This window comes from Pseudooceanicola sediminis, from assembly GCF_003575965.1.
Lineage (GTDB): Bacteria > Pseudomonadota > Alphaproteobacteria > Rhodobacterales > Rhodobacteraceae > Pseudooceanicola > Pseudooceanicola sediminis.
This window is the reverse complement of the sequence record NZ_QWJJ01000013.1, coordinates 1-57,671: the sequence shown is the minus strand read 5'-3', so window position 1 is coordinate 57,671 and position 57,671 is coordinate 1. Positions and strand designations below refer to the sequence as shown.

Sequence of the window (57,671 nt, the reverse complement as noted above, 5' to 3'; positions counted from 1 at the left end):
CAGGACGGGATAATGGGAAAACGCCATCAGCGATTTTCCGGCTGCCCTTGCGCGGCCGACGACATCACCGATCCAGTCGATCAGAAAGGGTTTCACCCGCAACAGCGCGTTCCAACCCGCCGTACCGGGGTCGGCAAACGCCTTTTTGCGGGTCGGGTCGTGCCGGTTGTTGCGCGGTTCGAACACATTGGCGTCGATCATCAGCAGCCACAATCCGGGCGCCGGTTCGACCAGATAGGAGGCATCCATCAGGCGGTGGCTGATCTGCCCATCGGGGGACCGTGCCGTGTACTGGCGCGCGGCGGGGCTGTCATCGAGGCCGAAGGGGGTTTCCCAATGCAGGTAGCGCGGGTTTCGAAACAGCCCGAATTCGGCCATCGGTGTCAAGCCCGCAGGCTGGCCGGCGCAGAACATGCCGGGGCTGAGGCAAGCGGTATCGGGTTCGGTTGCGGCCAGGTCGGGATCGCTGGTTACCAGCCGGGTGCGGCCTGGCGCGGTGACAAAGCGGGTCGCGTTATGCTTGCCATGCGGGCCAAACACATCGTGGTTGCCGGGCAGGGCGTAGAAGTTCAGCCCCGCCCGGTCGCGCCATGTGCGCAGGCGTGCGGCAAGGCGGCGGGTGGCCAGGATCTGGCCGTCGTCGGTGTAATCGCCCAGCAGGACGACATGACGAATGCCGCGGGCGCTGATTTCGGTCAGGGCGGCGTTCAGGGCGGCAACGCTTTCGTTGAAGGCCCGCGCGCCGGTGCGGGTATCGGCCCAGCTGCGCAGGGTCAGCGGGGCACCGTCCATCAGGAAGGGCGGCCCACCGTAATCGCCGTGGATGTCGTGGAGATGGGCATCGGCAATGACCGCGACGGCGGCTGCTCCGGTCAGCGGGGGCGTGCCACGGGTCATCACGCCTTGACGATGTGGTCGCCGCTGATCCCGAGGCGGGCAAAGACGTTGCGGGTGTCGATGACCAGAGGGGCCCAATCTGCCAGCGCGGCATAGTCCAGGCCATCGTGATCGGTGGCGATCAGCACCGCGTCGTAGCCCGATATCGCGTCCTTGTCCCAGGGTTGCGACCTGCGCCCCTTGAGCGCGCCATAGGCACGGGTCTGGGGGATCTCGCTGACGTAGGGGTCGTGATAGCTGGCCGTGCCGCCGCGTTCCTCGATCAGCTCGATCAGCTTGAGGGAGGGGCTTTCGCGGATGTCGGGGACGTTCTTCTTGTAGGCCAGACCAATCACCAGGATCCGCGACCGGCTGAGCGCGCGACCGCGTTTCTGGTCGAGGGCCAGCGCCAGCCGTTCGACGACATGGCGCGGCATGGCGGAATTGATCTCGCCCGCGAGTTCGATGAAACGGGTGGTCAGGTCGTATTCGCGGGATTTCCAGGTCAGATAGAACGGGTCGATCGGGATGCAGTGACCGCCAAGGCCGGGGCCAGGATAAAAGGGCATGTAGCCGAATGGTTTGGTGCTGGCGGCCTGAATCACCTCCCACACGTCGACGCCCATGGCTTCGTAGATGACCTTGAGTTCGTTCACCAAGGCGATGTTGACGGCGCGAAAGACGTTTTCGGTCAGCTTGACCGCCTCGGCCGTCGCGGTGGAGGAAACGGGCACGACCGTCTTGACCACCGCGCCGTAAAAGGCCTGCATCAGGGCGCCGGCGGCATCGCCATCACCGGCCACGACCTTGGGGATGGTCGAGGTGTCGAAGGCACGATTGCCTGGGTCTTCGCGTTCGGGGGAAAAGCCGAGGAAAAAATCCTCGGCCGAGCGCAGGCCGGTTTCTTCGAGGATGGTCTTGACCGGGCCGTCGGTGGTGCCGGGATAGGTGGTGGATTCCAGTACGATCAGTTGCCCCGGCCGCAGGGTGGCGGCGATATGGGCACAGGTGCGCGACACGAAGGACAGGTCGGGTTCGCGATGCCGCGTCAGGGGGGTCGGCACGCAGATGACGATGACATCGCAGCGCCCGAGGCCGGAAAAGTCGCAACCCGCGCTGAAGCGCCCGGCGTTCGCCTCGGTCGCCAGCTCTTCGTCCGAGACGGCCTCGATATAGCTTTGGCGGGCGTCGATCGCGACGATCTTGCCCGGATCGGTGTCAAAGCCCGCAACGGTAAAACCGGCACGCGCGATGGTCATCGCCAGCGGCAGGCCGACATAGCCGAGGCCGATCACCCCCACCCGGGCGCTGCGAGACCGGATCAGTTCGAGAAGGCCGTCGGCGGCGGGATTGGTGATGCTCGGTTGCATTTATGCTCCGCGGTCAGGGCTGGTAGCCTGGTCCAGATGCGTGGATTCAGGGGGTGTGTCAAGGCCGGGACCCCGCCAGCGTTGCCGCCGTGCTGGTGGTGCGTGGCACGTCGACATGCCGGTCGCCATCCCCCGCACATTTCGGCAGGCGCAGCGGGGCGCGCGCCGTTTTCATTTCTGCGGTCTTTCCGTCGCGCCGGGGAATGGCGGTGCTTTTGCCCGCGCGGGCGGGATGCTATGCACGGCGCGAGCGGGCAGTGGGTGGCCTTTTCGGCCCCGATAGCAGGTGCCGCCGACGTGGCCCGGCAGATCACCCCGCGATGAGACGGACGGGATGGGAATTGGACAGGACGGGATGCCAGGCAGGCGCGGATCTATGAGGCCGAGAGGCGCCGTTGGCAGGCCCTTGGCCGCCCAGCAGGACGTGCGACAATGAGGATCGCGTTCTACGCCCCGTTGAAATCGCCGGACCACCCGGTGCCCTCGGGGGATCGGCTTATGGCGAGGCTGCTCATGGCGGCGTTGCGCCAGGGCGAGGATAGGGTCGAACTGGCGTCACAGCTGCGCAGTTATCTTGGAGATGCGCAGGATTGGCAGGGGCTGGCCAAGTTGCAGGCTGCGGCAGACGTCGAACGTGACCGCCTGCGCGCGCTGTGGCAGCGGGACGGGCCCCCGGACCTTTGGCTGTGTTATCACCCCTACTACAAGGCGCCCGATCTGATCGGGCCGGCGCTGTGCAAGGAATTTTCGCGGCCCTATGTGACGGTCGAGGCATCGTATTCGGCGCGGCGCAATCATGGGATCTGGGCGGGGATGCAGGCACAGGTTCACGCGGCTGTCAGTGCGGCGTCGGTGAACATCTGCCTGACGGCGCGCGATCATGACGGGTTGAAAGAGGGCGTGCCGCGGGCGCGGCTTGCCCGGTTGGCGCCCTTTATCGACGCGACGGCGCTTTTAAAGCGCGCCCCTGAGCCGCAGCCGACGCGCCTGATCTGCGTGGCGATGATGCGGGCGGGGGACAAGGCCGACAGCTATGCGCATCTGGCCGCCGCACTGGACCGGTTGCAGGACCTGCCGTGGCATCTGACCATCGTGGGCGACGGCCCGGCCAGGGCACAGATCGAGGCACGCTTTGCGGCGTTCGCACCGGAGCGCCTGAGCTGGGTGGGCCAGCAGGACGAAGCGACGATTGCCGGGTTGCTGGCGCAGTCCGCGATCTATGTCTGGCCCGGGTGTGGCGAAGCCTTTGGCCTGGCCTACCTCGAGGCGCAGGCTGCGGGGGTGCCGGTGCTGGCCTGGCGGACGGCTGGTGTGCCGGAGGTAGTCGCGGACGGGGTCAGCGGTGTGCTGACACCCGAAGGCGACGACGGTGCCTATGCCGATGCGCTGGCGTCACTGTTGCAGGATGCACCGCGCCGCGCGGCACTGGCGCAAGGCGCGCGGGCCAGGGTTGCGCAGCACCATACATTGCAGGTTGCCGCGGCTGCGCTAAAGCAGACCCTGGGCGATATCACGGGGGGCAGGACATGAACGATCCGGTATTTCAGGAACTGACCCGCGCGCTGAACATGCGTCCGGCAGGCGCGCCGCCGGTGCGGTTCTGGTTGCGCGATGACGATGCGGTGACGCCGACTGCCGCACTTGAGCATCTGCTGGCGCTGACCGAAGCGCATGACGTTCCGCTGACGCTTGCCGTCATTCCGGCCTTCAGCGATGCCGCATTGGCGGCGCGTTTGCGCCGTTGTGCGGGGGTCTGCGTTGCCGTGCATGGATGGTCGCACCAAAACCACGCCCCCATGGAAGAGAAAAAGCAGGAGTTGGGCGCGCATCGCCCCGTGGCGATCGTTCTGGAAGAACTGGCCCGGGGGCGCGCCGAGTTGCTGTCGCGCCATGGCGACCAACTGCTGCCGGTGCTTGTGCCGCCCTGGAACCGGATTGCCCCGGAGGTGCTGGAGGGGCTTGCTCCGCTTGGGTATCTGGGGGTTTCGGTTTTCGGGGCGGAACGCGACGATTGCCCCGTGCGCATGGTGAACACGCATATCGACGTTATCGACTGGCGTGGCACACGCGGGGGGCGATCCGAAGCGGACCTGCTGGCAGAGATCGTACCAAGGATCGTGCGTGGGCAGGATATCGGAGTGCTGACGCATCACCTGGTGCATGACGCGGCGGTCTGGCAATTTCTTGAGCGGCTGTTCGCGACCACGGCGGGGCATCCGGCCTGTCGCTGGGTCGGCTTGGCCGAGTTGCTGAACGGGGCGTCCTAGGTTACCAGGATTTCCACGCGATCAGCAGGGCATCCTCGGGTGCGGCGGCGCGCAGGGCCTCGACATCACCGAACGGGGCGCCGCGCGGAAGGGTGCCAGCCACCAGGCCGTTGCCGGCCAGCGCGACAGCGCCCGCGCGCGCGACCATTGTAAAGATCAGCGGTCCGGTCGACCACCAGGCCGGGGCGCCGGGGATCGCGGCGACGACATCGTCCAGCACGCTGTTGAGGCGATGCAGAACCGGGTGATCCGGCGGCGTGGCGATCATGGAATTTGCCAGCAGCAGCCCGCCCATGCCCGTGTTGCGCGGGATATCTTCGGCCAATGCCGTCAGGCCGGTCAGGGGAAGCAGGTCATGAAAGCCGATGTCCCTGCGTGCCGGGTACCAGTCGCAGTCAAGGTAGATACCGCCATCACGTGCCAGGATGGCATAGCGCGCGATATCTACCGCGCCGGGATAATCGCCACGTGCCAGCATCGCCGCGAAGACCGGAGTGTCGTTCACGCCCAGCTGTTCCAGATCCGCTGCGCGCCAGAGGCGATAGTCGTAGCCCCGCGCGCGGGCGTAATCGGCCCAGGCGGCGCAGGCGGGGGGCACGGGCTGATCCCCGATCCAGATCTGGTGCAGGACATGGGGAACCGGCTGGCGGTTGGCGTGATTGATGTCGCGGCGCTCCTGCGGGGTAAAGCGCGCAAAAGGCGCGAGCTGGGCCGGGGGCGGGACAAGGTGGAATTGATAGCCGATGCGCCGCAGCGCGTCGCCCTCGGCCTTGGCCAGCCGGAGATGCGCCGCCTGCAGGCGCCGGGGCATACCCAGCGAGGTCACGGGCCCGAGCGCGCCGACACCGGGATCCTGTGCGACCTCGGCCAGAATCTCGGCGGCGCGCGGGTAATCGCCCGCAAGACGGAGCGTCGCTGCGTCCGCGAGGCGGCGGTTCAGGCGCTGTTTGTCGGACATGGCTTTCCATTCGCGCGTCAGTGAGTGCTGGCAACCTGCTGCAAAGGCTGAAAAAGCGCAAGGTGAGGTCGGTATGCAGGACCGGACGCAATTTCAACGGTTCAGGATGGACAGCGTTTTTTCGCTGCTCTAGCGTTATCGCATCTGCTACCCCGAGCCCGAATGCCGTCGCAGGGTCCGCATCTGTAGAAAGGGGCGTGACGCCATGACCATCGGGCCGGAGTTACTGCGCATCAACGATCTGAGCATCGCCTTTCCGCTGATGCAGGGCAGGTTGCAGGCCGTGAAAAGCGCAAGCCTGCGGGTGCTGCCAGGCAAGGTAACGGCACTTGTCGGTGAATCCGGGTCGGGCAAATCGGTGATCAGCCAGGCCATCATGGGGTTGCAACCAGCGTTTGCAGATGTGCGCGGGCAGGTGCTTTTTGCCGATCCGGGGGCAAGCAAGGCCTCTGCCGCGCCGGTTGACCTGCTGAAACTGCCCAGGGACGGTCGCCAATTGCGGGCCATTCGTGGCAGCCGCATCGGGATGATCTTTCAAGAGCCGATGACGTCATTTTCGCTGCTGCATACGGTTGGCAACCAGATCAGCGAGGCATTGCGGGTGCATACAACGCTGAGCCCGGCCGCCCGGCGCGAGGAATGCGAGGAGATGCTGGGCCTTGTGGGGTTCAGCGATCCACGGCGCGTGTTCGACATGTATCCGTTCGAACTGTCCGGGGGGATGCGTCAGAGGGCAATGATCGCGATGGCACTGATCTGTCGGCCCGCGCTGCTGATCGCGGACGAGCCGACAACGGCGCTGGATGTGACAATCCAGGCGCAGATCCTGAAGTTGCTGCGCGACCTGCAGGAAAAGATGGATATGGCCATCCTGCTGATCACCCATGATCTGGGCGTCGTGGCCAATATCGCGGACGAAGTCGTGGTGATCTATCAGGGCGAGATCATGGAGTCCGGCCCTGTCGGCCCGATCTTCCGCGCGCCGAAACACCCCTATCTGAAAGGGTTGATGGCGGCGGTGCCGCATTTCGACATGCCGAAGGGAGAGCGGCTGAAGCCACTGCGCGAGATCGTGGTCGATCACCAGACTTTGCTGGGCGGGCTGACGGCGCCCGTGGCGGAAACAGCCGTCGCGGCCGAGCCTGTCGCTGCCTCGGCGCAGGCGGCGGCGGTGCGGCCCGCCGACGTGACCGCACCGAGGGAGAAGGCGGGCGGGTTTCCCGAGGTGCTGTTGTCGGTGCGCAACCTCCGCAAGACCTTTCAGACCCGCAAGCAGGACTGGAAGGTCGGGCGCGCCGCCCCACAGAGGCCCGCCGTGGATAACGTGAGCTTTGACATCCGCCGAGGGGAATGCCTGGGGTTGGTGGGGGAAAGCGGCTGTGGCAAGACCACCGTCAGCAAGATCCTGATGCGCGCTGTGACACCCGACAGCGGGTCGGTCGTCTTCGATGACGGGGCAGGTCCGATCGACGTGCTGGCAGCACGGGGTGACGATTTGCAGGCGCTGCGCACCCGCGTGCAGATGGTGTTTCAGGACCCCGTGTCGTCGCTGTCGCCGCGCATGTCCGTCGGCAGCATCCTGAGCGAACCCTTCGACATTCACAAACGGGGTACCCGCGCCGCGCGCAAGGACGCGGTCTCGGCGCTGCTGAAGGTCATTGGCCTGGACCCGTCGGCGGCACGACGGTATCCGCACAGTTTTTCCGGCGGCCAGCGCCAGCGGATCGGGATTGCACGGGCGCTGGCGCTGGCCCCCAGCCTGATTGTCTGTGACGAGCCTGTCTCGGCGCTGGATGTTTCGGTGCAGGCGCAGATCCTGAACCTGCTCAAGGATCTGCAAAAGGATCTGGGGCTGACGTACCTGTTCATCTCGCACAACCTGGCGGTGGTGGATTACATGGCCGACCGCGTGGCGGTGATGTGGGCGGGAAAGATCGTGGAAATCGCGCCGCGCGAGGTGATCATGCGGTCGCCGGCGCATCCCTATACCCGGTCGCTGCTGGAGGCGGTGCCCTATCCCGATCTGGACCGACCGCTGAATTTCGCCCGTGCCGGGGAAAGCAGCACTGCGTCCAGCGCCGGCTGGGCACCGGCGTTCCGCGACGACGGTGGTGGGCGCGACCTGGCGCCGCTGGACCTTGGGGGCGGGCATTTCGTGCTGGCGCGCAAGAGCGCGGATCTGAGCGAGGTCCAGCCGTGATCGGTCGGCGCCGCCTGTTGTCCTGTCTGGCCGGTGTCGGCGCCCTGTGCGGGCTGCCAGCGCGGCCCTGGGCAAGCGAGATCAGGGCCACCGATCCGGCGGAACTGGAATATCAGCGGCTGTCGGCGGCGGACCGGTTGCCGCGAAACCCCAGGGTGATCGACCTTGCGGCGATGGGGCGGCAACCCGGCATCCGGGGCGGGACGCTGCGGACGCTGATCGGCGGGCAGCGGGACGTGCGCCTGATGCCGATCAACAGCTATTCCCGGTTGGTGGGCTATGACGCGTCCCTGACGCTGCAACCCGATATCCTGGCGGAGTACACGGTCGAGGACGACCGGATCTATACCTTTCACCTGCGCGACGGGCACCGCTGGTCGGATGGCAGTCCGTTCACCTCAGAAGATTTCCGCTATTGCTGGGAAGATGTGATCGAAAACCGTGATCTGCTGCGTGGCGGCCCGCCCGCAGATCTGAAGGTCGATGGCGAGGTGGCGCGTTTCGAAGTGCTGGGGCCGCTCAGCGTTCGGTATTCCTGGAGCCGTCCGGCGCCGGCGTTCCTGACCCGGCTGGCGGCGCCCGTGCCGCTGGTTCTGGCGTTGCCGTCGGCCTATCTGCGCGACTTTCATGCGCGTTACCAGACACCCGAGAAATTGGGGGATCTGATCGTGCGCTACCGGGTGGACGACTGGCCGTCGCTGCATACGAAGGTTTCGCGGCAGAACCGACCAGAAAACCCTGATCTGCCGACGCTGGAAGCCTGGAGGCCGCGGACCGCCCCGCCCGCCGAACAATTCGTGTTCGAACGCAATCCGTATTTCCACCGGGTCGATGCGGACGGGGTGCAATTGCCCTATATCGACCGTTGGCTGTTCAATGTCTCGTCTTCGGAAATCATCACGGCAAAGACGGCCACGGGGGAAAGCGATCTGCAATTGGGTGGCATCAGCTTTCCCGATTACACGTTGCTGAAACACGCCCAGCACAGCTATCCGCAGAAGGTATCGCTCTGGACCCGGACCCAGGGGTCGAGCGTGGCGCTGATGCCCAACCTCAACTGCGGCGACCCGGTCTGGCGCGGCTTGTTCCGGGATGTGCGGATGCGCCGGGCGATGTCGCTGGCGATCGACCGCGCCGAGATCAACAAGGTGCTGTACTATGGGCTGGCCCGCGAGAGCGCGAACACCATCCTGCCCGAAAGCCCCCTGTTCAAGCCGGGCTATGCGACGGCCTGGGCGCAGCATGATCCCGACATGGCAAACGCACTGCTGGACGAGGTCGGGCTGGCGCGCCGCGATCGGTCGGGCACGCGTCTGCTGCCCGATGGTCGCAAGGCGGGGATCATGGTGGAGAGCGCGGGCGAAAGCACCCTAGAGACAGATGTGCTGGAGCTGATCACCGACCATTTCCGCGAGGTCGGGCTGCCGCTGTATATCCGCACGTCGCAGCGCGACATCTTTCGCAGCCGGGCCCTGGGAGGCGCGGTGATGATGTCGGTCTGGCAGGGGTTGGACAACGGCGTTCCGACCTCGGAAATGTCCCCGAACGAGCTGGCGCCGACGTCGGACGATCAGATGCAATGGCCGCTGTGGGGGTTGCACTACATGTCCGCCGAAACCTCGGGTGAGGGGCCGGACCTGCCTGCTGCGCGTCAGCTGGTTGCGCTGTTGCGTCAATGGCGCCAGACCACCACCAGCGCGCAGCGCGTGGACATCTGGACGAAGATGCTGGAGATCCATGCCGATCAGGTCTTTACCATCGGCACGGTCAACGGCGCCCTGCAACCGGTCGTCAAGTCGAGCCGCCTGCGCAATGTTCCCGAAGAGGCGCTGTTCGGGTTCGAACCGACCAGCTATCTGGGCGCCTACATGCCGGATACCTTCTGGTACCAGGGGGCGGACTGAGCATGGTGCGGTATATCCTGTGGCGGATCGCGGCGATGGTTCCCACCCTTTTCCTGATTTCGGCGCTGGTCTTTACCATCATCGAACTGCCGCCTGGCGACTATTTCGAAAGCTACGTGTCCGAGTTGCGGGCGATGGGCGAAGAGGCGGACTTGGCCGAAATCGAATTGCTCAAGGCGCGGTACGGTTTCGATCAGCCGATGGTCGTGCGGTATTTCCACTGGGTCGGCGGTTTTTTTGTCGGGGACTTCGGTTATTCGTTTGAATACCGGCTGCCGGTTAGCGAGGTGGTGGGGGATCGGCTGTGGCTGACGATCCTGCTGTCGACGGTCACCATTATCTTTACCTGGCTGCTGGCCTTTCCCATCGGCATCTACTCGGCGACGCACCAATACAGCTGGGGTGACTACGGTCTGACCTTTGTCGGGCTGATCGGTATCGCGGTGCCGAATTTCATGCTGGCGCTGGTGATGATGTATTTCGCCAACATCTGGTTCGGCACGTCGATCGGTGGGCTGATGGCGCGCGAATACCTTGACCAGCCGGTGAGCTGGGACAAGCTGATGTCGATTGCCGAACACATGTGGATACCGGTGCTGATCATCGGCACGGCGGGGACGGCAGGCATGGTGCGGCGGCTGCGCGCCAACCTGCTGGATGAATTGCAAAAGCAGTATGTCGTCACCGCCCGCGCCAAGGGGCTGCACCCGCTGCGCATCCTGCTGAAATATCCGTTGCGCATGGCGCTGAACTTTTTCATCTCGGATATCGGGTCCATCCTGCCCGCGATCATCTCGGGGGCCGAGGTGACGGCCATCGTGCTGTCGCTGGAAACCACCGGTCCGATGCTGATCAAGGCGTTGCAGAGCCAGGACATGTATCTGGCGGGGTCGTTCCTGATGTTTCTGGCCTTCCTGACGGTTCTGGGGGTGCTCGTCTCGGATATCGCGCTGGCCTTGCTGGACCCGCGGATTCGACTGGGCGGGGGCAGCAGCAAATGACGACGCCAAGAGAGCCCGCGACGCAGGACCACCCGCCGCTCGAGCACAGCGCCTCGACAGCGCCGTTCGATCCCTATGCGGCGGATCGGCTGGCGACGGATCAGGGCACGGCGCAGGCGACACCTGGGCAGATCATGTGGTGGCGGTTCCGGCGGCACCGGCTGGCCTTTGCCTCGGGCATTTTCCTCTGCGCGATCTATGCCTCGATCCTGATCTGCGAAGTTCTGGCACCCTACAGCCTGAACCGGCGCAACACGGATTACATCTATGCGCCGCCACAGGCGGTTCACGTGATCCGAGACGGACAGCTGGTCTGGCCATACACCTATGGGCGCGAGATGACGCTGGACATGGAAAACCTGCGCCGGATCTACCGGGACGATACCGACGACGTGCAGCCGCTGCGGTTCTTTTGCCGGGGCGACCCGTATGAGTTCTGGAACCTGATCCCCGCCGATCTGCACCTGATCTGTCCGGCGAAAGGAGGAGAGCTGTTCCTGTTGGGGACCGATCGGCTGGGACGGGATGTCCTTTCGCGCATGATTTACGGCGCGCGAATATCCCTGACCATCGGCATCCTTGGAGTCAGCATGAGCTTTGCACTTGGGATCATCATCGGTGGCTTGGCGGGATATCATGGTGGAACCTTCGATCTGCTGGTCCAGAGGGTGATCGAGGTTCTGCAATCTATCCCGAGCATCCCGTTGTGGATGGCCCTGGCGGCGATCATTCCCGTTACCTGGAGTCCGATCCTGGTGTTTATCGGGATCACCGTGATCCTGGGGATGCTGGACTGGACGGGGTTGGCGCGGGCCGTGCGTTCAAAACTGCTGGCCCTGCGAGAAGAGGATTATGTGCTGGCGGCCAAACTGATGGGCGCTGGCAGCGGCCGGATCATCCGGCGGCATCTGATCCCCGGTTTCATGTCGCACCTGATCGCCAGTGCCACCCTGACCATTCCGGGGATGATCCTGGGGGAAACCGCATTGAGCTTTCTGGGGATCGGATTGCGACCGCCGATCACAAGTTGGGGAATTTTGCTGACCGAGGCGCGCAGCGTCAACATTATCGCGCTATACCCATGGCTCATGGCGCCGGTCATCCCGGTGATACTGGTCATTTTAGCTTTTAATTTCCTTGGCGACGGTCTACGCGATGCCGCCGATCCTTACAAATGAACCGGAGGGACCACTTTGAGACACCCCCTTCGAGACGCCTGCGGTCGATCAGGCCGAGTGAAAGACATCGAATGACGACACGGTTCGACGGCAAACGCATTCTGATGTATAGCCATGACACCTTTGGCCTGGGGCATTTGCGGCGCTGCCGTACCATCGCCCACGCCCTGGTCGAAACCTACAGCGGGCTGAGCGTGCTGATCATCTCTGGGGCCCAGATCGCCGGTGCCTTCGACTATCGTGCGCGGGTCGATTTCGTGAAGATTCCCAGCGTGATCAAGCTGCGCAATGGTGAATACAGTTCGCTTGCACAGCACATCGACCTGAGTGACACGATCGAGATGCGCAAGTCGATCATCCGCCACACGGCAGAGACGTTCCAGCCGGACATCTTTATCGTCGACAAGGAGCCGATGGGTCTGCGCGGCGAGATAGAGGAGACGTTGCGCTATCTCAAGGGCCAGGGCACCCGGCTGGTCCTGGGGCTGCGCGAGGTGATGGATGCGCCGCACCTGTTGGAGGCGGAATGGCAGCACAACGACGTCATGGCCAAGATCGAAAAGACCTACGACGATATCTGGGTGTACGGGCCGCCCGATTTCTATGACCCGCTGACCGGAATGACGGTGCCGGACACTGTTCGCGCACGCATGCATTTCATGGGCTTCCTGAAACGGCGCGCCTTGCACGAGGCGCTGTCGACACATCGTCCCAGCGGCGATTACATCCTGGTCACGACGGGGGGCGGCGGCGACGGGGCAGACCTGGTCGATGACGTGATGAATGCGTACCTGGCCGATCCCGACCTTTCGCACAAGGCGCTGATCGTGCTCGGCCCTTACATGCCGGGCGAACAGCGCGCCGAACTCCTGCGCAAGGGGCAGAAGATTCCCGCCATCGAGGTGATCGAGTTCGACACCCGCATGGAGGAGCTGATTGCCAGCTCCAGGGCGGTGGTTGCCATGGGCGGGTACAACACATACTGCGAAATCCTGTCGTTCGACAAACCGGCCTTGATCATCCCGCGCACGACACCCCGCGAGGAACAGTTGCTGCGGGCCCGCCGGGCGGCCGAACTGGGGATGGTCGACATGTTGATGCCGGAACAATCGCGTGACCCGATGCAATTGGGGAAGGCGCTGAAGGCCCTGCCGATGCGCGATGTCCCCTCGCAGGCGGCCCCGGGCCTGACGCTGGACGGACTGACCAATATCGCCGAAGTTGTCGGCACTACCCTGCGGCAGGCCCCCGCATGAGCGCGCCTGTGCGGCGCAAGGTGGTGATCGTGGTCAAGGGCTATCCGCGGTTGTCAGAGACCTTTATCGCGCAGGAAATCCGAGGGCTGGAACTGGCGGGGCTGGAGCTGGTCATCGTGGCGCTGCGGCATCCGACCGATCGCAAGCGTCACGCGGTTCATGGCGAAATCACCGCGCCCGTGCATTACCTGCCGGAATACCTGCATCGTGAACCGATCCGCGTGATGCGCGCGGTCTGGTCGGGTTTGCGGCGGCCGGGAATGCGGGGCCTCTGGTCGGATTTCCTGGCCGATTTGCGCCGCGATCCCAGCCGCAACAGGGTGCGGCGTCTGGGGCAGGCGCTGGTGCTGGCGGCGGAATGGCCCGAGGGGGCGGGCTGGTTGCACGCGCATTTCATTCACACGCCGGCCTCTGTCGCGGAATATGCCGCGCGTATCGTGGGGCTACCGTGGACTGTTTCGGCCCACGCCAAGGATATCTGGACATCGCCCGACTGGGATCTGCAACGCAAACTTCGCGCGGCGCGCTGGACCGTGACCTGCACCGCCAGCGGGCACCGGCATTTGCAGCAGCTTGCCGGACCAGCGTCGGCGCGGGTAAATCTGAGCTATCACGGCCTGAACCTGGAGCGGTTTCCGCCGCATGTCGATGATCGCCCTGCCCGTGACGGGCAGCAGGCAGACGATCCCGTGCGGTTGATAAGCGTGGGGCGGCTGGTGCCGAAAAAGGGCTATGACTTTCTTTTGGAGGCGCTGGCACTGTTGCCTGCGGATCTGAGCTGGCGCTTTGTCCATGCCGGGGGCGGCGATGTCACCGCGTTGCGCGCGCAGGCCGCGCGCCTGGGTCTGAGCGCACATATCGATTGGCGGGGTGCGCTGGACCAGGCCGAGGTCTTGGCGCTGTATCGTCGTTCCGATATCTTTGCGCTGGCCTGTCGGGTAACCTCAGATGGCGATCGCGACGGTTTGCCAAACGTGCTGGTCGAGGCGGCCAGCCAGGGTCTGACGTGCGTTTCCACGTCGATTTCCGGAATTCCAGAACTGTTCAGCGATGGAGAAAATGGTCTGCTGGTGCCTGCGGAAGATCCAACCGCCTTGGCGCAGGCCCTGGAAAAGGCCATTCGCCATCCTGAAATGCGCAGGGTATTGGGCGCTGCTGCACAGCAAAAGGTGCGCAAAACGCTTGATTATCATGTCAGTGTGGCGCAACTCGTCGACTTGTTCGAGAAAGAGTGGACCCAGACCGCATGACTGCCCCGACATCGCCTCGCGTCTTTTTCTACGTGCAGCATCTGCTGGGTATCGGCCACTTGGCCCGCGCCAGCCGGATCGCAAATGCGCTGGTGAACGACGGGTTCCATGTGACTCTGGTGACCGGGGGCCTGCCGGTGGCCGGGTTTCCGTGCCCGGGCATCGACCATGTTGCCTTGCCTGCCATGGCTGTCAGTGACGGCGACTTTTCAGCGCTGGTCGACGCGGCCGGCCGCCCGGTTGATGATGCATTTCGGGCCCGCCGTCAGGCTGATCTGCTGGCTGCGTTCCGTGACGCGACCCCCGACGTGGTCCTGATCGAAGCCTACCCCTTTGGTCGCCGTCAGGTTCGGTTCGAACTGCGCGCCCTGATTGATGCGATCGAGGGCACTACGCCGCGCCCGCTGTTGATGACGTCGCTGCGCGATATCCTGCAACGGCGCAGTAAACCGGCACGCGACGAAGAGACCGTGGCGGTGATACGTCGGCATTTCGACGGTGTTCTTGTGCACGGTGACCAAGACTTTGCGCGGCTGGACGACACGTTCCCGCTGGCGTCGGACATTGCCGATCGCATTCACTATACCGGACTGGTCTGCGGTCCTGCCCCTGTTCCCGCCCCGGACCGGTACGAGATTGTCGTATCCGCAGGCGGCGGTGCAGTCGGGGCAGGGGTGGTCGCTGCGGCGCTGGATGCCGCGCGCCTGCTGCCGGAAATTGCCAGTTGGTGCGTGATCGCGGGGCCGAACATGCCGCAGGGCGATTTCGATCGGTTTCGTGCAAGCGCGCCAGAGCAGGTCAGCTTGGTGCGGTTCAGAACCGATTTTCCCGGCCTGCTGGTCAATGCCAAAGTGTCGGTGTCCCAAGCCGGGTACAACACCGTGGGCGATATCCTTCAGGCAGGGTGCCGCGCATTGCTGATCCCCTATTGTGCAGGTGGCGAGACCGAGCAATCGGACCGCGCAGCGCGGTTGCAGCAAATCGGGCGGGCCACCGTTCTGGCCGAAGCTGACCTGACTGGCGACGGGTTGGCCCAGGCAATCCAACGTAGCCTGGCCCAGGCGCCGGTGCGCGACGCGCCATCCTTGGCCACGCAAGGTGCCGCACGGACGGCGGGGATTCTGCGAACCTTGCTCGCGGCTTCGCCGACAAGATCATCGGCCCGCTGAGGCCGGACCCGCAGCAGAACGTCAGAGTCGCCCGGTTGGGAAAGCAGAGTGCCATGGAACCCAATTTTTCGCGCTATATCTGGACTCACACGCGCCGGCAGCAGGTCTGGATCGTCTGCGTCGTCGTCTTGTCGATGTTGCCCTATTACCTGGCGCTGGATCTGCCGAAGAATATCGTCAACGGCCCCATTCAAGGCGTTGGTTTCGAAACCCCCGGTGCGACCCAGCCATTTCTGCCCGCCAGTTTCAGTTTGCCGTTTATCGGCCAGATCGACCTGGTCGGGGGAATGGAATTGGACCGGATTTCGACCCTGATCGGGTTGAGCCTGACCTTTCTGTGCCTGGTGGTCATCAATGGCCTGTTCAAGTTTTATATCAATACCTACAAGGGTTTGCTGGGCGAACGCCTGTTGCGCCGCATCCGGTATGAGCTGGTCGACAGGATCCTGCGGTTCCAGCCACAGCATTTCAAGCACATCAAGGCCGGCGAAATATCGAGCATGGTCAAGGACGAGGTCGAACCGCTTGGCGGATTCACCGGCGACGCCTTCGTGCAACCGGCGATGCTGGGGGGGCAGGCGCTGACCGCGATGATCTTCATCTTCGTGCAGCATTTCTGGCTGGGCGTGATTGCCCTGTTCATGGCGGCGATCCAGCTGGCGATCATCCCGAGGCTTCGGCGTCAGCTGATCGTGCTGGGCCGAGAGCGGCAGCTGACGGCGCGCGAATTGTCGGGGCGGGTGGCCGAAATCGCGGATGGGATCAGCACCATCCACACCAACGATACGTCGAACTTCGAACGCGCAGATATCTCGAACCGGTTGGGGACGATCTTCTCGATCCGCTACAGGATCTATCAGCGCAAGTTTATCGTCAAGTTTCTGAACAACTTTCTGGCTCAGTTGACGCCGTTTCTATTCTACATGATCGGGGGCTATCTGACGATCGTGGGGCGGCTTGACGTGGGGCAGCTGATCGCGGTGATCAACGCCTACAAGGAACTGCCCGGTCCGTTGAAGGAGTTGATCGACTGGGATCTGAGCCGCCAGGACGTGCAGGTGAAATACGAGCAGGTGGTCGATCAGTTCGACAAGGGCGACCTGATGGACCCGCAACTTCAGTATTCGGATGTGTCGGGCATTGATCGCATCAACCAGCCGCTGAAGATCCAGAACCTGGTTGTGGAGGATGATGCCGGTGGCAAGGCGTTGGACCATGTATCCCTGCGCTTCGTGCCTGGCGAAACCGTGGCGATCATCGGTAACGCAACCAGCGGCGCGGAAAGCGTGGCCGAAGTGCTGGGTGGTATCGTGCGTCCGGTCAGTGGCAAGGTCACGGTCGGAGACCATGATTTTCTGGCCCTGCCGGAATCGGTCACCGGGCGTCGCATTTCCTATGCTGCGGCCGACACCTTCTTCTTTTTCGGCAGCCTGCGGGAAAACCTGCTGTATGGACTGAAGCATCGCCCGATCGACGGCGCAGACGGCGGGGGAGAGCTGACAAACAGCCAGAACCGCTGGCTGGCAGAAGCAGAAAAGTCCGGTAACAGCGCCCTGAACGTCCACGATAACTGGATCGACCTTTCGCTGACGAACGGTGCGACAGCCGAAGGGGGGCTGCAGGGCGCGATGATGAAGGTGCTGGATGTCGTTCGCCTGTCTGATCAGGTGTTCGAATTCGCCCTGAATTCGACCTTCGACGTTGCGGCAGAGCCTGATCTGGCGGATCAGCTGATGTCGCTGCGCGGCGCCCTGGGAAGCGAGCTGGAGCAGCGCGGTCTGAGCCATCTGATCATGCCATTCGAAGCGGGAAGCTATAACCTCGAAGCGAGTGTGGTCGACAACCTTCTTTTCGGGGTTCTGCTGGAAGTGAAAGACCAGGCGAAGGCGGAAGAGGGCCGGGCCTATCTTTACAACACGATCCGCGAAACCGGTCTGGGCAGACAGCTTTTCGACATGGGCTTTCAGATTGCCGAGACGACGCTGGACCTGTTCGAGGATCTGCCGCCGGATCACCCGTTCTTCGAACGCCTTAGCTTTATGGATGCAAGCGAGATCCCCAAGTTCAAGACGCTCGTGTCGCGCTTGCGGGGGCAGGCGTATGAAAGCGTGGCCATTGCGGACCGTATCGCGATCATCCGGCTGAGCTTTCTCTACGTTGAGCCGCACCACCGTTTCGGCGTATTGCAGGAGCCCCTGATGCGCCGCATCATCGAGGTGCGGGAGCTGTTCCAGAAGGGTATCCCGCGGCGCCTGCGGCCTTACTTTGAACGGTATGATCAGGACAGCTACCTGGTCTCCGGCAACATGATCGACAATATTGTGCTGGGCAAGATCAACAGCCGGGTCAATGACGCGGAGCGCCAGGTCCGAGAAGTCATCAAGGAAATGATGCTGGAACAGCCGGATCTGTACAATCGGGTGTTCAGTGTCGGGCTGGATTACAACCTGGGCGCGGCGGGGCGTCGGCTGTCGGTGGTTCAGCGGCAGAAGCTGAACTTTGCCCGGGCCTTGATCCGGCAGTCCGATTATTATGTCTTCAACCGGCCCCTGTCGGCGCTGGATGCCCAGCAACAACACCAGATCGTCAGCGACTCACTGGCCTTTCTTCAGGAGCATGGCGAGGATCGCAGTGTCATCTGGGTGCTTATCTCGCAGGCATTTACCAAGTATTTTCAGCGCACAATCGTGTTTGAGGAGCGGGCAATTGTCTCGGACGAAAATAACGTGACTTGATCAGGGTATATTGTTAGCGTTTCTTCACAATTGGCGCGTACGACGTGCCAGTCGAAGATGAAGTTTCGTAGGAGCGACAGTCTGCAATGCTCTTGACTGACGAAGTGAATCTACTGAGCCGCGTGCAACTTTTTTCTGGCATCAAAGGCTCCAAGTTGAAACTCTTGGCTTTCGCGTCGGACCGCGTCAGCTTTGCGCCCGGACAGTTCATGTACCGTCAGGGCGATACGTCAGATTGCGCCTATGTCATCTTGTCGGGCGTTGCCGAAATGATGGCAGATACCGAAGACGGCCCGAAAACTTTCGAAGAAAAAAGCACGCAGGATGTGGTGGGCGAAGGAGCGATCCTGTCCGAACGTCCGCGGCAATATTCCGTCCGCGCGAAAACACCGCTCGAGACGCTGCGCATCCAACGCTCATTTTTTCAACAACTTCTGGCTTGCTGCCCGCATACCATGGCGCAGATCGTGCGCGCGCTGAGCGACCGTGACGTCAAGATGGCCGATCTGGTTCACGTCTCTCACTGACGCTGGCACGCACGCTGGCACGCACAGGCGCGTCGCTTTCCGTTACGTCTGTGTGCCGACATGTTTGTAACCCGCCGACATATATGAAATTCCTGTTTCATCGCAAAGCGGTGCCGGAATGCGTGCGCAAGAGATGCTCACGCACTTCGGTGGCTGTGTCTGCGGTCTTGTCCGCGTGCGGTACATTCCTGCATTTCTGCGCTGCCGCAGACGTGTGCCTGGGCTGAACGGCGTCCGGATTTGACACCGTAATGGCGTGAAATAGCGACGGGGGAATGGCCGTTGGGCTGTGCATTCGAGCGGTCTGGACATATCGTGCAATATTGTTCAGCATATTTGTTAATGGACTTAAGGCATGTGAGCGCCGTATATATTGCCTTGTCTGTATAGTGATCTTCGGTGACAAACTCAAAATTCAGAAGGCTGCCATGAAGTTACTCCCGTCCCTCGCGGCCTTGCTTACAGGCCTGATGTTTGCAAACATGAGCCTGGCCGAGCCGCTCGCCAAACCCGTTGGCGACGTGGTCCTGACCGTTTCAGGCAACATTTCCAACACGAATGACGGAGAGGCGGCGAAGTTTGATCGCGCCATGCTCGAAGAGATCGGCATGGTCGACATCTCGACGAATTCGCCCTGGTACGACGAGGTAAAGACCTTTTCGGGCGTGCCAATGAAGGATCTGATGGAGTTGGTCGGGGCAAAAGGCACGACGATCAATGCCGTCGCCCTGAACGACTATGAAACCGAAGTTCCGATGTCGGATGCACAGGAAACCGGCATGATACTTGCCATGAAGCTGGACGGTCAGGATATGGAGGTTCGCGACAAGGGACCCATCTTTCTGATCTATCCATATGACAGTAATCCCACCTTTCAAAATCAGGCCTACTACGCGCGCTCGGCCTGGCAGGTGACGCGACTGATCGTCAGATAGGTGTCCCGGTGACCCGTCTTCTGGGTATTCTGATCTGCATGTTCATCGGGGCAACGGTGTACATGTCCAGTACGGTTGCGCAGAGGCAGTCGGTGCTGCGCGAGGTCGCGCATCACAATGACACATGGGCAATCAGCCAGACCGTTTCGGAATTCATGCGCCTGGAGGCGCAACTGGCGTTCTATTCTCTGTCGCTGGAAGAAACCTCGATCGACGATGTGCGGCTGCGACTGGACATCATCATCAGCCGCACGATTTCGTTCAAGGAAGGCACGCTGAAGGATTTCCTGGAATCCAAACCGTTTCGCAAGGACACGATCACCGAGCTTGTCAGCCTGATTGACGAGCTCGACAAGAATCTGGACACGATGGACGTCGCTCAGATCGAGGATATCCTCGTCAGGATGAGCGCCCTGAATGGCCCGCTGACGCATTTGTCCGCGCAAAGCGTGCAGAAAAGCTGGGAGGATATCGAGGGCAACCTGGAAGCGCTCGAGAACCTGCACCTGATTTACAGCCTGGTGGTGGCGTTCCTGATCCTGTGCTGGGGTGTGCTGGTCATTTTGGTGTTCCGCCACAACCGTCTGCTGAAACAGGCCCAGAAAGAAGCCGAAGGCCTCAACAACAGTCTGAGTGCGGCGGGCCAGGAGTTGCGGGAAAAGAACCGTCGTCTCGAATATCTGGCCCATTACGATTCACTGACCAAGCTGCCCAATCGCGTCTTGTTCTGGGAAGAGTTGGAAAAGGCACTGAAGGCGTCGGAGCCAGGTGCGTCCAGTGTTACCCTGCTGCTGCTCGATCTCGATGATTTCAAGAGCATCAATGACACCATGGGGCATGACCTGGGGGACATGCTGCTGGATCAGGTCAGCGCGCGCATGCTGAAGTTCGGGACCGATGCGCAGATGTTCTGTCGTCTCGGCGGCGATGAATTCGCCTGCCTGCTGGTGGGCAAGACGCTGGACGAGAGCCTGGCGTTTGCGCGTGGCCTGGCAGGGTGGATCGCGCTGCCTTACAAGATATTCAATCGCGAGATCCGTATCGGGTGTTCCGTCGGCCTGGCCAACGCAGATCAGCCGCGATGCGACGACGCCCAGATGCTGTTCAAACGCGCCGATATCGGCCTGTACCGCGCGAAGGCGTCGATGCAGGAACGTATCTGCCTGTTCGAGGACTACATGCAGGCGGAGTTCGATGACCGGCAAGAGCTGGAGCATGACCTGCGGCTGGCCGTTGAGCGCGATGAATTCGAACTGGTCTATCAGAAGCAGGTCGAGGTGATGTCGCTGAACGTGCATGGTGTGGAAGCGCTGGTGCGCTGGAACCATCCGACGCGTGGCCAGATTTCACCGGCGGCCTTCATCCCGATTGCCGAGGAACTGGGGATCATCGTCGAGCTGGGCGAGGTGATCTTGCGCCGGGCGTGTATCGAGGCGACGAAATGGACAAAGCCGATCAAGATTGCGGTCAACCTGTCCCCTATCCAGTTGCAGGCCCCCGGTATCGTTGGCACCGTCTTGGAAATCCTGAACGAAACCGGGCTGGACCCGGCGCGCCTTGAACTTGAGATCACCGAGACGGTTGTGCTGAATGATCGCAACGGCGTTGTCGATATCCTGAACGATCTGCGCGCGCTTGGTGTGACCATCGCGATCGACGATTTCGGAACCGGGTATTCTTCCTTGGCCGTGTTGCGCGACATTCCGTTCGATACCATCAAGCTCGACAAGGCATTCGTACGCGATATCGCCGTCAGCCCGGAAGCCGAGGCGCTGGTCAAGTTGGTGATAGACGTGGGCAATCACCTTGGCCGCACCGTGATCATCGAAGGTATCGAGACGGAAGCACAACATCAGTGCATCCGGCGCATGGGGTGCCAGGTCAGCCAGGGGTTTTATTTCGCGCGTCCTGTCAAGGCGTCCATGCTCGACTTTCTGCATGTGGCATGAGGGGCAGCATCCGCGCTTTCCAACGGCCGATTGCGCCCGTGAAACCGCAGACAGGGCGACACCGTGACAAGTGGGGGCTAGTGGGTTGACCCGCTTGCGCCGGCTCAATAACCATTGGCGCGGCTGCGTCGCCCGTCGCTAATGCCCTTACTGCTCAAGACATTTTGCCTGTTGGGGCAGTTATATTCTCACCTGATTTGAGGTCTTCATGAACACCGCAACAGACATTGGCATGATCATCCATGGCATTCGCCTTCCTATTACCTCGGAGGATGTGTCACCGATCATCTGGCAAGCTCTGGAGAGCGGAAAGTACGAGGCGAAAGAGGCCCGGCAGGTGCGCAAGCTGTTGCATACCGGTGATCGCGTGCTGGAACTTGGGGCCGGTATCGGTGTGATCACCGCTGTCATGGCCCAGACGCCGGGTGTCACGATCTGGTCTTTCGATGCCAATCCGCACACCATCGAGCTGGCAGAGCGTGTCGCGGCGGCGAACGAGATCGACAACGTTACCTTTCGCCAAGGGCTGCTGATGTCCGGCGCGCCGGAAACGCATTCGTTCTATGTGCGCCGGGATTTCTGGATGTCGTCGATGATCGAAAGTCAGGGCCCCTACGAGGACGTGATCGATATCGGGTCACAGAACCTGGAGGCCTTCATTGCCGAGCATGAGGTGAATGTTCTGGTGATGGATATCGAGGGGGCCGAACGGGATCTGCTTGCGGCGGCTGATCTGGATGGCATCGACCGGGTGTTCATGGAACTGCATGATCACCTGTATGGCCTGGCGGGGGTGCGGGATATCTTTGCGTCGATGAACGGGCACGGATTTTCCTATGATCCCCGCAACTCGTCCGGGCCCTGCGTGATGTTCACGCGCGACGACGGTACGCCGCGGACCTATTGCGAAGAGTAAGGCCAAGGTTTGGCAAGGCGTGCAGGGGGCTGCCGCCGCACCGCGTTTTGCCTAGCGGCGCCAGCCGCGCGGTTTCTGAACCTTGTTGCCCCGTGGACCGGTCTGTACAGGCGTATTGGCGCGGTTTTCGTCCTGAAGCTTGCGCCAGCGTTCCAGCCGGGCGGCATCCAGCGTGCCGGCTGATATCGCGGCCTGAACCGCGCATCCGGGTTCATGCGCGTGGGTGCAATCGCGGAACCGACAGTCGGGGGCCAGCGCGACGATTTCGGCAAACAACATGTCGAGACCGGCAGAGACGTCACTGACGTGCAGGGTGCGCATTCCCGGTGTGTCGATCACCCAGCCTCCGCCAGCGATGGCGTGAAGCGACCTGGACGTGGTGGTGTGGCGACCCTTGGCATCGCCTTCGCGGATGCTGCCTGTCGCCTGTGCATCTTCGTCGGTTTTGCCTGACAGGGTATTCAGCAACGTCGACTTGCCAACCCCCGATGATCCGACCAGCGCAACGGTCTGTCCCGGCCCGCACCAGGGGGCAAGGGTGTCGATCGCGTCGGCCGCTTTGGCGTTCAACGTCACGACAGTCAGACCCGATTGCAGGGCGGCTGCCTGTTCGACATAGCCCGAGGTATCGGTGATCTTGTCTGCCTTGGTCAGAACGATCACGGGGTTCGTGCCTGCCTCGTTGGCGAGGGCCAGGTAGCGTTCCAGGCGGGCTGGATTGAAATCTTCGTTGCACGAGGTGACGATGAACAAAGTATCTATGTTCGCGGCGATCAGCTGGGGTGATCTGCCGCCTTCGGTATGGCGCTGCAACAGCGCCAGCCGTTCGAGGCGGCGGTGCAGCAGATGCGTTTCGGGCTCGACCAGAACCCAGTCACCGACGGCAAAATCGGTGGTGTTGATGTTGGGCGCCAGCGTCAGGCGCTGAGGCCCGTCAATCGACTCCGCCGTCAATCGGCTGCGATGCACCGTGGCAATGCGCATGGCGACCAGCCCGGCCTCTTGCGGGGCGAGCTGTGCGTCGAAAAACGCCGACCAGCCGAGTGTGGCCAACGACATGGGTGCCTGATCTGATGACTTTTTCACGACGACCTGAATGGCGCTGCTGAGGAAGGCTTGCAAGTGTTTACTTGCTCTGACGTGACTTGCGCACGAGCCGGATGTGGGCGCAAGGGGCGCCATGGCCGGCGTCTGGGCCGGCGTCAGGGGCGCGTGGCCGTTGCGGCGCGTGCCCCTGCGGTGACGGCCTCGTAAACCGCGCGCCCGATTGCCTCTCCGGTCGCGGTGTGCAGACCGGCGTAGTGGGTATATCCCTCGGGGCTGGCGACGGCGATGCAATCCGTGCCGGTACCGGTGGATTGCCCGGTTGCAAGGATCGGGCCTGTGTCGATCACCGCTGCCGTGCGGGCCTGTGCGGCAATCGTCATCGCCTCGATCAGCGCAGGCCGGGTCAGTCCGGGCAAGACCCGCACGGCAATATTGATGGTGCCCCAGGTCTGCCCGGTGCGGTCAACCCGGGCGCCGATCCTCTCGGCATTGCTCAACCCGACGGTTGCCACGACCTCGACCTGCACATCTTCGACCGTGGCGCATCTGTGCACGAACGGCCCCAGGTCGCGTGAGGTCAGAAAGCACACCGCATCCGTCGCCTGACGCTCTCGCAGCATGGCGGCCAGCCAGGCAGTCGCGTCAAGATCGGGTGGCAGATCGGCATTGCGCACCTCGCGCCAGAGGATGCGGCTGGCGGTGACAAACCCGGGCCTGTGCGGGGCCCAGGGCAAAACGGTCATCTCTTCGCCCAGGTCAAAATCCAGCCAGGGACGCGACAGGTGAACCGTCATGTCACGCGGCGCAGGGGCTGAAAAACCGGGCCATCCGGGCTGTCGGCGTGAAAGGCGCTGATACCGAATGCCTGCGCAAGATTGGCGGGGGTCAGTACCTCGCCGGGGGGGCCATCTGCCAATACCCCGCCATCGGACAGGATCACCAGGCGCGTGCAGTGGCGCGCTGCAAGGCCAATGTCGTGCAGCGTCAGCATCACGCCCCGGCCCGCTGCGGCAATACCGGCAAAAACTTCCATCGTGGCGATCTGGTGCGCCGGGTCCAACCCGGAGATCGGTTCGTCCGCCATCAACAGCGGCGTTTCCTGCGCCAGCGCGCGGGCAATCAGGGCACGGGCCTGTTCGCCGCCGGACAGGTTCGTGGCACGGCGATTGCGCAAGGGGCCTAGGGCCATGTGGGCCAGAGCCGCTTCCACCGGCGCCTGGGCATTGTCGTCGTGCGGCAGGCGCCCAAGGGCCACGAGGTCCGCGACGGACACGGGCCAGGCGATTTCACGGGTTTGCGGCATCCATGCGGCGGCCCTTGCGCGCGCGTTGGCAGACATATCTGCCAGCGAGCTGTGCCCTGACGCCGGGATCAGGCCAAGGGCTGCGCGCATCAGGGTCGTCTTGCCCACGCCATTGCGGCCGATCAGGCCAACGACCTCGCCGGCGCTGACAGTCAGATTGACATCGGTCAACACGGACCGGCCGCGCAGGTTGACGGACATCTGTGTCAGGGTGAGCAGGGTCATGCCCGTTGCCTCCGGCTGCGCCAGACGAGGTGCAGGAAGAACGGCGCGCCGACCAGCGCCGTCAGGACGCCAAGTTTCAGATCTCGGTCCGGGGCGATCAGCCGCACGGCTATATCGGCGCCGAGCAGCATGGCGGCCCCGCCCAGGGCCGACACCCACAAAAGCGGGCCGGGACGTCCGCCGACGGTTCCCCGCAGCAGGTGCGGCACCACCAGCCCGACAAAGCCTATGGACCCTGCGACGGCGGTTCCTGCCCCTACGACGCAGGCCGTGCCAAGCACGATACGCAGCCGCAGCATTCCCAGGTCGAACCCCATGGCGGCGGCGGCATCCTCGCCAAGTGTCAATGCATCCAGCCCGCGCCCCACACCTGCCAGCAGCGCCAGTCCGACGATCATGAACGGCAGGGCAAGCCAGACGTGCAACATCGAACGATCCGCCAGTGATCCCATCATCCAGAAAATGATCTCGTTCGCGGCGAACGGATTGGGCGACAGGTTCAGAACCAGAGAGGTCAGCGCGCCGGCGATGGCAGAAATGGCAATTCCCCCCAAAATCAGGGTCAGCGTTTCGCCCCTTGGTCCGGTCAGCACGACCAGGATCACGACGGCAAGGACCGCCCCGGCGAGGGCGCTCAGCGGCAGCGCCAGCGCAAAGGCAGCCGACATTCCGGTTTGAATTGCCAGAACGGCACCAAGCGCGGCGCACCCCGAAACGCCCAACAGGCCCGGTTCGGCCAGCGGGTTGCGCAGGTATCCCTGCATCGCGGCCCCAGCCAGGCCCAGGGTGCCGCCGATCATCACCGCCAGTACCATTCTGGGCAGCCGGATTTCCCGCATTACCAGCACCAGCGGGCCATCGCCGCCCGCGACAAGGGCCCGCAGGCCATCGGCAAAGGGCAGATTGGCGGGCCCGATCGAAAGGGATCCGATGGCCAGCAGCGCGACCAGCATCAGGAGGAGGAAAATGGGACGAGTCATTCGATTTCCTGACGCAAGGCGGAAAGGTCGCTGATCGCGCGCAATACATAGGGCGTTCCGCAGAGCCAATCGCTGTCGGTGACTGATCGCGACGCCCGCGCGGCCCGGATCCGGCGCACCACCGGGTGATCCAGGATCTCTTCGGATCGGGACGCGCCCGGATAGGGCTGTCCCGTGATCAGCGCTTCGGGGCTGGCCATCGCCAGAGCCTCTAGCGACATGCGACCACCGCCGCCGTCACCTGCGATATTGGCAAACCCGGCTGTCAGCAGGATTTCCCCCGCCAGTGTCTGATTGCCAGTGGTATAGCCATTCGCATAATACAGTGCCGCCGAGGGGCGACGTCCCGTCCTGGCGCGCAGCGCAGCAAGCCGCGTTTTAAAGTCCGTGATCACTGCATCCGTGGTGTCGCGCTGCCCGATAGCATCCCCAACCAGGCGCAGACGCTCCGCGATATCGGCCAGCCCGTATGCCGGAGGCACGGTGAGCACGGGCACGCCAAGCCGTTTGAGCATCTCGACAGAGGCGCGGGCGGTAAAGGTTCCGGCAATCACCAGGTCGGGCTTGAGCAGCCAGATTTCTTCCGCCAGCCCGTGATTGACAGGATAGCGCATGGCCTCGTCTGCCATGGCCGAGCTTTGTCTGTCACGCGCCAGCGACGACACCGATATCAACTGTCCCGGTGCGGCCAGCAACATGGCCATCTGATCGGTGCACAAGTTCATCGAGACGACGCGCGCAGGTGCCTGCTGGGCCGCAGCCGGAGCCGCGAACGCCAACAGGAGGCACAGCGCGCGCCGCAGCATCAGAAACTGCTCCGCAGTCCGAAATACACCGCTCGGTCCGACGTGCCATATCCGCGCGCCGTCTGGTATTGTTCATCAAGCAGGTTTTCGATCCTGAGGTAGACGTCGCTCTCATCCGATATGGCGTAGCGCACCGAGACATCCGCCGTGGTGTAATCTGGCAGGGATCCCGTGCTGTCGTTCAGCCCCGCAACGTGGCGCACCGACAGCGCGCCGCTGATCTCGGGCGTCAGGTCCGCATTCAGGCGGAGCGCGATGTCGTGCAGGGGAACCCGCGCCAGCCGATCACCCGTCTTGGCATCGCGGCTGTCCGTCCAGGTATAGGCCGCCGAAACCGCGATGCGATCGCTCAGCTGCGACTTGGCCGACAGTTCCAGTCCCTGCATCCAGCTGGTTCCTTCGGTTTGGGTATAGGCATATGTGGCGCGATCATAGCCGATCAGGTCCGTGATCTCGGTACGGAACAGGGTGGCATTGAAACTGCCCGCGCCCAAGCGTTTCTCGATCCCCAGTTCGTAACTGGTCGACGTTTCAGGTTGCAGGTCGGGATTGCCATAGTAGCTGGCGTAGAGTTCGTATGGCGAGGGGGCGCGAAAGCCGGTGCCGACGGCGGCCCGCAGGGTCAGATCCGGGTCCGGCAGCCAGGCCAGCGAAACCCGCCCCGTCGTCGTACCGCCGAACGTGGAATGGTCGTCGTGGCGCAGGACCGTCACCAGCTCCCATTCGTCGGCCAGATGCCAGTCTGCCTGCGCCCAGAGGCCCAGCATGTCATTGGCCCCGGAATCGCCGTCGTTCTTGTAGGATTCGCGGGTGGCGTCCGCGCCGAAGGTCAGGGTCGCGACCGACAGCTCGGTCTGGCCGTGATAGCCAAGGCTCCAGCGTTGCCCGAAATAGGGATATGCAAAGGCACCATAGCTGTTGGTGCCCGAGGAAAGCCGGTCATTCTGATAATATTGCGCCGAAAATTCGTGCTGCACCGCGCCAGCATCGACCCGGGCAAAGGCGCGCAGGCCCAGCTGATCCTTTTCCGACGTTTCGTCGTGTGTCAGGCCATCGACGGGCCCTCCGGAATATTCGTCATACTCTGACTCCGACGTTGCCCAGAAGGCGGCGCCCCCGACTGTCACGGTGTCGGTCAGCTGGTAGTCGCCGGAAAAGCTCAGCCGGGTCGCTTCGTGCCCATCCGCTTCGGTGTTGCCATCGTTCTCGTCGGCGGTCGAGAAGCCGTCGGTGCGGATATGCGACAGCGTCGTCGCGAAACTGCCGCGCGCACCCAGATAGCTGAGGTTATAGGCCAGCTTGGTGGTGTTGTAGCTGCCGTATTCCGTTGCGATGCTTTGGCTCAGGCCGGGTTCTGTCGCCTGGTTGGTGGTGATGTTGATCACGCCGGCAATCGCTTCGGACCCGTAGAGAGCAGACTGCGCGCCTTTCAGGATCTCGATGCGGCTGATCCCTTGGGTGGTGAGCGAGCCAAAGTCGAACGAGACCTGCGTCGAGGCCGGGTCATTCACGTCGATGCCGTCAATATAAACGCCAATGTACCGCCCGTCGGCGCCCCTGATCCGCAGGTTGGTCGACGCGCCGATGCCGCCGTTCCCGCTGAGGCTGATACCGGGAAGGCTGATCAGATAGTCGGCCAGGCGTGTCGTCCCGCTCGATTTCAGGTCTTCTTCGGTTACCACGTCGACGGACGACCCCGTGCGGCTGCGTTCGGTCGTTTCGCCCCTGTTGGCGGTGACGGTGATCGCGTCCAGATCGATTGCATCCTGTGCAATGGCGGTCTGTGACACGGCACCCGTCAGGGCAAGTGTCGTCATGGCTGTGGCGGCGCGCAGTACCGCAAGGCGGGGGGTATTCATGACCCGTCTCCTATGTCTGCCGGTTGTCCGGCATGTTCGATCTGGTCGTTGGAGGGGGTATCCCTGCCTCAGACGGTTGCAAATGCCACCTCTGCGGACAGTCCGCCGTCGCGCGCGCGCCCCGCACGGCAACTGGGTGATCGGCTTCGGCAGGTCTCCTGACTTGCGGGTCGATGCTGGGCCGGGTCTTCCCATCGCGAAACGCGACAGTGACATGTTCCGGCTTCGCTCACCGCTTACAGTTGCGGGGGCAGTCATGGAATTGGGCCGAAACCCGCACCACGTTCCCTATTATCCGGACAGATTTCCGCCGGACCGAAGCGTCCCCGTCTTAGGGGCGTCACCGGCCTCGGGCAAGGGGCAAAATCGTGCCGACCCTAGGGGCCGGGTGCCGTTGACGCAGCGGATTGTGCAGCAGGGGGGGCGCATCGCCCACCAAATCGGTTTCAGGCTGGGTTGGCGTTGCGTGCCGCGAGGCGTCTGGCAAACCAGCGAGAGACGATAGGCCCCGAGATCAGCACCAGGATGAACCGCAAGGTCTGCATCGACATCACGAATGCCATGTCGACATTGCTGGAGGCAGCGATGACCGCGACGGAATCCGCGCCGCCGGGACTGGTCGCCAGATAGGCCGTCAGCGGGTCGATGCCCAGCCACCACGACAAGAGGGCGGCCAGCGCCCCGCAAAGCGTCATCAGCACGATGATCGACATGACCAGCCTGGGCAGCGCTTTCCATGCGTGCACGAGGATTTCGCGGGTAAACCGCAGGCCGATCATCCAGCCGCAAAGGGCAAAGGCGATCACCAGCAGCCAAGGGGGCACGGCAGGATGAACCAGGCCCAGCCCCTGTGCCGCGGCGCCGACCAGCAGCGGCACCAGGAATTCCCCCGCCGGAATGCGCAGGACGCGGGTCACGCCGACCCCCAGAAGCATGAGGCCCATGGTATGCAGAACGCCGGTTTCGAGCGGCGGAAACCAGACGATCGCCGCCGGGGCGACCTCTGGCGCGCCAACCCAGAAACGGGCGACAAGTGACGCACCTGCGGCGACCAGGCCAACCCGAAGATACTGCATGACGGCGACAAGCCGCATATCGGATCCATGCGCCTCGGCCAGAAAGACCATCGCCTGGGCCGCGCCGGGGGTCGATCCCCAGATCGCCGTGGCCCCCGGCAGCACCTGGCGTATCGCCAGCAGGTATCCCAGCGTTGTCGAGACGATGATGACCGAGACGACACCGAACAGGAACACCTGCCAGTTCTGCTGGATATCGCGCAGGGTCTCGGGCGGGATCGTGGTGGCGATCATGACGCCGATGGCGGACTGGGCAATGCCGAACAGGGGGCGCGGGATGGCCATGACGTGAAACGGCCCCGAGCCGCCGGTCGCACCGGTGGCGGCCATCACGATGGCGGCGATCATCGGCCCCAGCAACAAGGCCGCCGGCAGGTGAACAAGTTCCAGCGCCCAGGCCAGCGCCGCAGACAACACCGCAAGCGCCAACCAGACCGAGATCCGCCGTGCCGTGGCGCGGCGGAAACCGGGGTCGCGGAAGGTGTTCGACGTCATATCTGTTTGAATAGTCACGGAAACTCGCGTCAAGGTCAGGTCAGTCGGCAGGCACTGTGCCGCCGTGTCAGGGCATGTAGGCGCCGCCGTTCACCCACAGTACCTGACCTGTCATGAAGCTGGAATCCGGTCCCAGCAAAAAGCGGATCGGGCCAGCGACATCTTCGGGCTGCGCGACGCGCTCCAGTGGCGTCATCGCCTTGTGACGTTCGATATCCAACACGTTTTCGCTGCTTTCGTCCGAACGCCCCGTTCCGCCGCGCAGAAAGGCGGTGTCGACGACGGCAGGGCCGACGGCATTGACCCGCAGACGTGGCGCAAGTTCGAGGGCGAAGGTCTTGGTCAGCGCGATGACCCCGGCCTTGGAGGCCGCGTAGGGCCCGAACCCGGGCCGAATGAAGCTGCCAAGCCCCGAAGAACACAGCACAATCGCGCCGCCGTCACGCAGCAGGGGTGCCACGGCCTTGGTTGCGAGGAAGGTGGAGCGCAGGTTGCCCTGCACGACATCGTCGAAATAGGACGCCGGGGTCTCGCTCAGCGGCTGGATGACCGAGTTCCAGCCCGCAAGATTCACGAAGCCATCAAGGCCGTCTGCATGGCGCACGGAGAGGTCGTCCATCGCCCGGGCGACGCCTGCTTCATCCGCGGCGTCGATCTCTATCCCGTTGATTTTATGCGCTTTCAGAGAGGTCGGAAGGTCCAGGACAGTGACCGTGTGGCCAAGGTTCTGAAGGCTGGCGACCAGGGTGCGGCCGATGCCACCGGCACCGCCGAGGACGGCGATGGTTTTTGGCGCGTGCAGCGCGCCGTTTTCTTGCAGTGCCATGTCCTGGCCTTTCCTTGGGGTCAATTGCCGCCGGAGCGGAGCGAGGCGATATGGGCGAGGATGGTTTCCTCGGAGACCACATCGGCATATTTTGCGTTCATATCGAACAGGTTAGCATCGTGTGGGCCAGGGTGACGGTCGCCGCAGGCATCTGAAACCACCGTTGTGATGAACCCATGGCTCATCGCGTCGACGCAGCTGGCGCGGATGCAACCCGAGGTGGTCAGACCCGCCAGGATCACGTTGTCGATACCCATGGCGGTCAGCATCGGGGCAAGGGACGTGCCGAAAAAGGCCGACGGATAATGCTTGGTCACGATGACTTCGTTGTCTTGGGGCACCAGCCCGTCGGCAAAGGCGGCGGTGCTGCGGCCCTTGATAAAGGCCGATAAAGGCTTGGCTTTTTGCCAGAAACGCCCGCCTGTCAGACCCGTGTCGTCGGGATAGCTGACCTCGGTCAGGATCACCGGAAGGCGCGCGGCGTGGGCGGCGGCGCGGATGCGCAGCGCGGAGGCGAGGGCGGTGCGGCACCCCTCGCCCCCATAGAGCGGGCAGTCGGGGTCGAAGTAGCCCTGGGCGAAGTCGACCAGCACCAGCGCGGGGCGCGCGCCGAAGCCTGCGGAGCCGCCATAGGCCCGGGCGTAGTTGTCTGTCAGGTCGTCGGTCATAACGTCGGTATCCTGTCGGTATCGAAGCGGTGTCGGAGCGGTGTCTGGTCAGTCGATTTCGGGAAAACGGCGTTCGAAGGCCCAGACGTCCTCGAACCCGACAAGGGTGTTGAAATCGGAAAAGGAATGCATCGGGATCGCCTCGGTGGTTTCGCCATGGGCCAGCAGGTCGGCGTAGGCCGCCGTCAGCGCCGCACCGACAGCGAGGAAGCCGGTGGCAGGGTGAATGGCGAGGGCATAGCCCAGATCGGCCAGCGCCTCGGCGGTCAGGATCGGGGTGCGGCCGCCTTCGACCATGTTGGCCATCAGGGGGCGGTCGATCTCGTCGGCAATGCGGCGCATCTCTTCGGGGGATTCCGGGCTTTCGACAAAGACGATGTCGGCCCCGGCGGCGGCATAGGCCTTGCCCCGGCGGATCGCCTCGTCAAGGCCGAGGGTGGTGCGGGCATCGGTGCGGGCGATGATCAGGAAATCATCCGAGCGGCGACTGTCGACCGCGACCTCGACCTTGCGCACCATATCCTGCATCGCGACGACACGGCGGCCGGGGGTATGGCCGCATTTCTTGGGAAACTCCTGATCCTCGATCTGAATGGCGGTGACGCCCGCGTCCTCATACCCCTGCACGGTGTGGCGCACGTTCAGCAGGCCGCCATAGCCGGTGTCGGCATCGGCGATGATCGGGGTGTCAGCCCGTTTCACCATCTGGGAAATGCGGCCCAGCATTTCGGTATAGGTGGCAAGGCCCGCGTCCGGCAGCCCGAGGTGAGAGGCAACGGTGCCGTAGCCGGTGACGTAGAGCGCGGGAAACCCGGCGCGATCCGCAATCAGGGTCGAGATCAGGTCGAAGACACCGGGAGCGAGGATGAAGTCGCCCGAGGTGAGCTTTTGTCGGAGTGCGGGGTTGGCCATGGGGACTGCTCCTGATCAGGTGAATGCGCCGGACAGCAGGCGCCCGGCTCCGGTTATTTTTTCGCCTGTCAGGCCCGCTGCGTTCAGGGCGGCAAACAGGGTCGCGGTGTTCGAGGACACGACCGGTACGCCCAGTTCCGCCTCAAGCGCGGGAATGATCGGCAGCGTCGGGAAGTCGGTACACGAGAGGAGCAGGGCATCGGACCCGTGGACAAAGGCGCGGCGCGCGTGGGCCATCACCTGATCCAGAGGTGTCTGCGCGATCAGCGAATATTCCGCAGGGCCGTTTGCCCCCAGGCCGAGGCCCGAAATCGACAGCGCCTCGATGCCGTGATCGGCCAGAAAGTGCGCCTCGTGGTCATTCAGGGCATCGTGATAGGGGGTGGCCACGCTGATCCGGGTCGCGCCGAGGGCCGTGAGCGCATCGATGATCGCGGCGGCGGTGGTGACAACGGGGATTTGGTTGCGCGCCGTCAGGTCATTGGGCAAGGCAGCGGCAGGGGTGATCATCGACCCCGCGGTGCAGGCATAGGCCACCACGTCGACGTCAGCCGCCGCCAGCATGGCAATCGCGGCATCAAGGTCATCATGCAGGGATTGCAGGCCCGCCGGGCTGGTCGTGTCGGCGTGCAGACGCATCCGGTGGCTGTGGCTGGTGACCCCCATCGGGATCATGCGCGCCCATTCCGCCTCGTTCACGGTATTGGTGGGCGGCGTGATCAGCCCGAGCCGCCCACGTGTGCCGTAGGAGGAGGCGCGGCGCGCAATGCGGCGAGAAGAGGCGAGAGGCGCAGGCATTATCGTGTTTCCGGTGACGACGGGATGGTGGTCACCCCTTGTCCGTTCAAATATTTCATGGCGATATTTAAATGTCCATATCTATTGGGCGCGCGTGTTCAAGATTGTGCAGGAAAAGGGGACAGGCTGGACTAAATGGTCAAAATAAGCAGAGACTCCTGTAGGTTGCAGCAGGTAGAGGTAGGCCATTGCAAGGTACGAGGCGCTGATGTCCGGAAATTCGTCTGATAAACTGACCTCCGGTGGTGAGGGGGCAGGGCCGCGCTATGCGCGCATCCAGCGCATTCTGGAAACGCGGCTGCGCGACGGCACCTATCCGATCGGGTCGCTGATGCCGACCGAGGTGGAGCTTTCGGCGGAATTCGACACCTCGCGCTTTACCGTCCGTGAGGCGCTGCGCAACCTGACGGACAACGGTTTTGTCGAGCGTCGTCAGGGCCTTGGCACGCGGGTGATTTCGACCCAGCCGCAGGTGCGCTACAGCCAGACCTTCGACAGCCTGCAGGAGCTGTTCCAGGTTGCGGTGGAAACCTACTATGTCGTGCTGGGCAGTGAGGTGATTACACTGGACAAGGCGCTGGCGCAGATTGTCGGCGGCAAGCCGGGCGAGGCATGGACCCGCGTGAACGGTGTCCGCTGGACCCGTCCGGGGGGGCGGCCGCTGGCCTATATCCAGAGCTATGTTCCGGCGGCCTTCGCCCATCTGGTGCCGCAGTTTCAGGACTATAACGGCCCGTTCTTCAACCTGCTTGAGAGCCATTCGGTGGTGCCGATCGACGAATGCGAGCAGGAGATCAGCGCCGCCCCGATGCCCGAGGCCGCGCAAAGGCTGCTGGGCCTGGCCCCGGGTGCCATCGCGCTGCAATTGCTGCGCCGCTACCGGACGTCCGAAGGGGTTCTGATCACGTCGTGCAACTGGCACCCGGCCGAGCAGCTGAGTTACAAGATGCGTATTCGCCGGAACCGCGGTCAATCCTGAAGCCATAGCGGCTGCCATGTGTCGTGCCCGTTGTCATGCCGGGGCAGCGGGCGGAACGCCATGGCGTGCCGCAGGTGCGCGGGGATGATGTAGCTGCCGGTATCGCTGGCGTCTTGCAGCAGCTGACGCCGCGTGCGGGCCGCAAGGGCGCGGTCATGGCAGAACTGCGATGTCCAGTCGGGCCGCACCAGCTGCGCCGGGTTGTGGATGGCATCGCCGCAAAAGATCGCGCGTGTGCCCCCGCCCTGCACGACAAGGCCGAGCTGTCCGGGCGAATGGCCACTGAGGTCGGTTGCGTCAAGCCTGGCGGGCGCCAGCTGCATCTTGCCGCCGAGGTCCGCGCCATCGTCCACGACGTCGACGCAGCCGGCCTCGAGCAGGGGGGCGACACTGTCGGTGAAGGCACCGTGGTTGGCCGCGGCGTGGGTTTGCCAGTGGGCCAGCTCGGTCCTGCCCACCAGGTAGCGGGCGTTGGGAAAGGTCGGCACCCAGCGGCCATCCTCAAGCCGGGTGTTCCAGCCGACGTGATCGGCGTGCAGGTGGGTGCAGAAGACCACATCGACATCGGCGGGCGTGACGCCGTGCGCGGCCAGCCGGGCCAGATAGCCGGTGTCGGCGCGCATGTGCCAGTCGGCACGGTTGGGGCGGTGCTTGTGTTCGCCGACGCAGCTGTCGATCAGGATCACGCGACCGCCGATGCGCAACAGGTGGCTCTGCACGCCCAAAAGCACCTCGGCCCGGTCGAAATCGACGTGATGCGGGGCCAGCCAGCCGCGCGCCGTGGCCAGCGTGCCGAGCTGCGCGTCGGGGAACAGGAAGTCGAGCGGCAGTCGGAACGGGTCGATGTCGATCACCCGTTCGACACTGGCATGGGGGCCGAGGGCGACCATTACATGATTTCCGGCTTGTCGACATGGCGGCAGCGGGCGGCGGCGGCGGCCTCGGCATCAGGCAGGTCGGGGTTCCAGTGGCGGGCGATGAAACGCGCGCCGGTGACGCCGTCGGACCCCGCGCCACACAGCCAGACGATGGCGCGGCGCATGATCGCGGCCGAGAGCAGATTGCCGTCGGCCCCCTTTTTCTGCGCCGACGGGGGGAGCAGATCGGTGTCCGCCGCGCCGCCGGGCAGGTAGACATTGACCGTGACGCCGGTGCCGTCGAGATCCTGCGCCCAGACGCGCGAGGCGGCTTCGAGCGCGGCCTTGGACGGGCCATAGGGCGCATAGCCACGCCGCACCATGGTCTGATCGGAGGTCGAGATATTGATGATCTTGCCCGCGCCCTGCGCCAGCATCTGCGGCGTGGCAAAGCGCGCCATGTTGAAGGGGCCATTGACGTTGGCGGCGATGATCGCGGCCCAGGCCTCCGGCGTGGCGTCCCAAAAGCGTGTCGGGACGGTATTGAAGGTTTCGGAAATCGCGCGCATCCCGATCCCGGCATTGTTGATCAGCACGTCAATCGCGCCAAAGCGGTCAATCGCTGCGGTCACGGCGGCCTGGCATTGCACCGGGTCGGCCACGTCGCAGGCCAGCGCCAGCGTTTCGGCACCCAGTTGCGCAACTTGGGCGCGCGCGTCTTGCAAGGCGGCGCCGTCGGTGCGACCCAACAGAACCAGATTTGCCCCGGCCTGCGCCAGTTCCAGCGCCATTTCGCGCCCAAGGCCGCGTGAAGCGCCTGTGACGATGGCGGTCTTGCCGCCAAGCGGGCGGGTGGTGGATGTCATTTGGGATCTCCGAAAAAGCCGCCGTGCGCAGGGGTGCCGAGGCTGTTTGCCATCGCCCGTGTCAGGGCGTCTTCGGCATTTTGGCGCGCCGTCGCCTCGGGCGAGTCGTCCTGCGGGCGGGTGGGTTTGGCAGACAGGATATGCCCCATCATCGCGGATTCCGCCCAGGCCTCGTCCCGGTTGCGAAAGGCCGCGAGGATATCGCGGTGCTGGGCATTCGAGCGGGATGAATCAATCGGCTGATCGCAATAGGCGCGCTTGATCGTGACCAGGGGCAGGGCAAAGACCTGCCGCGTGACCGACCGCAACTGCGCCGAGCGCGTGGCGCGCAGGATGGCGTCGTGAAACTGGGTGTTCAGATCGTGAAAGATGATCGGGTCGCGGGCCTCCTCGGCGTCCATGCGCAGGATCAGGTCCTGCATGTGCGCCATCTCCTCGGTCGTGATCTTGCGGGCGGCGATCCGGGCCAGGTAGGATTCGATCCGGGCCCGCAGCTCGAACACGACCGAGACTTCCTCGTAGGAGAAATTGGCCACGAAACGGCTGCGCCGTTCGGACAGGGCCAGCCCCTCGGCGGTCAGGCGTTGCAGCGCCTCGCGCACGGGGGTGCGCGAGGAATTGCACATCTCGGCCAGCTGGTTTTCCGCCAGATGGGCGCCGGGGCGCAATTCGCCGGACAGGATCGCGGCGCGGATCACATGATAGGCGCGATCGGCCGGTTTCATCTGGGCCAGTGCGTCGGCGTCCATTTCCGTTTCCCTGTCCGTCATGCGGTCCCTTTCGCGCGGTCTTATCCGATGTGCGACGCGTGGTTTTCGGCGTACCAGTCCGCCAGCTCTTCGCGGGTGGCGAACCAGATGTCGTCGAATTGCTTGGCATAGCGGATGAAATCACGGATCGCGCGGATCCGGAATGGCTGACCGATGACATGGGGGTGCAGGCCGATGTTCATGAACCGGCCCGAACCGCTGTCCGTCGCCTCTTGCCGCAGCCAGTCGAATTGTTCCTGGAACACCCGCGCGGCGCCGTCGACGTCCATGCCCTGACGCATGAAGACGGTGAAATCGTTGACCTCGGAGGTATAGGAGATCGAGACCAGCGGTCGGCCACTTTCGGTCTGGATCATGTAGGGCTGGTCGTCGTTGAGCAGGTCGGTGAAGAAGGTCAGCCCCTCTTCCGCCAGGATGTCTGCGGTGTTGAGGGTAGAGCGCAGCGAGGAAGACAGCCAGCCCTTGGCGGGTTTGCCGACGACATCCGCATAGACCTTCAGCGTTTCGCGGATGACGGCGCGTTCCTTTTCCTTGTCCTTGGCGAAATCGGTCAGCAGATCGGACTGGACATAGTTATGGGGGATCACCTCGTATCCACGGGCAACGGCGGCATCGATCACGGCGCGCCGTTCCAGCCCCATCTTGGCGTTCATGGTGCAGGAGGTCGGCACGCCTTCGGCTGCGAAGACATCGAACATGCGCCAGACGCCGACGCGCTGGCCATATTCGCGCCATGTCCAGTTCGGGTTGTCATAGACATCGCCGCCCAGCGTGCCGCCGACGATGCCGGGGCCACCGGGGTAGTAGGGCGCGGGATCGTCGCGTTCCTGATCCCAGTATTCAAGGTTGGTGGTCAGGATCACCGCCAGCTTCTTGCCGTTCGGCCAGATCAGGGGGTTTCGGTCGGGAAGGGGGACGAAGTCGTAGTGCATGGCGGTCTCTTGATCTGAAGGGATGAGGGGCGGGCAGGGGCGCTGCCCGCAAGCGTCAGTAGTGGCTGAGCAACGAGCCGTAGCCCTGCACCTTGTCCTGGATGCCGTTCATGCGCAGCGCGTGCCAATAGGTGGCGGTGTTGATCGCGATGACGGGCTTATCCAGCCAGAATTCGGCGATCCCGCCGACGCGGGCCATGGCAAGGTTGGTGCCGGCCTGCACGATGGCCTCGACCGAGGGGTCGTTCACCTCGTTGATGGCGTCGCGCAGGGTCTTTTCGGTTTCATGCGCGATCAGCATCGGGCTGGTGCATTTCAGGCCTTTCACGGTGACGACCTCGTACCCGCAGTCGGTGAAGAACTTGCGCACCTGTTCGTCGCCGATGGGCATGTAGGGGGTCACGACCGCGATGCGCTTGACGTCGCCAAAGCATTTCAGCGCGTTCTGGCAGGCGTCCGATCCCATGGCGACGTTCATGCCGGCGCGGGCCTCGACCTCGGCCTTGAGGCTGTCGGCGCGGTCCTTGCCATCCCAGAAGGTTTCGGCGGACATGCCCATGATCATGGCATCGGGTGAGCAGGTCTTGACGGCGTCGATGGCGTTCATCGTCTCGGCCCGGATGCGCATCACCAGTTCGTTGAAATCCTCGTCCGAATGCACCGGGTCGTCGGGGATGACGATACGCGAGAAGTGGTTGGTCACGCCAACCGGGCGCATGTCGTCGAATTCCGGCTGGACAGAGGTGTTGGTCGAGGGCGCGATCACGCCGAATTTCATGCGGTAGCCAAGGCTGTCGGTCATTTTGGGGGTCCTCACGGGCAGGGGTCAGGCGAGCGCTTCGACGTCGCGCAGGGATTGGATCATCGACGATTGCAGCATGAACTGGCGGTGCCGCACGGGGTCGGCCACCACGGCGCGCATGTCGTCGTGATAGGCGGCGCGGGCGGCGGGGTCGGTTTCGGCCATCATGCGACGGTTGCGGATCGACTGGGATTGCACCGTGTCGATACAGGCCTTGCGGCGCTGCTGGTCATAAAGGTCGAGCAGGTCGAGCGCGGCCTCTCCACGCCAGACACGGGCCAGCTTGTCTACCAGGTTGACCGCGTCATGCACGCCGCCGTTCATGCCCATGCCGCCCAGCGGATTGTTCAGGTGCGCCGAATCTCCGGCCAGGAAAACGCGCCCCTTTACATAGGTTTGCGCGACGCGCTGGTGCACGCGGTAGGCGGTGGCGTGAACGACTTCATAGGGCGTATCCTTGGGGCACAGCGCTTGCAGGCGGGTCTCCATCAGCGCCGGGTCCTTGATCTGGGCCTCGCTCATGTCGGGGTCGGTGGGCAGCAGGACGCGCCACAGGCTGGGCGTGCGCAGCAGCACCGCCCATTCCCGCGGGTCGGTCAGATAGGCAATGGGGGCGAGGTCGGGCATCGCCTGCTGAAAGTCGAACTCGGTCGACATCGACAGGAATATCTCGGGTATGGTCATGCCTTCGAACGGGATCTCAAGCGTCTTGCGCAGCGCCGAATGCGCACCATCCGCCGCGATCACGTAGTCGGCAGCCATCGTTTCGACGCGGCCATCGTCGTGTTCGACGGTCAGGGTCACGCCGTCGTCGTCCTGCGACAGCGCAGTGGCGCGCCGATTGTACAGCAGTTCCGCCAGGTCGCTGGCCTCAAGCAGGTCGCGCAGCGCCTGCGTCAGCTTCCATTGTTCGCATTGCAGGCGGTAGGGGTGGTTGGTGTCGTCCTTCAGCACCCCGAGGTCATAGGTCGCGACGACACCTTCCTCGCGGTCCCGGAACTGCCAGTGCGGGCAGACAAGACCACGTTCGATCAACCCCTCGGTGACGCCGAACCGGTCCAGCATGTCGAGGGTCGGCGGATGGAAGGTCGAGGCACGCAGGTCTTCGGGCAGGTCGGGCGTCTTTTCGATGATGGTGACCGGGATGCCTTCTTCGACCAGGGAACATGCCGCGACCAGGCCGACCGGACCCGCGCCGACGACGATTACCCGTCGCGACCTTGCGTCTTTGCTGTGTGTCATCGCGATTCGCTTCCTTCCGAGGTGATGTGCGTTCCGTAATTTCAGGCTCAAATGTGCACATATTGTCAGTACAAATCAACTTTGAAAATGCAGTCGAGCCCGCCAATCCACCGTGGAGGCGCGGTTGCAGGATAGATGGCGACGCTTAGATCCAGGCCGCAACTCTCAAAAATTCTGCGCAAAACGCTGATTTCGACGCATTTTGCCCAATATTAGGGCAAATATACCCGGCAGAGTCAGAAATGTTTTTGTCCTGCGCCGAAGAGTGGCTGGACCGATGCCGCTTTTTGATGTTCAAATTTGTCCAGTCCAAATTAAATTGAGAGCGTGATATGTATACCGAAACTTACAGCAACCTGGGTGCTGCCCAATGTTGCTAGTCCAGCAGATCGTGAACGGCCTGATGGTGGGGTCCGTCTATGTGACAGTTGCGGTCGCCTTTACGCTGACGATAAGCATCCTGAATTTTCTCAACTTCACGATCCCGACGCTGTTCATGGTGGCGGGGATGGTGGGCTGGGGGCTGGCGTATTTCGGGCTGCCATTCGGGCTGAGCGGACCTTTGGCCTGGCCGCTGGCACTGGCCGTCGGGGGGCTGGCCTCGGTCCTGTGTTCGCTGCTGGTCGAACGTTTCACGTTTCGCTACATGCGCACCCGCCACGGCGATTCCACCGAACATGCCATTCCGCTGGTGTCGTCCCTCGGGTTTCTGCTGATCCTCGAAAACCTCATCCGGATTTTCTATGGGTCGGATTCACAGCGCTTTCCCGGCCCGTCGTCTGATCTGACGGCGCAGATTGGCGGTATTTTCGTACGCATTCCGCAGCTTGTCAGCTTTGCCATCGTCATGCTGCTGATCCTGGGGCTGGTCTGGATGATGAAATCCACCCGGATTGGGCGCGGGCTGCGCGCCATCGCGGAAAACCCCGATGCGGCGTCGATCCTGGGGGTCGAACCGAACAGGATCGTACCGGTCGTCTTCATGTTGACGGGGCTGCTGTGCGGCCTTGCGGGGGCATTGTTCGCGGTGAACTACGGCGAAGTCAGCCCGCAGATGGGCGAAGACATCGGCTCCAAGGCCATCGCGGGGATGGTCGTCGGTGGCCTCGGTTCGCTCTGGGGGGCCGTCGCGGGCGGCATCATCGTCGGGCTGGTCGAGATGCTGACGATCCACTTTTTCGGCGCGGATGCGGTGCAGGTCGCCGTCTGGGGCGCGCTGTTGGTCACGCTGCTGATGCGGCCACAGGGCCTGTTCGGCCACAATGCCATCGGCAAGGGGAAATTGTGATGAGCGGTTACTGGATCGGGATCATCACGATCCTGGCGATCAATATCGTCTTTGCCTACGGGATCTTCCTGGCGGTCGCCACCGGCCAGCTGAACCTTGGCGGGGCCGGGTTTCAGGCAATCGGGGCCTATTCCGCCGCCTGGCTGTCGGCCGAAATGGGGATGCCGCTGTACGTGACGATCCCGGCATCGATCCTGGTGACAGGGCTGATCGGCTTTGCCTTCGCCTTTCCGATACTGCGGCTGAAGGGTGTGTATCTGGTGCTCGGTACATTTGCCTTTGCCGAGGTGGTGGTGGGGATCATCATCAACTCGGATGCGCTCGGCGGGGCGATGGGGCTGCCTGTGCCCGACTATATCGACTGGCCCGTGCCCGTTGCCGGGGCCGTCGTGGCGGCGTTGATCTGTTTCTACATCATGTCGACCCGGCTGGGGCTGGTCGTGCGCGCGGTGCATGACGACGACGTGGTTTCGGACCTGATGGGCGTCGATGTGCGCATGGTGCGTGTCGCCATGTTTGCCCTTGGCGCCGGGCTGGCCGGGCTGTCGGGCGGATTGTACGCCCATGCCTATACCTATGTCGAAGTGCAGACCTTCAATTCCGCCCTATCGATCTACGTGCTGTTGTACGTGCTGCTGGGCGGGGCGCAAACGCCGTGGGGGCCGATGGTGGGGGCTGCGTTCTTTACGCTGGTTCCGGAACTGCTGCGCAATCTGCTGCCGCAGATGAAGGTCGCGGTTATGTCGGTGTTCGGGGTCGAGGGCGCGGTGACGCCGCCTGACGAAAGCTGGCGTTTCGTGCTGCTGGGTGTCGTGACCGTGCTGATGATGGTGTTCCGCTCCGAAGGGCTGGTGACGCGGCAGCTGGTCGAACGGCTGTCGCATCCGTTCCGCCGCCGTTCCTCCAACGCGACCCAGAAGGAGGCCGAGGCATGAGCACCGTACCCCTTTTGTCGGTCGAGAACCTGTCGATCTCCTTCGGGGGGCTGAAGGTGATCGATGACGTCAGTTTCACGCTGGAACAGGGGGGCCGGCTGGCGCTGATCGGTCCCAATGGCGCGGGCAAGACGACGATCTTCAACCTGCTGTCCGGGGTCTATCGCCAGGATGCCGGCCATGTCCGCCTGGGCGGGCAGCTGATCGACACCGTGCCCAGCCGCCAGCGCATCGGGTTCGGCATGGCGCGCAGTTTTCAGAACATCCGCCTGATGCCGCACCTTGGCGTGGTGGAAAACGTCATGCTGGGGCAGCATTCGCGCGCCGATCGCCCCGGTGGGCTGTTGGCGCCGCTGTCGTTCCTTGGCCGATCGAAAGCGCGGGCCGAGGCGGAGGCGCTGCTGGCCGAGATGGGCATCGAGGTCATGCCGGGGCAGGACGTGTCGACCCTGCCCTATGGCATCCGCAAGAAGATCGAGCTGGTGCGCGCCCTGGCCGCGCGCCCCAGGCTGCTGCTGCTGGACGAACCCGCAGCCGGGCTGAACGGGGCCGAGACGGAGGAGCTGATGGCCTTCCTCGACCGGATCTCGGCCAGTGGGGTGACGCTGCTGGTGGTCGAACACGACATGGGACTGGTGCGGTCGCTGTGCACGCGCGCGGTCGTGCTGAACTTTGGTCGCAAGATCTACGATGGTCCGACCGCCGAGGTGCAGCGCGATCCCTTGGTGCTGGAGGCCTACCTGGGCCCGCGCCATTCAGACAAATCGGAGGCGAGCGATGTTGCTTGAAGTCAGGGATCTCGAGGTCACCTATGGCCGCACAAGGGCGGTTCAGGGGGTTTCCTTCGGCGTGGCCCAGGGCGAGATCGTGACCGTCCTGGGCGCAAATGGCGCGGGCAAGACCTCGCTCTTGCGGGCGTTGCATGGCGCACGCAAACCGCAGGGCGGGCAGATCCTGTTCGACGGAGAGGACATGACCACGCTGACGCCGGCTGCGCGGGTGGCCCGTGGCATGGCGCTGGTGCCCGAAGGCCGGCAGATCTTCGTGTCGATGACGGTCGAGGAAAACCTGCTGATGGGGGGGTACATGCGCCGCGACGACGCCGTGCATGGCGACCTTGCCGCGATCTATGACCGGTTTCCCAACCTCGCGGAACGGCGGCACATGAAGGCGACCGTCCTGTCGGGGGGCGAACAGCAGATGCTGGCCCTGGGGCGCGCGCTTGTGTCCCGCCCCCGGCTGATCATGCTGGACGAGCCATCGCTGGGCCTGTCGCCGCTGTTCGTGGAAAAGCTGTTCGACCTGATCCGGGAGCTGAACCGCGACGGGATCTCGATCCTGCTGGTGGAACAGAACACGCATATGGCGCTGGAGGTTGCCGCACGCGGTGTCGTGCTGGAACTGGGGCGCGAAATGCTGTCCGGGCCTGCCGCCGAACTGGCGGCAAACCCGCACCTTGCCGAAGCCTACCTGGGGGCGGCCTGATCCGCACCCGGTCCAACCAAGCAAAAAAACAATAAATCCAACATGGAGACCAAGATGAAATTGCGTACCACACTGTTGTCGGCCGTTGCGATCATGGCGGCGCTGCCCGCCTTTGCCGGAGAGACAATCAAGATCGGCAATATCGTTGCCAGCTCGGGCTTTTTGAAAAGCGTCGGGGAAAGCGCGCTGACCGCCTTTGATATCGCGGTAAAGGAAATCAACGATGCCGGTGGCGTCAACGGCAAACCGATCGAACTGATCCGCTTTGATTCAGGCTCTGACCCGCGCCAGGCCTCGGTCGGCGCGCGCAAGCTGATCCAGGATGATGACGTTCTCGCCATCCTCGGGCCGTTCTCGTCGGGCGAGGCGCGCGTCGCGCTGAACGACGCCGACCGCTTCAAGGTGCTGATGATCCCGACGGCGGCCTCGGCCCCCGGTCTGACGGACGACAGCAAATACGGCTGGCGCCTGACCGAGGACGAAAGCAAGCAGTTCGGCCGCCTTCTGGCCGCGCTGACCGCCTCCGACATCCCGCACGAGACCGCCGAAATCGTCTATGTCTCCGACGAGGTTGTCGCCAACAGCGCGGGCACGCAGCTGTACCCGGCCCTGATGAAGGAGGCGGGTATCGAGGTGGGCGAACCGATCCCGGTTCAGTTCAAGAGCTTTGACGTGTCGGCGCAGGTCGCGACGATCATGAAGAAGAACCCCGATGTCGTTGCCGTTGCCGGCCTGCCGCAAAGTGCCTCCAAGGTCATCAAGGAGCTGCGCCGCCAGGGATACGAGGGCCGGGTCATCGGCAGCCAGATCTTTGCCGACCCCAATATCGTCGAGCTGTTCGGCCCCGAGGGCGAGGGCACGCTGGTCGTGGCCGGGTTCTGGCCGGGACGGACCGACGCGGCCTCGACCTTCAACACGGAATTCCTGTCGCAGCTGGAGGACAAGGGCATCCACAAGCTGGGCGCGCACCATACCGATGCGCAGGCCTATGACGGCGTCTACCTGCTCAAGCAGCTGATGGAACAGACCGGCGTCACGGGCGACGAGGACAAGCTGGACGAGGAGCGCGCCGAGCTCGCCGCGGCCATGGAAGGCGTGTCGTTCAACGGGATTGTCGGTGACAATATCTGCTTTGTCGGCCATGACGCCGAACTGCCCGGTTACGTGATCGAGGTGACAGGCGGCGAATGGACCAAGTTCGCCGAAGCCCCAGCCGACAAATGTGACTGATCCCCGGCCCGCCGCGTCCCCTTCCGCGGCGGGCCCCTTTCATGCCGCTGCCTCGCTCCGGCGCGGCCCTTATCCGGGAGACCGAAGATGTTCATCACACCCAATTTCCGCACGTTCGCCATGGCCACGGCCCTGACGGTGTTCGCCTCTGGTGCCGCGCTGGCCCAGACCGTTGCCATCGGCACCACCAAGGGCGGCGCCACCGCGCAATTGTCGAATGCGCTGGCCGCCGTCATCTCTGACGGATCGGACCTGCTGGTGCGGCCGCAGGCCATGGGCAATACCTCGCAATACCTGCCGCTGGTCGACGCGGGCCGCATGGAGCTGGGCATCGCCAACCTGCCGCAGGCCAGCTTTGCCGTTCTGGGCGAGGGCATGTCCGAAGGTCAGCCGATGCCCAACCTCAAGATGGTCGCGACGCTGATCCCCTTTGACGTTGGCCTTCTGGTGGCCAGCACCCTCGGGATCAGCGATATCGGCGGGCTTGCAGGCAAGAAGGTTCCCAAGTTCGCGGACGGATCACTGGGCGATTACGTCCTCAAGGCGGCCTTGGCGACGGCCGACCTCGGCTATGACGATGTGACCCCGGTGCCGACGGCGAACTTTCCCGCGATGTTCCAGGCGATCAAGGACGGGCTGACGGATGTGACCATCGCGACCGTCGGATCGGAGGCGACCTATGACATCGAAGCAGCCGTCGGCGGCGTCACCTTTCTGACGATGAAGGAGGGGGACGGGGTTGCGCTGGACAAGGTCCTGCCCGGCACCGGCCTGACCGCCTGGGACGGGGCAAAGGAAATGCCCGGCATTTCGTCGGGCACCCTGACGTTCAGCTATCCCTACATGCTGTTCGCCAATGCCGACGTCTCGGACGAGATCATCTCCAAGGTGGCCAAGGCCCTGTACGAAGGCGAAGCGGAGCTGAAGGCGAACGGGCCGCTTTGGGCGACCTATGACCCCACCAGCCTGGCAAGCGCGCAAAAGCTGGAGTACCACCCCGGCGCGGTCGCCTATTACAAGAGCGTCGGCATCTGGCCCGCCGACTGACACCGCCCTGCGGTTTCGGGTCCGCAGCGCTGGCGCCAGTGGGTGCTGCTGCGGGCCCGGGATGACTCCTTGTGCCCCAACATGACCGTGAAACCTGCCATGCCCGACAATGTCCGCCGCCGAAGTGCCGAGATCTATGCCAACGTCCTGTGTTTTGCCACGCCGGCTCTGGCCGTCGTCTGGGTGCTGTCGCTTCCCCAGCGTGTCGGGCTGCTGATCTATCCCGAACAGATTGCCGGGGTGATGCTGGGCGCCGCCCTGTCGGTGATCTATCTCAAGGGCATCTCCGACAGGTCGCGGGGGGCAGCGGTGGTGGACGGCCTGCTCTCTCTGGTGGCAGGCGCCGTCGCGATCTGGGTCTTTCTGCGGTTCCCGGTGCTGGCCGAGGGGCAATACACCCGTCCGACCGAAACCGCGGTGCTGGGTATCCTTGTCACCGGCCTCGTGCTTGAGGGGTTGCGCCGCGCAGTTGGCTGGACGCTGGTGGTCATTTTCGTCGCGGTTCTGGGCTATGCCCTGTTTGCCGATCACGCCCCGCAGGCCATCGTCGGGCGGCCCATCCCGTTTCTGGAAGTCATGCAGTTCCTGGGGGCCGACAGCACCGCGACATGGGGGCAGGCGCTACAGATTGCCGCGTTCATCGTCGTGGTCTTCGTGTTGTTCGGCGGCATCCTGGTCGCCGTCGGGGGCGGTGACTTCTTCACCCAGCTCGCGCTCAAGGCCGCGGGGAACGGGCCCGGCAATGCCGCCAAGGTCGCGGTCGGGGCTTCGGCGCTGATGGGCTCCGTCTCCGGCTCTGCCGTGTCGAACGTCATGTCCACCGGCGTCATGACCATACCGCTGATGAAACGCGCGGGCTTTCGCCCCGAGCAGGCCGGCGCGATCGAGGCGGTCGCCTCGACCGGCGGTCAGCTGATGCCGCCGATCATGGGCGCGGCGGCGTTCCTGATGGCCGAGATCCTGCAAATCCCCTACCGGGAGATCCTGATCGCGGCCCTGCTGCCCGCCGCGCTCTACTACATCTCGATCTTCACCCAGATCGACTTTATCGCCCGGCGCGACAGGATCGCCTCGCTCGAGGACACCGAGCGCGCGCCGGTCCTGACGATCCTGCGGCGCGGCTGGATTGCCGTGGTCGCCTTTGTCCTCCTGCTGGTGCTGATCTTTCAGTTCAGGATGCGCGCCGAAACCGCCGCCGTCTGGACCGTCTTCGCCATTTCCGCGCTCGGCCTCGTGGCCAACGCCGCAAACCTCGGGGGGCTGTCGGGGCGTGATCTGCTGCGGGCGGTGGTCCGCACCGGGCGCACAACCTGCGATGTCCTGCTGATCACGGCGGCGGCGGGCATGATCATCGGCCTGCTGTCGGTGACCGGCCTCGGCTTCGCCCTCAGCTATTTCCTGATGGATTTTGGCCAGGACAACCTGTTCGGCCTGCTGATCCTGACCGGGCTGGTCGCCATCGTGCTGGGGCTGGGCCTGCCGACCTCGGGGGTGTACCTGCTGCTGGCGTCGCTGGCCGCGCCCGCGCTGGTGCAACTGGGCGTGCCGGACCTGCGCGCGCATATGTTCGTGTTCTACTACGGCATGTTGTCGATGATCACGCCGCCGATCGCCATGGCCGCCTTTGCGGCTGCGTCGATTTCGGGGGCGTCGCAGATCCAGACGGGGCTGCAATCCTTTCGCTTTGGCTGGATCGCCTACCTGCTGCCCTTCCTGTTCATCTACAAGCCCGCGATCCTGATGCGCGGAACGGCCTGGGACGTCGGCTATGTCTTTGTCAGCGCGACCGCCGCGCTGATCCTCGTCACCGGCGCATTGGTCGGCCATGCCCGCACCCCGCTGTCCTGGCCGGTGCGTGTGCTCTGGGGTGGGCTGGGCATCGCGATGATGGCGCCGCTGCACACAACGGCGGGCTGGGGTGTGGAATACGCGGTTTCGGCGGCGGGCCTGCTGTGCCTCGGCCTGCCGATGGCGCGCGCGGCTGCGGGCAGGCCGGCGGCCTGAGCTGCCCGATGCTGCGGAATTAGGCGCAGGCACCGGGCCGCAAATATATATGGACAAAATTATTATTTAACTTTTGACTGGTACGGACATATTGCAGGAAGCTCTTGCTAAACCGCATCCCAATTCCGCCCTGACCAGATCGGGCAAACGGATGCCCCCTTGCAAGAGATCGACGGAATGCCTCTTCTCAATGGACAGCGAATTGTCGTGACGGGCGCCAGCCGTGGCCTGGGCCGCGCAATGGCGGTTGCCCTCGCTGCCGAAGGGGCGACGGTCATTGTCACCGGGCGCGACCTGGCTGCGCTGGCAATGACCAAGGCGGCAGTCACCGAAATCGGCGGGGCTTGCGAAACACATGCCCTTGATATCACCGACGCGAATGACGTCGACGACTTTGCCGAAAAGATATGGACAAATGGCCCGGTTGATACGGTCTTTGCCAATGCCGGGATCAGCCTGACCAAACCGGCGACCGACACGACCGATGCCGATATGCGCCGGATCGTTGAGGCCAACGTCCTTGGCAGCTTTGCCACCCTGCGCGCCTTCGGGGCGCGGATGCTGGTCCGCGGGTCGGGCAAGCTGATCGCGACCTCGTCCGACATCGGCATTCGCGGCTCGGCAGGCTGGGTCGCCTATGCGGCCAGCAAGGGCGCGCTGAACGCGATGGTCAAGACACTTGCCTGGGAATGGGCGCCGGGGCTGACGGTCAATGCCATCGCGCCGGGGGCCTTTGCGACGGACATCAACGCGCATCTGCTGGCGGTGCCGGAGGTGATGCAGGCGATCAGTGCCGAAACACCGCTGGGCCGCGTCGGGCAGGCCGACGAAATCGGCCCCCTGGCCGTGTTCATGGCTGGCAGCGGGTCGGATTTCATGACCGGCGAAATCATCTCTCTGGACGGCGGTATCAAGAAATCATGAACAGCGATCTCCCGAATTCCGGCCTTTCGACACAGGCGGACCCGCTGATCACGGCCACCGGCATCCGCAAGACCTTTGGCCCGACAGTCGCGCTGGATAACGCGCAGGCGGTGCTCTATCCCGGCGAAATCCATGCGCTGATGGGCGAAAACGGGTCGGGAAAATCGACGCTGCTGACCATCCTGGCCGGGGCGCAACCCGCCGATGCAGGAACCATCACCCTGCACGGGCGTGATCTGGTCGGTTTGACCCCGGCCGAGGCGCGCGCCAGGGGGATCGCCGTGGTCAGCCAGGAACCACAGCTGGCACCGGCGCTGACGGTGGGTGAAAACATCTTTCTGGGCCGCTTGCCGCGACGTGCGGGCGGCGTCAGCTGGCGCGAAACCCACCGGCGCGCGGCCGAAATCCTGGCCGAGCTGCAATTGGATATCGACCCCCGCGTGGCGGTGTCCACCCTGTCCCTGGGGCGCCGGCAGATGGTCGAGATTGCCAAGGCGCTGGCCGACCGCCCGCAGGTTCTGTTGCTGGACGAGGCGACGAGTTCGCTGGACGAGGCAGACACCCGGACGCTGTTTGCCCTGCTCTCGCGCCTGCGCGCCGCCGGCACCGCGATCGGCTTCGTCTCGCACCGCATGACCGAGGTCATGGAACATGCCGACCGCGCGACGGTGCTGCGCGATGGTCAGTACATCGGCACCCGCAAGCTATCGGAAACCGACGAACATGAACTGGTGTCGATGATGGTCGGGCGCGATCTGAAATCCTACTGGCACAAGGCCAGCGTCGCGCAGGGAGATGCGCTGTTGCGCATGGTGCGGGTGGCGCGCGGGCCGTTGAAATCCATCGACCTGACGGTGAACCGGGGCGAGATCGTCGGCCTGGCCGGGCTGGTGGGCAGCGGGCGCAGCGCGCTGCTGCGCACGATTGCCGGCGTCAGACCGATGGAGGCGGGAGAGATGTTCCTGAACCGCAAGGCGGTGCGCATCCGCTCTCCACGCCAGGCGCGTCAGCTGGGCGTCGGCTATGTCCCCGAAGATCGCAAGGGCGAGGGGCTGGTGATGCACTGGTCGCTGTATCGCAATGCCGGGCTGTCCCGGGTCGCGGCGCTGCCTGTATTGGCCCCGATCAGCGAACGCATCGACCGGGCGGCCTACGCGCAGGGCACGCAGGGGCTCAAGGTGCGCACCGCCGACCCGCGGCAGGCGGTGTCCGAGCTGTCGGGCGGCAACCAGCAAAAGGTGCTGATCGCGCGCGAGCTGGCGATCACGCCCGACCTGCTGCTGCTGGACGAGCCGACCCGTGGTGTCGATGTCGGCGCCAAGGAGGATATCTATGCCCAGATCGCGCACCTGGTGCGGGGCGGCATGGGCCTGATGATCGCCTCGTCCGAATTGCAGGAACTGATCGGGGTCTGCGACCGGATCCTGGTGCTGTTCCAGGGCCAGATCGTTGCCGACATTCCGGCGCGCGACGCGCGCGAGGAAACACTCGCCTACTGGGCGTCGGGCGCGCACCTGATCGGCGCGGCCTGACCCCCGTGCACACCTCAGCCCCCATGACACAGCGAAAGAAGCCATGATGACCGCCGCGGAAAACTCCTCAGATACCGACAAGATACCGACGTCGTTTCCGACGTTGCTGCGCCGCTACGCCGGCGTCGGGGCGGCGCTGGTCGCGCTGATCGTGTTCCTGTCGCTGACCCAGGAAAACTTCCTCAAATACAATAACATCATGAATATCCTGCGGACCAATTCGGTGATGTTCGTGGCGGCGGTCGGGCTGACCTTCGTGATCATCAGCCAGGGTCTCGACCTGTCCGTCGGTTCCATGACCGCCCTCGGCGGCGTCTTCCTCGCCGAGCTTCTGACCTCGGGTGTGGGGGCTTGGCCGGCGATTTTCCTGACGATTGCGGCCTGTACGATCCTGGGTGCGGTCGTGAACGGAGGGCTGATTGCCTACGGCGGTTTCAACTTTTTCGTGGTTACGCTGGCGATGATGCAGCTGCTGCGCGGTGCGGCCCTGGTCATTTCAAATGGCGTCCCTGCGTCGACCTTCATGTGGGATCCGGTGCAATGGGTGGGGGATGGCGTTGTCCTCGGCCTGCCCGTGCCCGTCGTGTTGGCCGTGCTGATCGGTCTGCTGGGCTATGCGGTCATGCGATGGACGCGCTTCGGCCGCTCCGTCTATGCGGTCGGCGGGAATGAGACGGCTGCGCGATTGGCCGGGATCAATGTCGCCCGCGTGCGCGTCGCGGTTTACGGCATTTCCGCCGCCTGTGCCGGGGTATCGGCCATCATGCTGACAGGGCGGCTGACGTCTTCTCAGCCGGTCAGTGCCGCCCTCGGGCTGGAGCTGTCGGCGGCGGCGGCGGTGCTGCTGGGCGGCGCGAGCTTTGCTGGCGGGTCAGGCAATATCGGCGGTTCGGCCATCGGGGTGCTGTTCCTTGGCGTGCTGGCAAACGGCATCACCCTGGCGGGCGTCCCATCCTATTGGCAGGGCATCGCGACCGGCGCGGTGCTGATCGCAGCCATCGCCCTGGATCGCATTCGCGCGAAATAAGCAGACTTTTCAATAACCAACGCAGGGCAGAGCCCGCATTCACCAACACGGAGCAAGATCACATGAGCTACCTCAAGACCCTTATGGCCAGCGGAGCGCTGGCGACTGCCGGTTTCGCGGCAAGCCTGGGCAGCGCGCAGGCGGACGAGCCTTTCGTTGTCGGGATCCTGGGCGCGAACTACGCCATTCCGGCTGCGCGCGCGCAATACGAAGGCGTCGCCGCCGGTTTGAAAGAGCGCGGTATCGAATACAAGTTCCTGGATGCAATGCTCGACATCAACAAGCAGGTGTCGCAGATCGACCAGTTCGTGACCGAGGGCGTCGACGCGCTGGTGATCAACGTGGCGGGCGATCCGAACGCGGTGCTGGCCCCGCTGAAGCGCGCCGAGGCCGCGGGCATTCCGGTGTTCGGCATCGGCGGCACGCCGGGCTTTGACGCGTTGGTGGTGCAGGCCGATATTCCGTCGGCGGAACAGGGGGTGCGTTCGGGCGACTACCTGTGCGAGGCCACGGGCGGCAAGGGCGAGGTGGCACTGATCAAGACCATCGAATTGCCCACGTTGTCGCCGCGTTGGGACATGGCGCGTGAAACCATGCAGGCGCATTGCCCCGACCTGAAAATCGTGGCCGAGGAACGCGCGATCCCCGACGATTCCGCGACCGCGCGTCCGATCGCGGAAAACCTGCTGACCCGTTTTCCCAACCTGACCGCGATCTGGACATCCGGTGACGGTCCGGCCCTGGGCGCCGGGCTGGCCGCGAAATCTGCGGGCCGCGACATCATCGTGACGGGCATCAACGGCGAAGCCTTTGCACAGGCGGGGATCAAGCAGGGGCTGATCGACGCCAGCTGGGACATGGAGCCGGTGAAGGTCGGCTACGACCTGTCGATGTGGGTGGCCGATATCCTGCAAGGCAAGGTGGACAAGCCTGCCGAGACGGTCGTTTTCACGCCTGAAAACGTGCCGGAATGGACGGCTGAGACCATCGACCAGTGGAAGCCCTACGAAGAGCGCATTGCCTTTCCCGGCCTTCAGTAACCCTGTTTGTTGGCGCGGCCCGAAGGTTGGGCCGCGCAATCCGTACTACGTGAAAGACCTGCCATGAAAGCCCTCATTCTGAACGAGACCGGTCACGCCCAGGAACTGATCGACGACCTGGACGTCGATCTGCCGCAGGAACACGAGGTTCTGGTGCGCACCTGTGCCTGCGGGCTGTGTCACAGCGATCTGCATTTCCGGCAGGGCAAATGGTCAAGCTTTCCGTTGCCCTTGGTGCTCGGGCACGAGTGTTCCGGCGTGGTGGAAAAGGTCGGCTCTCAGGTCAGTTACCTCAGCCCCGGTGATCACGTCGTCGGCTGCCTGACGCCATTCTGCGGCGAATGCGAAAACTGTCTGAAGGGGCGCCCCAACATCTGCATCGGCGGCGGCTTGCAGCGAAGCGAAGGTGCCCGCCCGCGTCTGTCCCGCAAGGGCAAGCCGGTGTCGCAGTTCGTCAATCTTTCGGGGTTTTCGGAGATGATGCTGGTACACGAACGCGCGCTTGTCAGGATCGACCGTGACATCCCGATGGACGTTGCCGCGATCATGGGCTGCGCCATCACCACCGGCATGGGGGCCGTTTTCAACACCGCCCAGGTGCGCCCCGGTGAAACGGTGGCCGTGATCGGCTGTGGCGGCATCGGCCTGAGCGCGATCCAGGCCGCGCGGATCACCGGGGCCGGGCGCATCATCGCCGTTGATCGTTCACCGGCCAAGGCCGAGGCCGCCCTGGGCTATGGCGCCACCGATGCAATCCTTGCGGATGGGACCGAGGTGGCGGCGATTGTCGAGATGACCAAAGGCGGCGTCGATCACGCGTTCGAGGCCGTCGGCCTGGCTGCGACGGCCGAGGCCGCGTTCAACGTGACAAAGGCCGGTGGCGTGGCAACCATCGTCGGGCTGTTGCCGCAGGGCGTAAAGGTGTCGGTCGACAGCACCATGCTGACCTTTGATCGGCGCGTGCAGGGGTCGTCCATGGGATCGAACCGGTTCCGTATCGACATTCCCCGCTACATGAAGATGTACGAGGCCGGGGTGCTGAAGGTCGATGAGATGATTTCGGCTCATATCGGTCTGGCCGAGGTCGACGACGCACTTGTTGCCCTGGATCATTCGGACGGCATCACGCGGTCCGTCGCAATGTTCTCATGACCCAGGCGGTGAAATTCACCCTGAACGGGGCTGAGTGCGCCGTCGATCTCGATGATCCGCGGGTCACGCTGCTGGATCTGTTGCGGGAACGGCTGGGCCTGACAGGCGCCAAGAAAGGCTGTGATCGCGGCCAGTGCGGCGCCTGCACCGTATTGATTGACGGGGTGCGGGTGAATGCCTGCCTGACCCTGGCCGTCACGGTGCAGGGGGCCGAGGTGGTCACGGTTGAGGGGCTGGCGACGCAGGGGGCACTGCATCCGATGCAGCAGGCCTTTCTGGACCACGATGCCCTGCAATGCGGTTTCTGCACGCCGGGCCAGATCCTCAGCGCGATCGGGTTGATGAACGAGGGGGAGAGTGGCGAGGACACCGCCCGCGTCCGCGAAGGAATGAGCGGCAATCTGTGCCGCTGCGGCGCGCAGCCGGGTATCATCGCGGCGGTCCGCCAGGTCCTGCGCGCCCGCTCTGGACAGACGGGATAGCGCATCATGAAACCCTTTCAGTTCCTGCGGCCCCGCACCCTCTCCGAGGCTGCCGAGGCACTGCGGCGTCCCGGTGCGATGGCCTATGGCGGCGGCACGAACCTGCTGGACCTCATGAAGAGCCATGCCAGAACGCCTGATGTCCTGGTCGACATGACCGCCGTGTCCGCTTTGCAGGACATTGCGCTGGATGCGGCGGGTGACTTGCGGATCGGGGCGGCAGTGCGCAATGCAACGTTGGCCCGGTCCCCGTTGTTGCAGCGCCATTCCCCGATGGTGGCCGAGGCGCTGCTGTCAGGAGCGTCGGCGCAAATTCGCAATATGGCGACGGTCGCGGGCAATCTGTTGCAGGAGACCCGCTGCGCACATTTTTCCAACCCGGATGCCGGTTGTGGTCGGCGTGACGGGGGGCAGGAGTGTGATGCGCGTCTGCATGCGGGGCGCGAACACGCGGTGATCGGCTGGTCCGAATCCTGTCGCGCCGTGCATCCGTCGGATTTCTGCGTGCCGCTGGTCGCCTTGGATGCCATGGTCGAGATTGTCGGCCCGTCGGGGTTGCGCCGCGTAGCCCTTGCCGATTTTCTGTTGCTGCCCGGTGACACACCGCAGCGCCGGACGCAGTTGGGGGCGGGCGATTTCATCACGGGCCTGATCCTTCCGGCAGCGGCGGCGGGTTTTGCCGCGCATGGCCGATACCTGAAAGTGCGCGAGCGGACCTCGTTTGCCTTTGCGTTGGTGTCGGCGGCAGCGGCGGTCCAGATCAAGGAAGGGCGCATCCTGGCGGCACGCCTTGCCCTTGGCGGGGTGGCGCCAAAGCCCTGGCGCGTGACTGCCGCCGAAGACTGCATGGGGGGCCGGCCCCCGACGGCAGACGTCTTTCGCGCGGCAGCCGAGATCGCGCTGAGCGGTGCCGCCGCCTCTGGCGACAACGGTTTCAAGATCGAGCTGGCAAAGCGCACCGTCGTGCGTGCCTTTGAACGCGCGACGGTTGGTGTTGCGCCCCTTGATGCAGCCATGCCTGCGTCGGTTTTCGACACATTATCCAAGGCTTGACGGTATGGAACAGGATACGACCACGTTGTTTGGGCCGAAGGTGCCTGATGCGGATCACGGGTTCAGCATGGCCGCGGCGCCCCGCCGCTTTGGCACTGGTGGGCAGTCCCTGGCGCGGCGCGACGGGCTGGCCAAGGTCACGGGCGGCGCGCGCTATGCGGCAGATACCCCACTTGCTGCCGGGCTGTACGGGGTGGTGGTTGCCGCAGGTATTGCACGCGGGCGGGTCGCGGCGCTGAACGTGGCGGCTGCATTGGCGCATCCGGGCGTGGTCGAGGTGCTGACGCCGCAGAACCGCCCCGCACTGGCACAGCACCCGGACGAAAAACGGCACCCGTTCAATTTCCGGCTGGAGGCCTTGCAGGATGACACGATCCGCTATGCCGGTCAGGCCATTGCCATGGTGCTGGCCGAAAGTCTTGAGGCGGCAACCGAAGGCGCGCGCCTGCTTGCGCCGCGCTATGTGTCCGAGCCGCCGCGCATCGGGTTCGAGGGATCGGCCCCGTGGCACCCCGGGATGGTCGGCTTTTTTGCCCCACCGGCGCAGGAAATCGGGAATGTCGCCAAGGGCTTGGCCGATGCGGACGTGGTGACGCAAACGACTATTGAGACACCAGCGCAATTTCACAACGCGATGGAGCCACATGCCATTGCCGCGGAATGGATCGAGCAGGAGGGGCGTGCCCGGCTGCTGCTGAACACCCCGAACCAGGGGCCGGTCATGACGGCGGCTCTGATCGCGGGGTATCTGGGGATCGCAGCCGAGGACGTGATCCTGCGTACGCCGTTCATTGGCGGCGGTTTCGGATCAAAGTTGATGGTCTATGGTGCGCTGCTGCTGACGGCGCTGGCGGCGCGAAGCCAGGGTCGGCCGGTCAAGACCGTGCTGACGCGGGCGCAGATGTACGGGCCAGTCGGGCACCGCGCGGGCACACGGCAGGCGCTGAAGCTTGGGGTCGGAAAGGACGGCAGGCTGACCGCACTTTCGCATGAGGTTCAGGCGCTTACCTCCAGTTTCGAGGATTTCGTGGAGCCCGCGGGGCGGGCCTCTCAGCACCTCTATGCGGTGCCGAACCTGGCCATGTCGCACACCGGGTTGCGGGGCGATATCGGTACGCCGCTGGCGATGCGGGCCCCGGGCGAGGCGAGCGGGTCTGCCGCGCTGGAGGTGGCGATGGATGTCGCCGCCGATGCGGTCGGGCTGGACCCGCTGGAATTCCGGCTGCGCAATTATGCCGAGGTCGATCCCTCAACCGGACATCCCTTTTCCTCCAAGGCGTTACGCGAGTGCTATGCGCAGGGGGCGGCGGCGTTCGGCTGGGCGGGCAGACCATTGGCGGCGCGCAGCATGCGGGATGCACGGGGGCGGTTGCTGGGGTGGGGCATGGGGACGGCGCAGTACATGTGCACCATGTATCGCGGAGAGGCGCGGGTCACTTTGCACGGCGAGGGGACTGCGCTGGCCGAGGTGGCGGGCGTGGATATGGGGCAGGGCGCCTGGACCATTCTGGCACAGACGGCGGCCGAAGGACTGGCGATTTCGCCTGATAATGTCGTGCTGAGATCGGGCAGTTCGGTGCTGCCGGATGGGGCGGTGGCGGGGGGATCGGGGCACACGGCCACCGCCGGAACGGCGCTGTCGCAGGCCGGAAAAGCCGTGGTGCAGCAGCTGACGGAGCTGGCCCTGAGCGACCCGAAATCGCCGCTGTTCGGTGCCGGAAACAGCGGCGTTCTGGCCGTCGACGGGCGATTGCTGCGCGCAGATAATCCAACGGTGGGAGAGGCTTATACCGATATCATGGCCCGCGCCGGGCTGGCCGAGTTGGCCGGGACCGGGGTGGGGGAGCGCGACGCTGCCCATGCCGGGGCGTACGCAATGTTCAGTCATGGCGCGGTGTTTGCCGAAGTGGCGATCGACCCCGACATCGGGCAGATCCTGGTGACGCGAATGGTGGGGGCCTTTGCCGCCGGGCGTATCCTGAACCCGCGCATGGTGCGCAGTCAGCTGGAGGGCGGGATGATCTGGGGATTGTCCTTTGCGCTGCACGAGGAAGCGGTGTTCGATCCGGTGTCGGGCAAGGTGCTGAACGACGATCTGGCCGGGTATCACATCCCGGTTCATGCGGACATTCCGGCGATAGAGACGATCACGGTCGAGGAGGTCGACCCTTACGTCAATGCGCTGGGCGTCAAGGGGGTGGGCGAGGTCGGGATTACCGGATCTGTCGGGGCCATTGCCAATGCCATTCGTCATGCGACGGGCTATACCCCGACGAAATTTCCCATACGGATAGAGGACTTGGCCCTTTAGGCCCCGACGGTTCCGGGGGTGGCCTGATGGCGTGGTGACCGCTGTGTGCCATGGCGGGATCTGGTGCACCGGGGGCGCGGTCAGATAAGGCCCGGCGGTCTGCAAGGTCGGTCGCCAAGCGGTATCGCGGCGGTATCCGGGCGGCGGAGACGGTGCCAGGAGGGGGGAGGCCGGGGGCGGCAGCCGCATCGGTTTCAACGTCGGTATCTGGGCGGTATCCGGGCGGT

Annotated in this window: 50 protein-coding genes and 1 riboswitch (1 of these 51 running past the window's edge); of the genes, 30 read left to right on the top strand and 20 right to left on the bottom strand. The window is 64.0% G+C overall.

Features of this window, described 5'->3' with window-relative positions; translation table 11 throughout:
• A protein-coding gene (locus tag DL237_RS14645) for a metallophosphoesterase family protein (protein ID WP_119399834.1) crosses the window boundary here: on the bottom strand, positions 1 to 897 show its 5' portion. It extends 900 nt beyond the left edge of the window; the window shows 897 of its 1,797 coding nt (coding positions 1-897); the start codon lies at positions 895 to 897; its stop codon lies off the left edge, out of view.
• Positions 897 to 2,246 carry a nucleotide sugar dehydrogenase gene (locus tag DL237_RS14640; protein ID WP_119399833.1) on the bottom strand — a complete coding sequence of 450 codons (1,350 nt, stop codon included), beginning with the start codon at positions 2,244 to 2,246 and terminating at the stop codon, positions 897 to 899. Before DL237_RS14640 ends, DL237_RS14645 begins: the two co-directional genes overlap by 1 nt.
• A gap of 432 nt (positions 2,247 to 2,678) precedes the next feature.
• Between DL237_RS14640 and DL237_RS14635 the strand changes: the two genes are divergently transcribed.
• Together DL237_RS14635 and DL237_RS14630 are read left to right on the top strand one after the other, a co-directional pair.
• Positions 2,679 to 3,776, top strand: a complete 1,098-nt coding sequence (locus DL237_RS14635) for a glycosyltransferase family 4 protein (RefSeq protein ID WP_119399832.1) — start codon at positions 2,679 to 2,681, stop codon at positions 3,774 to 3,776.
• On the top strand, positions 3,773 to 4,513 hold the full coding sequence (locus DL237_RS14630) for a polysaccharide deacetylase family protein (RefSeq protein ID WP_119399831.1): 741 nt from the start codon (positions 3,773 to 3,775) through the stop codon (positions 4,511 to 4,513). Before DL237_RS14635 ends, DL237_RS14630 begins: the two co-directional genes overlap by 4 nt.
• 1 nt (position 4,514) lies before the next feature.
• Here the strand turns inward: DL237_RS14630 and DL237_RS14625 are convergent, their stop codons facing one another.
• The gene (locus DL237_RS14625; protein WP_119399830.1) at positions 4,515 to 5,471 is read right to left on the bottom strand and encodes a glycosyltransferase family 32 protein; all 957 of its coding nucleotides are present in this window, start codon (positions 5,469 to 5,471) and stop codon (positions 4,515 to 4,517) included.
• A 205-nt stretch (positions 5,472 to 5,676) separates the two neighbouring features.
• Here DL237_RS14625 and DL237_RS14620 point away from each other — a divergent pair, with 205 nt between their 5' ends.
• From DL237_RS14620 to DL237_RS14565, 12 genes are all read left to right on the top strand, one after another.
• On the top strand, positions 5,677 to 7,671 hold the full coding sequence (locus tag DL237_RS14620; protein ID WP_119399829.1) for an ABC transporter ATP-binding protein: 1,995 nt from the start codon (positions 5,677 to 5,679) through the stop codon (positions 7,669 to 7,671).
• Entirely contained in the window at positions 7,668 to 9,575 is a 1,908-nt protein-coding gene (locus DL237_RS14615) for an ABC transporter substrate-binding protein (protein ID WP_199672102.1), read from the top strand. The genes DL237_RS14620 and DL237_RS14615 overlap by 4 nt, the downstream gene beginning before the upstream one ends.
• Positions 9,576 to 9,577: 2 nt before the next feature.
• Complete coding sequence (locus DL237_RS14610) at positions 9,578 to 10,576, top strand: ABC transporter permease (protein WP_119399828.1); 999 nt, start codon at positions 9,578 to 9,580, stop codon at positions 10,574 to 10,576.
• A complete protein-coding gene (locus DL237_RS14605; protein WP_119399827.1) occupies positions 10,573 to 11,754 on the top strand; it encodes an ABC transporter permease in 1,182 nt (393 codons plus the stop codon). Before DL237_RS14610 ends, DL237_RS14605 begins: the two co-directional genes overlap by 4 nt.
• A 71-nt stretch (positions 11,755 to 11,825) precedes the next feature.
• A complete protein-coding gene (locus DL237_RS14600; protein WP_119399826.1) occupies positions 11,826 to 13,010 on the top strand; it encodes a glycosyltransferase family protein in 1,185 nt (394 codons plus the stop codon).
• Positions 13,007 to 14,260, top strand: a complete 1,254-nt coding sequence (locus DL237_RS14595; RefSeq protein WP_119399825.1) for a glycosyltransferase family 4 protein — start codon at positions 13,007 to 13,009, stop codon at positions 14,258 to 14,260. The genes DL237_RS14600 and DL237_RS14595 overlap by 4 nt, the downstream gene beginning before the upstream one ends.
• The gene (locus DL237_RS14590; RefSeq protein WP_119399824.1) at positions 14,257 to 15,429 is read left to right on the top strand and encodes a glycosyltransferase family protein; all 1,173 of its coding nucleotides are present in this window, start codon (positions 14,257 to 14,259) and stop codon (positions 15,427 to 15,429) included. The genes DL237_RS14595 and DL237_RS14590 overlap by 4 nt, the downstream gene beginning before the upstream one ends.
• 53 nt (positions 15,430 to 15,482) lie before the next feature.
• Positions 15,483 to 18,164, top strand: a complete 2,682-nt coding sequence (locus DL237_RS14585) for an ABC transporter transmembrane domain-containing protein (protein WP_119399823.1) — start codon at positions 15,483 to 15,485, stop codon at positions 18,162 to 18,164.
• 86 nt (positions 18,165 to 18,250) lie between these two features.
• Positions 18,251 to 18,691 (top strand): cyclic nucleotide-binding domain-containing protein, encoded by a 441-nt coding sequence (locus DL237_RS14580; RefSeq protein ID WP_119399822.1) that lies wholly within the window; start codon positions 18,251 to 18,253, stop codon positions 18,689 to 18,691.
• Between the two features lie 428 nt (positions 18,692 to 19,119).
• The gene (locus DL237_RS14575) at positions 19,120 to 19,626 is read left to right on the top strand and encodes a molybdopterin-dependent oxidoreductase (protein WP_119399916.1); all 507 of its coding nucleotides are present in this window, start codon (positions 19,120 to 19,122) and stop codon (positions 19,624 to 19,626) included.
• A gap of 8 nt (positions 19,627 to 19,634) precedes the next feature.
• Positions 19,635 to 21,575, top strand: coding sequence for a putative bifunctional diguanylate cyclase/phosphodiesterase (locus tag DL237_RS14570; protein ID WP_119399821.1), 1,941 nt, complete (start codon positions 19,635 to 19,637; stop codon positions 21,573 to 21,575).
• 208 nt (positions 21,576 to 21,783) lie between these two features.
• Entirely contained in the window at positions 21,784 to 22,491 is a 708-nt protein-coding gene (locus tag DL237_RS14565; protein ID WP_119399820.1) for an FkbM family methyltransferase, read from the top strand.
• Between the two features lie 51 nt (positions 22,492 to 22,542).
• Here the strand turns inward: DL237_RS14565 and rsgA are convergent, their stop codons facing one another.
• The 11 genes from rsgA to DL237_RS14510 all read right to left on the bottom strand — a co-directional run bounded on the left by rsgA (position 22,543) and on the right by DL237_RS14510 (position 33,486).
• Positions 22,543 to 23,550 (bottom strand): ribosome small subunit-dependent GTPase A, encoded by a 1,008-nt coding sequence (gene rsgA, locus DL237_RS14560; protein WP_119399819.1) that lies wholly within the window; start codon positions 23,548 to 23,550, stop codon positions 22,543 to 22,545.
• Positions 23,551 to 23,693: 143 nt separating this feature from the next.
• Positions 23,694 to 24,332: an adenosylcobinamide amidohydrolase gene (locus DL237_RS14555; RefSeq protein ID WP_119399818.1), complete on the bottom strand. Its 639-nt coding sequence runs from the start codon at positions 24,330 to 24,332 to the stop codon at positions 23,694 to 23,696.
• The gene (locus tag DL237_RS14550; RefSeq protein ID WP_119399817.1) at positions 24,329 to 25,066 is read right to left on the bottom strand and encodes an ABC transporter ATP-binding protein; all 738 of its coding nucleotides are present in this window, start codon (positions 25,064 to 25,066) and stop codon (positions 24,329 to 24,331) included. Before DL237_RS14550 ends, DL237_RS14555 begins: the two co-directional genes overlap by 4 nt.
• Positions 25,063 to 26,046: a FecCD family ABC transporter permease gene (locus tag DL237_RS14545; protein WP_119399816.1), complete on the bottom strand. Its 984-nt coding sequence runs from the start codon at positions 26,044 to 26,046 to the stop codon at positions 25,063 to 25,065. Before DL237_RS14545 ends, DL237_RS14550 begins: the two co-directional genes overlap by 4 nt.
• A complete protein-coding gene (locus DL237_RS14540) occupies positions 26,043 to 26,852 on the bottom strand; it encodes an ABC transporter substrate-binding protein (RefSeq protein ID WP_119399815.1) in 810 nt (269 codons plus the stop codon). The genes DL237_RS14545 and DL237_RS14540 overlap by 4 nt, the downstream gene beginning before the upstream one ends.
• Entirely contained in the window at positions 26,852 to 28,711 is a 1,860-nt protein-coding gene (locus DL237_RS14535; protein WP_119399814.1) for a TonB-dependent receptor plug domain-containing protein, read from the bottom strand. The genes DL237_RS14540 and DL237_RS14535 overlap by 1 nt, the downstream gene beginning before the upstream one ends.
• 131 nt (positions 28,712 to 28,842) lie before the next feature.
• Positions 28,843 to 29,046: riboswitch (cobalamin riboswitch) on the bottom strand.
• Positions 29,047 to 29,157: 111 nt separating this feature from the next.
• Positions 29,158 to 30,300, bottom strand: coding sequence for an AbrB family transcriptional regulator (locus tag DL237_RS14530; RefSeq protein WP_233545013.1), 1,143 nt, complete (start codon positions 30,298 to 30,300; stop codon positions 29,158 to 29,160).
• Positions 30,301 to 30,349: 49 nt separating this feature from the next.
• Complete coding sequence (locus DL237_RS14525) at positions 30,350 to 31,108, bottom strand: SDR family NAD(P)-dependent oxidoreductase (protein WP_119399812.1); 759 nt, start codon at positions 31,106 to 31,108, stop codon at positions 30,350 to 30,352.
• A 20-nt stretch (positions 31,109 to 31,128) separates the two neighbouring features.
• Positions 31,129 to 31,776 carry an isochorismatase family protein gene (locus DL237_RS14520; RefSeq protein ID WP_119399811.1) on the bottom strand — a complete coding sequence of 216 codons (648 nt, stop codon included), beginning with the start codon at positions 31,774 to 31,776 and terminating at the stop codon, positions 31,129 to 31,131.
• Positions 31,777 to 31,824: 48 nt separating this feature from the next.
• Positions 31,825 to 32,688, bottom strand: a complete 864-nt coding sequence (locus DL237_RS14515) for an isocitrate lyase/PEP mutase family protein (protein WP_119399810.1) — start codon at positions 32,686 to 32,688, stop codon at positions 31,825 to 31,827.
• Between the two features lie 15 nt (positions 32,689 to 32,703).
• Complete coding sequence (locus tag DL237_RS14510; RefSeq protein ID WP_119399809.1) at positions 32,704 to 33,486, bottom strand: maleate cis-trans isomerase family protein; 783 nt, start codon at positions 33,484 to 33,486, stop codon at positions 32,704 to 32,706.
• A 208-nt stretch (positions 33,487 to 33,694) separates the two neighbouring features.
• Between DL237_RS14510 and DL237_RS14505 the strand changes: the two genes are divergently transcribed.
• Positions 33,695 to 34,465, top strand: coding sequence for a GntR family transcriptional regulator (locus tag DL237_RS14505; RefSeq protein WP_119399808.1), 771 nt, complete (start codon positions 33,695 to 33,697; stop codon positions 34,463 to 34,465).
• On the opposite strand, the gene DL237_RS14500 is transcribed toward DL237_RS14505, so the two are convergent.
• From DL237_RS14500 to DL237_RS14475, 6 genes are read right to left on the bottom strand one after another with little or no spacing between them, the layout of a single operon-like run.
• Complete coding sequence (locus tag DL237_RS14500) at positions 34,456 to 35,355, bottom strand: MBL fold metallo-hydrolase (protein WP_119399807.1); 900 nt, start codon at positions 35,353 to 35,355, stop codon at positions 34,456 to 34,458. The genes DL237_RS14505 and DL237_RS14500 overlap by 10 nt on opposite strands.
• Positions 35,355 to 36,188, bottom strand: coding sequence for an SDR family NAD(P)-dependent oxidoreductase (locus tag DL237_RS14495; RefSeq protein ID WP_119399806.1), 834 nt, complete (start codon positions 36,186 to 36,188; stop codon positions 35,355 to 35,357). The genes DL237_RS14500 and DL237_RS14495 overlap by 1 nt, the downstream gene beginning before the upstream one ends.
• Positions 36,185 to 36,958: a GntR family transcriptional regulator gene (locus tag DL237_RS14490; RefSeq protein ID WP_119399805.1), complete on the bottom strand. Its 774-nt coding sequence runs from the start codon at positions 36,956 to 36,958 to the stop codon at positions 36,185 to 36,187. The genes DL237_RS14495 and DL237_RS14490 overlap by 4 nt, the downstream gene beginning before the upstream one ends.
• Before the next feature lie 20 nt (positions 36,959 to 36,978).
• On the bottom strand, positions 36,979 to 37,890 hold the full coding sequence (locus DL237_RS14485; RefSeq protein ID WP_119399804.1) for a polysaccharide deacetylase family protein: 912 nt from the start codon (positions 37,888 to 37,890) through the stop codon (positions 36,979 to 36,981).
• A gap of 55 nt (positions 37,891 to 37,945) precedes the next feature.
• On the bottom strand, positions 37,946 to 38,692 hold the full coding sequence (locus DL237_RS14480; protein ID WP_119399803.1) for a maleate cis-trans isomerase family protein: 747 nt from the start codon (positions 38,690 to 38,692) through the stop codon (positions 37,946 to 37,948).
• Between the two features lie 24 nt (positions 38,693 to 38,716).
• The gene (locus DL237_RS14475; protein WP_119399802.1) at positions 38,717 to 39,934 is read right to left on the bottom strand and encodes an FAD-dependent oxidoreductase; all 1,218 of its coding nucleotides are present in this window, start codon (positions 39,932 to 39,934) and stop codon (positions 38,717 to 38,719) included.
• Positions 39,935 to 40,304: 370 nt separating this feature from the next.
• Between DL237_RS14475 and DL237_RS14470 the strand changes: the two genes are divergently transcribed.
• The 15 genes from DL237_RS14470 (at position 40,305) to DL237_RS14400 (ending at position 57,444) form a co-directional block, all read left to right on the top strand.
• On the top strand, positions 40,305 to 41,222 hold the full coding sequence (locus DL237_RS14470) for a branched-chain amino acid ABC transporter permease (RefSeq protein WP_119399801.1): 918 nt from the start codon (positions 40,305 to 40,307) through the stop codon (positions 41,220 to 41,222).
• Positions 41,222 to 42,157: a branched-chain amino acid ABC transporter permease gene (locus DL237_RS14465; protein WP_119399800.1), complete on the top strand. Its 936-nt coding sequence runs from the start codon at positions 41,222 to 41,224 to the stop codon at positions 42,155 to 42,157. Before DL237_RS14470 ends, DL237_RS14465 begins: the two co-directional genes overlap by 1 nt.
• Entirely contained in the window at positions 42,154 to 42,945 is a 792-nt protein-coding gene (locus DL237_RS14460) for an ABC transporter ATP-binding protein (protein WP_119399799.1), read from the top strand. The genes DL237_RS14465 and DL237_RS14460 overlap by 4 nt, the downstream gene beginning before the upstream one ends.
• A complete protein-coding gene (locus tag DL237_RS14455) occupies positions 42,935 to 43,642 on the top strand; it encodes an ABC transporter ATP-binding protein (RefSeq protein ID WP_119399798.1) in 708 nt (235 codons plus the stop codon). The genes DL237_RS14460 and DL237_RS14455 overlap by 11 nt, the downstream gene beginning before the upstream one ends.
• Positions 43,643 to 43,696: 54 nt before the next feature.
• Positions 43,697 to 44,872 (top strand): ABC transporter substrate-binding protein, encoded by a 1,176-nt coding sequence (locus tag DL237_RS14450; protein ID WP_158585655.1) that lies wholly within the window; start codon positions 43,697 to 43,699, stop codon positions 44,870 to 44,872.
• Positions 44,873 to 44,959: 87 nt separating this feature from the next.
• A complete protein-coding gene (locus tag DL237_RS14445; RefSeq protein ID WP_119399796.1) occupies positions 44,960 to 45,919 on the top strand; it encodes a TAXI family TRAP transporter solute-binding subunit in 960 nt (319 codons plus the stop codon).
• A 99-nt stretch (positions 45,920 to 46,018) separates the two neighbouring features.
• Entirely contained in the window at positions 46,019 to 47,923 is a 1,905-nt protein-coding gene (locus DL237_RS14440; protein WP_158585654.1) for a TRAP transporter permease, read from the top strand.
• A gap of 177 nt (positions 47,924 to 48,100) precedes the next feature.
• Positions 48,101 to 48,847 carry an SDR family NAD(P)-dependent oxidoreductase gene (locus DL237_RS14435; RefSeq protein WP_119399794.1) on the top strand — a complete coding sequence of 249 codons (747 nt, stop codon included), beginning with the start codon at positions 48,101 to 48,103 and terminating at the stop codon, positions 48,845 to 48,847.
• Positions 48,844 to 50,379 (top strand): sugar ABC transporter ATP-binding protein, encoded by a 1,536-nt coding sequence (locus tag DL237_RS14430; protein WP_119399793.1) that lies wholly within the window; start codon positions 48,844 to 48,846, stop codon positions 50,377 to 50,379. Before DL237_RS14435 ends, DL237_RS14430 begins: the two co-directional genes overlap by 4 nt.
• A gap of 46 nt (positions 50,380 to 50,425) precedes the next feature.
• Positions 50,426 to 51,406 carry an ABC transporter permease gene (locus tag DL237_RS14425; RefSeq protein ID WP_158585653.1) on the top strand — a complete coding sequence of 327 codons (981 nt, stop codon included), beginning with the start codon at positions 50,426 to 50,428 and terminating at the stop codon, positions 51,404 to 51,406.
• Between the two features lie 62 nt (positions 51,407 to 51,468).
• Positions 51,469 to 52,446, top strand: a complete 978-nt coding sequence (locus DL237_RS14420) for a sugar ABC transporter substrate-binding protein (protein WP_119399791.1) — start codon at positions 51,469 to 51,471, stop codon at positions 52,444 to 52,446.
• A 63-nt stretch (positions 52,447 to 52,509) separates the two neighbouring features.
• Complete coding sequence (locus DL237_RS14415) at positions 52,510 to 53,598, top strand: Zn-dependent alcohol dehydrogenase (RefSeq protein ID WP_119399790.1); 1,089 nt, start codon at positions 52,510 to 52,512, stop codon at positions 53,596 to 53,598.
• On the top strand, positions 53,595 to 54,080 hold the full coding sequence (locus DL237_RS14410; protein ID WP_119399789.1) for a (2Fe-2S)-binding protein: 486 nt from the start codon (positions 53,595 to 53,597) through the stop codon (positions 54,078 to 54,080). Before DL237_RS14415 ends, DL237_RS14410 begins: the two co-directional genes overlap by 4 nt.
• Before the next feature lie 6 nt (positions 54,081 to 54,086).
• Positions 54,087 to 55,133, top strand: coding sequence for an FAD binding domain-containing protein (locus DL237_RS14405; protein ID WP_119399788.1), 1,047 nt, complete (start codon positions 54,087 to 54,089; stop codon positions 55,131 to 55,133).
• Between the two features lie 4 nt (positions 55,134 to 55,137).
• Entirely contained in the window at positions 55,138 to 57,444 is a 2,307-nt protein-coding gene (locus DL237_RS14400; RefSeq protein ID WP_233545012.1) for a xanthine dehydrogenase family protein molybdopterin-binding subunit, read from the top strand.
• Positions 57,445 to 57,671 lie beyond the last annotated feature (227 nt).

Bases quoted from the DNA above. Each gene is read 5' to 3' on its own strand.
- DL237_RS14640 (WP_119399833.1), bottom strand. From the start codon at position 2,246: ATGCAACCGAGCATCACCAATCCCGCCGCCGACGGCCTTCTCGAACTG.
- DL237_RS14635 (WP_119399832.1), top strand. From the start codon at position 2,679: ATGAGGATCGCGTTCTACGCCCCGTTGAAATCGCCGGACCACCCGGTG.
- DL237_RS14630 (WP_119399831.1), top strand. From the start codon at position 3,773: ATGAACGATCCGGTATTTCAGGAACTGACCCGCGCGCTGAACATGCGT.
- DL237_RS14625 (WP_119399830.1), bottom strand. From the start codon at position 5,471: ATGTCCGACAAACAGCGCCTGAACCGCCGCCTCGCGGACGCAGCGACG.
- DL237_RS14620 (WP_119399829.1), top strand. From the start codon at position 5,677: ATGACCATCGGGCCGGAGTTACTGCGCATCAACGATCTGAGCATCGCC.
- DL237_RS14610 (WP_119399828.1), top strand. From the start codon at position 9,578: ATGGTGCGGTATATCCTGTGGCGGATCGCGGCGATGGTTCCCACCCTT.
- DL237_RS14605 (WP_119399827.1), top strand. From the start codon at position 10,573: ATGACGACGCCAAGAGAGCCCGCGACGCAGGACCACCCGCCGCTCGAG.
- DL237_RS14600 (WP_119399826.1), top strand. From the start codon at position 11,826: ATGACGACACGGTTCGACGGCAAACGCATTCTGATGTATAGCCATGAC.
- DL237_RS14595 (WP_119399825.1), top strand. From the start codon at position 13,007: ATGAGCGCGCCTGTGCGGCGCAAGGTGGTGATCGTGGTCAAGGGCTAT.
- DL237_RS14590 (WP_119399824.1), top strand. From the start codon at position 14,257: ATGACTGCCCCGACATCGCCTCGCGTCTTTTTCTACGTGCAGCATCTG.
- DL237_RS14585 (WP_119399823.1), top strand. From the start codon at position 15,483: ATGGAACCCAATTTTTCGCGCTATATCTGGACTCACACGCGCCGGCAG.
- DL237_RS14580 (WP_119399822.1), top strand. From the start codon at position 18,251: ATGCTCTTGACTGACGAAGTGAATCTACTGAGCCGCGTGCAACTTTTT.
- DL237_RS14575 (WP_119399916.1), top strand. From the start codon at position 19,120: ATGAAGTTACTCCCGTCCCTCGCGGCCTTGCTTACAGGCCTGATGTTT.
- DL237_RS14565 (WP_119399820.1), top strand. From the start codon at position 21,784: ATGAACACCGCAACAGACATTGGCATGATCATCCATGGCATTCGCCTT.
- rsgA (WP_119399819.1), bottom strand. From the start codon at position 23,550: ATGTCGTTGGCCACACTCGGCTGGTCGGCGTTTTTCGACGCACAGCTC.
- DL237_RS14555 (WP_119399818.1), bottom strand. From the start codon at position 24,332: ATGACGGTTCACCTGTCGCGTCCCTGGCTGGATTTTGACCTGGGCGAA.
- DL237_RS14550 (WP_119399817.1), bottom strand. From the start codon at position 25,066: ATGACCCTGCTCACCCTGACACAGATGTCCGTCAACCTGCGCGGCCGG.
- DL237_RS14545 (WP_119399816.1), bottom strand. From the start codon at position 26,046: ATGACTCGTCCCATTTTCCTCCTCCTGATGCTGGTCGCGCTGCTGGCC.
- DL237_RS14540 (WP_119399815.1), bottom strand. From the start codon at position 26,852: ATGCTGCGGCGCGCGCTGTGCCTCCTGTTGGCGTTCGCGGCTCCGGCT.
- DL237_RS14535 (WP_119399814.1), bottom strand. From the start codon at position 28,711: ATGAATACCCCCCGCCTTGCGGTACTGCGCGCCGCCACAGCCATGACG.
- DL237_RS14525 (WP_119399812.1), bottom strand. From the start codon at position 31,108: ATGGCACTGCAAGAAAACGGCGCGCTGCACGCGCCAAAAACCATCGCC.
- DL237_RS14520 (WP_119399811.1), bottom strand. From the start codon at position 31,776: ATGACCGACGACCTGACAGACAACTACGCCCGGGCCTATGGCGGCTCC.
- DL237_RS14515 (WP_119399810.1), bottom strand. From the start codon at position 32,688: ATGGCCAACCCCGCACTCCGACAAAAGCTCACCTCGGGCGACTTCATC.
- DL237_RS14510 (WP_119399809.1), bottom strand. From the start codon at position 33,486: ATGCCTGCGCCTCTCGCCTCTTCTCGCCGCATTGCGCGCCGCGCCTCC.
- DL237_RS14505 (WP_119399808.1), top strand. From the start codon at position 33,695: ATGTCCGGAAATTCGTCTGATAAACTGACCTCCGGTGGTGAGGGGGCA.
- DL237_RS14500 (WP_119399807.1), bottom strand. From the start codon at position 35,355: ATGGTCGCCCTCGGCCCCCATGCCAGTGTCGAACGGGTGATCGACATC.
- DL237_RS14495 (WP_119399806.1), bottom strand. From the start codon at position 36,188: ATGACATCCACCACCCGCCCGCTTGGCGGCAAGACCGCCATCGTCACA.
- DL237_RS14490 (WP_119399805.1), bottom strand. From the start codon at position 36,958: ATGACGGACAGGGAAACGGAAATGGACGCCGACGCACTGGCCCAGATG.
- DL237_RS14485 (WP_119399804.1), bottom strand. From the start codon at position 37,890: ATGCACTACGACTTCGTCCCCCTTCCCGACCGAAACCCCCTGATCTGG.
- DL237_RS14480 (WP_119399803.1), bottom strand. From the start codon at position 38,692: ATGACCGACAGCCTTGGCTACCGCATGAAATTCGGCGTGATCGCGCCC.
- DL237_RS14475 (WP_119399802.1), bottom strand. From the start codon at position 39,934: ATGACACACAGCAAAGACGCAAGGTCGCGACGGGTAATCGTCGTCGGC.
- DL237_RS14470 (WP_119399801.1), top strand. From the start codon at position 40,305: ATGTTGCTAGTCCAGCAGATCGTGAACGGCCTGATGGTGGGGTCCGTC.
- DL237_RS14465 (WP_119399800.1), top strand. From the start codon at position 41,222: ATGAGCGGTTACTGGATCGGGATCATCACGATCCTGGCGATCAATATC.
- DL237_RS14460 (WP_119399799.1), top strand. From the start codon at position 42,154: ATGAGCACCGTACCCCTTTTGTCGGTCGAGAACCTGTCGATCTCCTTC.
- DL237_RS14455 (WP_119399798.1), top strand. From the start codon at position 42,935: ATGTTGCTTGAAGTCAGGGATCTCGAGGTCACCTATGGCCGCACAAGG.
- DL237_RS14450 (WP_158585655.1), top strand. From the start codon at position 43,697: ATGAAATTGCGTACCACACTGTTGTCGGCCGTTGCGATCATGGCGGCG.
- DL237_RS14445 (WP_119399796.1), top strand. From the start codon at position 44,960: ATGTTCATCACACCCAATTTCCGCACGTTCGCCATGGCCACGGCCCTG.
- DL237_RS14440 (WP_158585654.1), top strand. From the start codon at position 46,019: ATGCCCGACAATGTCCGCCGCCGAAGTGCCGAGATCTATGCCAACGTC.
- DL237_RS14435 (WP_119399794.1), top strand. From the start codon at position 48,101: ATGCCTCTTCTCAATGGACAGCGAATTGTCGTGACGGGCGCCAGCCGT.
- DL237_RS14430 (WP_119399793.1), top strand. From the start codon at position 48,844: ATGAACAGCGATCTCCCGAATTCCGGCCTTTCGACACAGGCGGACCCG.
- DL237_RS14425 (WP_158585653.1), top strand. From the start codon at position 50,426: ATGACCGCCGCGGAAAACTCCTCAGATACCGACAAGATACCGACGTCG.
- DL237_RS14420 (WP_119399791.1), top strand. From the start codon at position 51,469: ATGAGCTACCTCAAGACCCTTATGGCCAGCGGAGCGCTGGCGACTGCC.
- DL237_RS14415 (WP_119399790.1), top strand. From the start codon at position 52,510: ATGAAAGCCCTCATTCTGAACGAGACCGGTCACGCCCAGGAACTGATC.
- DL237_RS14410 (WP_119399789.1), top strand. From the start codon at position 53,595: ATGACCCAGGCGGTGAAATTCACCCTGAACGGGGCTGAGTGCGCCGTC.
- DL237_RS14405 (WP_119399788.1), top strand. From the start codon at position 54,087: ATGAAACCCTTTCAGTTCCTGCGGCCCCGCACCCTCTCCGAGGCTGCC.
- DL237_RS14400 (WP_233545012.1), top strand. From the start codon at position 55,138: ATGGAACAGGATACGACCACGTTGTTTGGGCCGAAGGTGCCTGATGCG.